The organism is Janthinobacterium rivuli (assembly GCF_009208735.1).
Classification (GTDB): domain Bacteria; phylum Pseudomonadota; class Gammaproteobacteria; order Burkholderiales; family Burkholderiaceae_D; genus Janthinobacterium.
Window position 1 is genome coordinate 57,115 of the sequence record NZ_WFLJ01000015.1, and the last position, 57,671, is coordinate 114,785.

The 57,671-nt window shown below is 63.0% G+C and carries 42 protein-coding genes (2 of these 42 only partly in view); 35 read left to right on the forward strand and 7 right to left on the reverse strand.

The features are described 5' to 3' along the window. The 8 genes from GCN78_RS19900 to GCN78_RS19935 form a co-directional block, all read left to right on the forward strand. Positions 1 to 437, forward strand: the 3' portion of a protein-coding gene (locus GCN78_RS19900) for an NAD(P)-dependent oxidoreductase (protein WP_128139945.1). Its footprint begins 433 nt before the window's first position; 437 of the gene's 870 nt are visible here — the last part of the coding sequence; its start codon lies off the left edge, out of view; it ends in the stop codon at positions 435 to 437. Positions 438 to 642: 205 nt separating this feature from the next. Next, entirely contained in the window at positions 643 to 1,707 is a 1,065-nt protein-coding gene (locus GCN78_RS19905) for a YeiH family protein (protein ID WP_152253240.1), read from the forward strand. A gap of 16 nt (positions 1,708 to 1,723) precedes the next feature. After that, positions 1,724 to 3,028, forward strand: coding sequence for a D-amino acid dehydrogenase (locus tag GCN78_RS19910; RefSeq protein WP_152253241.1), 1,305 nt, complete (start codon positions 1,724 to 1,726; stop codon positions 3,026 to 3,028). Next, positions 3,025 to 3,840: a thiazole synthase gene (locus tag GCN78_RS19915; RefSeq protein WP_152253242.1), complete on the forward strand. Its 816-nt coding sequence runs from the start codon at positions 3,025 to 3,027 to the stop codon at positions 3,838 to 3,840. The genes GCN78_RS19910 and GCN78_RS19915 overlap by 4 nt, the downstream gene beginning before the upstream one ends. Positions 3,841 to 3,910: 70 nt before the next feature. After that, complete coding sequence (locus GCN78_RS19920; protein WP_152253243.1) at positions 3,911 to 4,921, forward strand: porin; 1,011 nt, start codon at positions 3,911 to 3,913, stop codon at positions 4,919 to 4,921. A gap of 226 nt (positions 4,922 to 5,147) precedes the next feature. Then, positions 5,148 to 6,962, forward strand: a complete 1,815-nt coding sequence (gene xsc / locus GCN78_RS19925; protein WP_152253244.1) for a sulfoacetaldehyde acetyltransferase — start codon at positions 5,148 to 5,150, stop codon at positions 6,960 to 6,962. A gap of 122 nt (positions 6,963 to 7,084) precedes the next feature. Further along, on the forward strand, positions 7,085 to 8,086 hold the full coding sequence (gene pta, locus GCN78_RS19930; RefSeq protein ID WP_152253245.1) for a phosphate acetyltransferase: 1,002 nt from the start codon (positions 7,085 to 7,087) through the stop codon (positions 8,084 to 8,086). 1 nt (position 8,087) lies between these two features. Next, entirely contained in the window at positions 8,088 to 8,849 is a 762-nt protein-coding gene (locus tag GCN78_RS19935; RefSeq protein WP_226939733.1) for a sulfite exporter TauE/SafE family protein, read from the forward strand. Here GCN78_RS19935 and GCN78_RS19940 read toward each other — a convergent pair. Further along, positions 8,846 to 10,243, reverse strand: a complete 1,398-nt coding sequence (locus GCN78_RS19940) for an RtcB family protein (protein WP_193316801.1) — start codon at positions 10,241 to 10,243, stop codon at positions 8,846 to 8,848. The genes GCN78_RS19935 and GCN78_RS19940 overlap by 4 nt on opposite strands. Positions 10,244 to 10,681: 438 nt before the next feature. Between GCN78_RS19940 and GCN78_RS19945 the strand changes: the two genes are divergently transcribed. The 3 genes from GCN78_RS19945 to GCN78_RS19955 all read left to right on the forward strand — a co-directional run bounded on the left by GCN78_RS19945 (position 10,682) and on the right by GCN78_RS19955 (position 13,640). Beyond that, entirely contained in the window at positions 10,682 to 11,569 is an 888-nt protein-coding gene (locus GCN78_RS19945) for an RNA ligase family protein (protein WP_152253248.1), read from the forward strand. Continuing rightward, positions 11,566 to 12,705: an AAA family ATPase gene (locus GCN78_RS19950; RefSeq protein ID WP_152253249.1), complete on the forward strand. Its 1,140-nt coding sequence runs from the start codon at positions 11,566 to 11,568 to the stop codon at positions 12,703 to 12,705. Before GCN78_RS19945 ends, GCN78_RS19950 begins: the two co-directional genes overlap by 4 nt. 242 nt (positions 12,706 to 12,947) lie before the next feature. Further along, the gene (locus tag GCN78_RS19955) at positions 12,948 to 13,640 is read left to right on the forward strand and encodes a choice-of-anchor E domain-containing protein (protein WP_193316802.1); all 693 of its coding nucleotides are present in this window, start codon (positions 12,948 to 12,950) and stop codon (positions 13,638 to 13,640) included. Here the strand turns inward: GCN78_RS19955 and GCN78_RS19960 are convergent, their stop codons facing one another. From GCN78_RS19960 to GCN78_RS19970, 3 genes are read right to left on the reverse strand one after another with little or no spacing between them, the layout of a single operon-like run. Then, a complete protein-coding gene (locus GCN78_RS19960; RefSeq protein ID WP_152253251.1) occupies positions 13,641 to 15,362 on the reverse strand; it encodes a cobaltochelatase CobT-related protein in 1,722 nt (573 codons plus the stop codon). It abuts the gene before it with no gap. Further along, the gene (locus tag GCN78_RS19965) at positions 15,359 to 16,333 is read right to left on the reverse strand and encodes an AAA family ATPase (RefSeq protein WP_226939734.1); all 975 of its coding nucleotides are present in this window, start codon (positions 16,331 to 16,333) and stop codon (positions 15,359 to 15,361) included. The genes GCN78_RS19960 and GCN78_RS19965 overlap by 4 nt, the downstream gene beginning before the upstream one ends. A gap of 39 nt (positions 16,334 to 16,372) precedes the next feature. Beyond that, positions 16,373 to 17,209, reverse strand: coding sequence for an IclR family transcriptional regulator (locus GCN78_RS19970; protein ID WP_369811606.1), 837 nt, complete (start codon positions 17,207 to 17,209; stop codon positions 16,373 to 16,375). A 202-nt stretch (positions 17,210 to 17,411) separates the two neighbouring features. Between GCN78_RS19970 and xsc (GCN78_RS19975) the strand changes: the two genes are divergently transcribed. The 14 genes from xsc (GCN78_RS19975) (at position 17,412) to GCN78_RS20040 (ending at position 42,470) form a co-directional block, all read left to right on the forward strand. Next, positions 17,412 to 19,220, forward strand: coding sequence for a sulfoacetaldehyde acetyltransferase (gene xsc, locus GCN78_RS19975; protein WP_152253325.1), 1,809 nt, complete (start codon positions 17,412 to 17,414; stop codon positions 19,218 to 19,220). Between the two features lie 199 nt (positions 19,221 to 19,419). After that, positions 19,420 to 19,824, forward strand: a complete 405-nt coding sequence (locus GCN78_RS19980) for a nuclear transport factor 2 family protein (RefSeq protein ID WP_152253252.1) — start codon at positions 19,420 to 19,422, stop codon at positions 19,822 to 19,824. A gap of 25 nt (positions 19,825 to 19,849) precedes the next feature. Next, entirely contained in the window at positions 19,850 to 21,289 is a 1,440-nt protein-coding gene (locus GCN78_RS19985) for an NAD(P)/FAD-dependent oxidoreductase (RefSeq protein WP_152253253.1), read from the forward strand. A gap of 115 nt (positions 21,290 to 21,404) precedes the next feature. Then, positions 21,405 to 22,457, forward strand: coding sequence for a taurine ABC transporter substrate-binding protein (tauA, locus tag GCN78_RS19990; protein ID WP_413465222.1), 1,053 nt, complete (start codon positions 21,405 to 21,407; stop codon positions 22,455 to 22,457). Between the two features lie 84 nt (positions 22,458 to 22,541). Then, positions 22,542 to 23,357, forward strand: coding sequence for a taurine ABC transporter ATP-binding protein (locus GCN78_RS19995; RefSeq protein WP_071324509.1), 816 nt, complete (start codon positions 22,542 to 22,544; stop codon positions 23,355 to 23,357). A gap of 79 nt (positions 23,358 to 23,436) precedes the next feature. Next, complete coding sequence (locus tag GCN78_RS20000; protein ID WP_058049276.1) at positions 23,437 to 24,231, forward strand: ABC transporter permease subunit; 795 nt, start codon at positions 23,437 to 23,439, stop codon at positions 24,229 to 24,231. Positions 24,232 to 24,521: 290 nt separating this feature from the next. Further along, positions 24,522 to 25,955, forward strand: coding sequence for an amino acid permease (locus GCN78_RS20005; RefSeq protein ID WP_152253255.1), 1,434 nt, complete (start codon positions 24,522 to 24,524; stop codon positions 25,953 to 25,955). Beyond that, positions 25,948 to 27,168 (forward strand): SorA family sulfite dehydrogenase catalytic subunit, encoded by a 1,221-nt coding sequence (gene sorA / locus GCN78_RS20010; RefSeq protein ID WP_152253256.1) that lies wholly within the window; start codon positions 25,948 to 25,950, stop codon positions 27,166 to 27,168. Before GCN78_RS20005 ends, sorA begins: the two co-directional genes overlap by 8 nt. Before the next feature lie 10 nt (positions 27,169 to 27,178). Next, entirely contained in the window at positions 27,179 to 27,793 is a 615-nt protein-coding gene (gene sorB, locus GCN78_RS20015; protein WP_152253257.1) for a SorB family sulfite dehydrogenase c-type cytochrome subunit, read from the forward strand. 602 nt (positions 27,794 to 28,395) lie between these two features. After that, positions 28,396 to 30,054, forward strand: a complete 1,659-nt coding sequence (locus tag GCN78_RS20020; protein WP_226939735.1) for a ShlB/FhaC/HecB family hemolysin secretion/activation protein — start codon at positions 28,396 to 28,398, stop codon at positions 30,052 to 30,054. 34 nt (positions 30,055 to 30,088) lie between these two features. Continuing rightward, entirely contained in the window at positions 30,089 to 37,315 is a 7,227-nt protein-coding gene (locus tag GCN78_RS20025) for a YDG domain-containing protein (protein WP_152253259.1), read from the forward strand. A 147-nt stretch (positions 37,316 to 37,462) separates the two neighbouring features. After that, positions 37,463 to 38,305 carry a sulfotransferase family protein gene (locus GCN78_RS20030; RefSeq protein WP_152253260.1) on the forward strand — a complete coding sequence of 281 codons (843 nt, stop codon included), beginning with the start codon at positions 37,463 to 37,465 and terminating at the stop codon, positions 38,303 to 38,305. Positions 38,306 to 38,595: 290 nt separating this feature from the next. Then, a complete protein-coding gene (locus GCN78_RS20035; RefSeq protein WP_226939736.1) occupies positions 38,596 to 40,023 on the forward strand; it encodes a glycoside hydrolase family 19 protein in 1,428 nt (475 codons plus the stop codon). A gap of 110 nt (positions 40,024 to 40,133) precedes the next feature. Continuing rightward, complete coding sequence (locus tag GCN78_RS20040) at positions 40,134 to 42,470, forward strand: chitinase C-terminal domain-containing protein (protein ID WP_152253261.1); 2,337 nt, start codon at positions 40,134 to 40,136, stop codon at positions 42,468 to 42,470. Positions 42,471 to 42,618: 148 nt separating this feature from the next. Here the strand turns inward: GCN78_RS20040 and GCN78_RS20045 are convergent, their stop codons facing one another. Then, a complete protein-coding gene (locus tag GCN78_RS20045; protein WP_152253262.1) occupies positions 42,619 to 43,887 on the reverse strand; it encodes a maltoporin in 1,269 nt (422 codons plus the stop codon). A gap of 310 nt (positions 43,888 to 44,197) precedes the next feature. Here GCN78_RS20045 and GCN78_RS20050 point away from each other — a divergent pair, with 310 nt between their 5' ends. From GCN78_RS20050 to GCN78_RS20085, 8 genes are all read left to right on the forward strand, one after another. Further along, the gene (locus GCN78_RS20050; protein ID WP_152253263.1) at positions 44,198 to 45,502 is read left to right on the forward strand and encodes an ABC transporter substrate-binding protein; all 1,305 of its coding nucleotides are present in this window, start codon (positions 44,198 to 44,200) and stop codon (positions 45,500 to 45,502) included. Positions 45,503 to 45,715: 213 nt separating this feature from the next. Continuing rightward, positions 45,716 to 46,576: a carbohydrate ABC transporter permease gene (locus GCN78_RS20055; RefSeq protein ID WP_152253264.1), complete on the forward strand. Its 861-nt coding sequence runs from the start codon at positions 45,716 to 45,718 to the stop codon at positions 46,574 to 46,576. Between the two features lie 10 nt (positions 46,577 to 46,586). Beyond that, a complete protein-coding gene (locus GCN78_RS20060; protein ID WP_152253265.1) occupies positions 46,587 to 47,405 on the forward strand; it encodes a carbohydrate ABC transporter permease in 819 nt (272 codons plus the stop codon). 148 nt (positions 47,406 to 47,553) lie between these two features. Next, positions 47,554 to 48,603: an ABC transporter ATP-binding protein gene (locus GCN78_RS20065; RefSeq protein ID WP_152253266.1), complete on the forward strand. Its 1,050-nt coding sequence runs from the start codon at positions 47,554 to 47,556 to the stop codon at positions 48,601 to 48,603. Beyond that, positions 48,603 to 50,078, forward strand: coding sequence for a mannitol dehydrogenase family protein (locus tag GCN78_RS20070; protein WP_152253267.1), 1,476 nt, complete (start codon positions 48,603 to 48,605; stop codon positions 50,076 to 50,078). Before GCN78_RS20065 ends, GCN78_RS20070 begins: the two co-directional genes overlap by 1 nt. A 15-nt stretch (positions 50,079 to 50,093) precedes the next feature. Then, a complete protein-coding gene (locus GCN78_RS20075; RefSeq protein WP_152253268.1) occupies positions 50,094 to 50,999 on the forward strand; it encodes a helix-turn-helix domain-containing protein in 906 nt (301 codons plus the stop codon). A gap of 55 nt (positions 51,000 to 51,054) precedes the next feature. After that, on the forward strand, positions 51,055 to 51,981 hold the full coding sequence (locus tag GCN78_RS20080; protein ID WP_152253269.1) for a helix-turn-helix domain-containing protein: 927 nt from the start codon (positions 51,055 to 51,057) through the stop codon (positions 51,979 to 51,981). A gap of 71 nt (positions 51,982 to 52,052) precedes the next feature. After that, the gene (locus tag GCN78_RS20085) at positions 52,053 to 54,107 is read left to right on the forward strand and encodes an esterase-like activity of phytase family protein (RefSeq protein ID WP_152253270.1); all 2,055 of its coding nucleotides are present in this window, start codon (positions 52,053 to 52,055) and stop codon (positions 54,105 to 54,107) included. 82 nt (positions 54,108 to 54,189) lie between these two features. Here the strand turns inward: GCN78_RS20085 and GCN78_RS20090 are convergent, their stop codons facing one another. Together GCN78_RS20090 and GCN78_RS20095 are read right to left on the reverse strand one after the other, a co-directional pair. Then, positions 54,190 to 56,274 (reverse strand): S9 family peptidase, encoded by a 2,085-nt coding sequence (locus GCN78_RS20090; RefSeq protein WP_152253271.1) that lies wholly within the window; start codon positions 56,272 to 56,274, stop codon positions 54,190 to 54,192. Between the two features lie 130 nt (positions 56,275 to 56,404). Next, entirely contained in the window at positions 56,405 to 57,100 is a 696-nt protein-coding gene (locus GCN78_RS20095; protein WP_152253272.1) for a glutathione S-transferase family protein, read from the reverse strand. Between the two features lie 115 nt (positions 57,101 to 57,215). Here GCN78_RS20095 and GCN78_RS20100 point away from each other — a divergent pair, with 115 nt between their 5' ends. After that, the gene (locus GCN78_RS20100) at positions 57,216 to 57,569 is read left to right on the forward strand and encodes a winged helix-turn-helix transcriptional regulator (RefSeq protein ID WP_152253273.1); all 354 of its coding nucleotides are present in this window, start codon (positions 57,216 to 57,218) and stop codon (positions 57,567 to 57,569) included. A gap of 73 nt (positions 57,570 to 57,642) precedes the next feature. Next, a protein-coding gene (locus GCN78_RS20105; protein WP_152253274.1) for a hypothetical protein crosses the window boundary here: on the forward strand, positions 57,643 to 57,671 show its beginning. The gene runs 568 nt beyond the window's last position; the window shows 29 of its 597 coding nt (coding positions 1-29); the start codon lies at positions 57,643 to 57,645; its stop codon lies off the right edge, out of view.

Sequence of the window (57,671 nt, forward strand, 5' to 3'; positions counted from 1 at the left end):
ACGCGCGCGCCGAACCCGTCATCGCCCTGTTCTCGCGCGCCGTCACCTACATGGGCGCGTCCGGTTCCGGCCAGCTCACAAAAATGGTCAACCAGATCTGCATCGCGGGCCTCGTGCAGGCGCTCAGCGAAGGCATCGCCTTCGCGGAAAACGCGGGCCTCGATGCGGCCCTCGTCGTCGACGTGATTTCCAAGGGCGCGGCGCAGTCGTGGCAGCTGGAAAACCGGGGCAAGACCATGATCGAACGCAAGTTCGACTTTGGTTTCGCCGTCGACCTGATGCGCAAGGACCTGGGCATCTGCCTGGCCGAAGCCAAGCGCAACGGCAGCGACTTGCCCGTGACGACCTTGACGGACCAGTTCTATGGCGAAGTGCAGCAGGCGGGCGGCAACCGTTATGACACGTCCAGCCTGATCACCCGTCTGAACAAAAAGTAATCTTTCAAGCACCAGCAACGGCGGCGCGTCCCGGGAAAGGGCCGCGCCGCTCGTCGTTTACAGGGGTGAAAAATAAAAAAACGTCAGTTTCCGGAACATCCGGTTTCGATTTTCATGGAAAAGCATGGACTTCGCTAGCTCATCGTGTATTATTAAAAAACGAGATGAAATGTCCCAATTTTTAAAACATTATGGGCGGACCCGCATGAAAACCAACTCCTCAGCGATAACACGCGTTGTCGACAAGAACATTCCCTACCTGTCTTCCGCCGTCGCCATCTGGCGCCCCCGGGCCGTGCTGCGCAGCTGGCCCGGCGTGGCCATCGCGCTGGTGATCGCCCTGTCGGCCACCTTTATTTCCAGCAATTACGGCGGCCCCCAACTCTTGTACGCGCTGTTCTTCGGCCTGGCCTTCCACTTCCTCGCGTCCGACCCCACCTGCAAGCCCGGCATCGAGTTTTGCAGCAAGGTGCTGCTGCGCACGGGCGTGGCCCTGCTGGGCGCGCGCATCACCTTAAACCAGATCGCCTCGGTGGGCGTGACGCCATTGCTGATCGTCGTCGGCGGCCTGATTGCCACCCTGGGTTTCGGCTATATGCTGGCCAGGTGGCTGAAGCGTCCCATCACGGAAGGCATCCTGTCGGGCGGCTCCGTCGCCATCTGCGGCGCCTCGGCCGCGCTGGCCATTTCGGCCGTGCTGCCGCAAACCAAGGAAAACGAAAAGTTCACGCTGCTGACGGTGGTGGGCGTGACGTCGCTGTCGACCCTGGCCATGATCGTCTACCCGCTGCTGGTCAAGCTGCTGGGCTTTGACCCGACGGAAGCGGGCGTGTTCATCGGCGGCACCATCCACGACGTGGCGCAAGTGGTGGGCGCCGGCTATCTGGTGAGCAACCACACGGGCGACGTGGCCACCTTCGTCAAACTGACGCGCGTCGCCTGCCTCGTACCCGTCGTGCTGGGCTTGTCGATCATGTTCAAGCGCAAGGATGGCAAGAGCGAGGTCGATGCGCCGCCGCTCGTGCCCTTCTTCCTGATCGGCTTTGTCTGGCTCGTCATCACCAACAGCCTGGGCCTGATTCCGCAGGAAGTGAATGGCTGGATCAACAATGCCTCGCGCGCCTGCCTCGTCATCGCCATCGCCGCGCTGGGCGTGAAAACCTCGTTCCAGTCGCTGGCCTCGCTGGGCTGGCGTCCCGTGATCATGCTGGTGATGGAAACGGTGTGGATCGCCGCCTTCGTCGCCATCGCCGTGCTGCTGACGCGCTAAGCGAGGCGGCCCCGCCATGAAGATCCTCGTTCTCGGCGCCGGTGTGGTCGGCACGGCATCGGCATGGTATTTGCGCCAGGCGGGCCACGACGTGCGCGTGCTCGAGCGCCAGGCGGGCGCGGCGCAGGAAACCAGTTTTGCCAACGGCGGGCAGATTTCCGTCTCGCATGCGGAACCGTGGGCCAATCCCGCTACCCTGCGCAAGGTGCTCACATGGCTGGGCAAGGATGATGCGCCGCTGCTGTTCCGTCCCCGCCTGGACGCGTTGCAATGGCAGTGGGCTTTGCACTACCTGCGCGAATGTCTGCCGGCCAGGGTGGCGCGCAATATGCGCCAGATCGTCGCCCTGGCCGAGTACAGCCGGCAGAGTTTGCAGGCGCTGCGCCGCGAGACGGGCATCGAATACGACCACCTGCAGCGGGGCATCCTGCATTTCTATACGGACCAGCAGGAGTTTGACAAATCGCAGTCCGGCGCCGCGCTCTTGCGCGAACTGGGATGCCCGCGCAACACCGTCAGCGCCGATGAGGTGATACGGCTGGAACCGGCCTTGCGCCACGCGCGCGGCCAGATCGTCGGCGGCGACTTCACGGCCAGCGACGAGTCGGGCGACGTGCATCTGTTTACCACGGCGCTGGCCGCGCGCACCGCCAGGGCCGGTGTGGATTTCCAGTACGGCACCACCGTGACGCGCCTGCTGGCCGATGGCGAGCGCATCACCGGCGTGGAATGCATCGACGCGCATGGGCGCCACCGCCTCGAGCACGCGGACGCCGTGGTGGTGGCCATGGGCAGCTTTTCCGCGCCCCTGCTGCAGCCGCTGGGCATCCGACTGATGCTGTATCCGGGCAAAGGTTATTCCGCCACCTATCCGATTCTCGACTCCGTCAGCGCGCCTTCGGTGTCGCTGACGGACGACGGCCACAAACTGGTGTTTTCTCGCCTTGGCGAGCGCCTGCGCGTGGCGGGTACGTGCGAGCTGAACGGCTACACGCGCGAACTCAATCCCGTGCGCTGCGCCGCCATCACCCGCCGCGTGCAGGCGCTGTTTCCCCACGCCTGCGATTACAGCGACCCCGTCTACTGGGCCGGCTTGCGCCCCCTGACACCGTCGAACGTGCCCTATATCGGCGCCACGCGCTACCGCCAGCTCTACCTCAACACGGGCCACGGCACGCTGGGCTGGACCATGGGCTGCGGCGCGGGCAGGGCGATCGCCGACCTCGTGTCGGGACGGCGGCCGGAAGTCGATTTTGCGTTTTGCGGCGAAGCCCCCCGGCACGAGGCCGCTTTGGTTCAACTTAGGAGAGCACCACGATGAGAGACGACGCCACCCCCAGCCAACCATCGACCGGCCTGACCCTGGCCGGCACCACCTATCAGTCGCGCCTGCTGGTGGGGACTGGAAAATACAAGGATTTCGAGGAAACGCGCCTGGCCATCGAGGAAAGCGGCGCCGAGATCGTCACCGTGACGATCCGCCGGGTCAACATCGGCCAGGAAAAGGGCGAGCCGAATCTGCTCGACTTCATTCCGCCATCGAAATACACGATTTTGCCCAACACGGGCGGCTGCTACAACGCGCGCGACGCCGTCTATACCCTGCAGCTGGCGCGCGAGCTGCTGGGCGGCCACCCGCTGTGCAAGCTGGAAGTGCTCGGCGATGAAAAGACCCTGTTCCCGAACATGCCGGAAACCTTGAAAGCGGCCGGGGAGCTGGTGCGCGACGGCTTCCAGGTGATGGTGTATTGCAGCGACGACCCCATCCAGGCGCGCATGCTGGAAGACCTCGGCTGCATCGCCGTCATGCCGCTGGCCTCATTGATCGGCTCGGGCATGGGCATTTTGAATCCGTGGAACCTGTCGCTGATCATCGAGCAAGCCACGGTGCCCGTGCTGGTCGACGCCGGCGTGGGCACGGCGTCGGACGCGGCCATCGCCATGGAGCTCGGCTGCGACGGCATCTTGATGAATACCGCCATCGCGGCGGCGCGCGAACCGATACGCATGGCGCGCGCCATGAAACTGGCAGTGCAGGCTGGACGCGAGGCTTACCTGGCCGGACGCATGCCCCGGAGAGGAGGCGTCATGAGCGCTTCGCCCTCGTCGCCGATGGCCGGGCTGATCGCCTGAGCCAAGTATGTAGCACTGTTGTCGATTCTTGTTGGAAGCACCCATAAAAACCACAATACCTGGAGATGACATGAAACACACACTCGTAGCGGCGGCCGTCCTGGCCGCACTCTTCGCCGGCAACGCCAGCGCCCAGTCGTCCGTCACCGTGTACGGCTTGCTCGACGCGGGTCTGACGTCCGAACACGGCGGCGCGGACGGTTCCGTCACCAAGCTGGCCACCGGCGTGCAGTCGGGCAGCCGTATCGGCTTCAAGGGCACGGAAGACCTGGGCAACAATTTGAAAGCCAACTTCTTGCTGGAAAATGGCCTTGACGTGGACACGGGCGCCAACCGCCAGGGCGCCTTGTTCGGGCGCAAGGCCTACGTGGGCCTGTCGGGCGGCTTCGGCGCCGTGAACCTGGGCTTGCAGCACAACCCGCTGTTCACCGCGCTGGACAATATCGACCCTTTCGAGACGGGCATGACGGGCGCCTCGATCAACCTGATGAGCGTGGCCAGCCTGCGCACGAAAAATTCCATCATGTACGAGACGCCGAAGGTGAACGGCCTGTCGGCCGCGATCATGGTCGGCCTGGGCGAAAAGCCGGACAGCAACACCCTGGGCCGCACCATCGACTTTTCCATCGACTACGCCAACGGCCCGCTGGTGCTGACCCTGGCGCACGACAACCGCAAGGATACGCCGCTGAACACGGCGAAAGTGACCTTGCTGGGCGGCACCTACGACTTCGGCCCCGCCAAGCTGCACGCCGCGTATGAAACGGACAAGGACGATGCGGGCACGGATTTCCGCAACTACATGCTGGGCGCGTCTGCCCCCGTGGGCGCGGCCGGCAGCGTGATGGCCTCGTACATCCGCAAGGATGACCGCACGAACGCGCGCCGCGGCGGGCGCCAGCTGGCCATCGGCTACACGTATGCCTTGTCCAAGCGCACGAATTTGTACACCTCGTACGGGCGCATCAACAACGATGGCGCGGGCACCAACTTCGTCGGTGACGCATCGAGCGGCGGCAGCGTGCCCTTGCCTGGCCATAACTCGAGCGCCTTCACGGCCGGCATGCGCCTGAAGTTCTAAGGCGCGGCGCGGGACGCATCGATGGCGGGCTGTCTGTTGCGGATAGGCCGCCATTGTTGTTTCAGAAGTGGGTCAAAGTCACGGATTCCGGATTCAGGAATGAAACAGTCCGATTTTTCATGAATTTTCATTGACAGCGCATTTCGCAACCGTTAAATTGAACACGTATTTCAAATATCGGAACAAAATATACCGATTTTTCATAAAACCGTAAGGAGACTGAGCCATGACCGATTTGTCCGACCAAAAAGCCGCCGCCGCTGCCATTCCAGTGGGCCCGCAAAAGATGACGCCTTCCGAAGCGTTCGTGGAAACCCTGGCCGCCAACGGCGTGACCGACATGTTCGGCATCATGGGCTCGGCCTTCATGGACCCGATGGATATCTTCGCCCCGGCCGGCATCCGGCTGATTCCCGTCGTGCACGAGCAGGGCGCCGGCCACATGGCCGACGGCTATGCCCGCGTCTCGGGCCGCCATGGCGTCGTCATCGGCCAGAACGGCCCCGGCATCAGCAATTGCGTCACGGCGATTGCCGCCGCCTACTGGGCGCATACCCCGGTCGTGATCATTACCCCCGAGACCGGCACGATGAGCATGGGCCTGGGCGGCTTCCAGGAAGCGAACCAGTTGCCGATGTTCGAGGAATTCACCAAGTACCAGGGCCACGTGACCAATCCCGCCCGCATGGCGGAATTCACGGGCCGCTGCTTTGACCGCGCCATGTCGGAAATGGGCCCGACGCAACTGAACATCCCGCGCGACTATTTTTATGGCGAAATCAAGGCGGAAATCCCCAAGCCGAACCGCCTGGACCGTGGCGCCGGCGGCGAGCAAAGCCTCAACGATGCGGCCGAACTGCTGGCCAAGGCCAAGTTCCCCGTCATCATCTCGGGCGGCGGCGTCGTCATGGGCGAAGCGATCGAGGAATGCAAGGCCTTGGCCGAGCGCCTGGGCGCCCCCGTCGTCAACAGCTATCTGCATAACGACTCGTTTCCCGCCAGCCATCCGCTGTGGTGCGGCCCGCTCGGCTATCAAGGATCGAAAGCGGCCATGAAACTGATCGCCCAGGCCGACGTCGTCGTCGCCCTCGGTTCGCGCCTGGGGCCGTTCGGCACCTTGCCGCAGCACGGCATGGATTACTGGCCGAAGAACGCGAAGATCATCCAGATCGACGCGGACAACAAGATGCTGGGCCTGGTCAAAAAGATTTCGGTGGGCATCTGCGGCGACGCCAAGGCGGCGGCCAAAGCGATTCTTGCCCGCCTGGATGGCAAGAAGCTCGATTGCGACGCCACGCGCGAGGAACGCTATGCCACCGTGCAAGCCGAGAAGGCCGCGTGGGAAGAGGAATTGACGAACTGGACGCACGAGAAAGATGCGTACAGCCTGGACATGATCGAGGAACAGAAGAAGGAGCCGGGCAACTACTTGCACCCGCGCCAGGTCTTGCGCGAGCTGGAAAAAGCCATGCCGGAAGACGTGATGGTGTCGACCGACATCGGCAACATCAACTCGGTGGCGAACAGCTACCTGCGCTTTGAAAAGCCGCGCAGCTTCTTTGCGGCGATGAGCTTTGGCAACTGCGGCTATGCGTTCCCGACCATCATCGGCGCGAAAGTGGCCGCGCCGCACCGTCCGGCCGTGTCGTATGCGGGCGACGGCGCCTGGGGCATGAGCTTGATGGAAACGATGACCTGCGTGCGCCACAACATTCCCGTGACGGCCGTGGTATTCCACAACCGTCAGTGGGGCGCGGAAAAGAAAAACCAGGTCGATTTCTACAACCGCCGCTTCGTTGCCGGTGAGCTCGACAACCAGAGCTTCGCCGAGATCGCGCGGGCCATGGGCGCCGAAGGCATCACGGTCGACAAGCTGGAAGACGTGGGCCCGGCCCTGAAAAAGGCCATCGACATGCAGATGAATGAAGGCAAGACGACCATCATCGAAATCATGTGCACGCGCGAACTGGGCGACCCGTTCCGCCGCGATGCGCTGAGCAAACCGATCCGTCACCTGGATAAGTACAAAGACTACGTGTAATCAGTCAGTTCGATCCTTGTATGACCCCGGCTTGCCGGGTTTTATGTGCCGGGACCATGCTTCATGTCTCATGCTTCATGCTTGCGTGGTTCCGGTACTTTTTTTACCGAATTGGAGTACCCATGAAAGCCCTGCACCGCATCATCGCCCAAGCCCGCGCCGTGCCGAAAAACATCGTCCTGTGCGAGGGCGGCGATGCGCGCGTGCTGCAGGCGGCAGCGCGGGCGGCCAGCGACGGTCTGGCGCACATCACCATCGTCGGCAAGCCGGCCGCCATCCTGGCGCTGGCGCGCGAACATGCGCTGGAGCTCGATAACGTGCGCCTGGTCGACCCGGCGACTTCCGATGAGTCGGAACACTATGCCCAGCAATTGTTTGTGCTGCGCCAGGCCAAGGGCATGACGGTGGAGCAGGCCAGGATCGCCGTGCAAGATCCCTTGTGCTACGCCAACCTGATGGTGCGCCTGGGCGACGCCGACGGTTGCGTGGCGGGGGCCGTGCACACGACGGCCGACGTGGTGCGCAGCGCCATCCAGATCATTGGCGTCGACCCGGCCTTCAAGCTCGTGTCGAGCTTTTTCCTGATGATGCTGTGCGAACCTTTCCATAGCCTGAAGGGTGGTTTCATCTTTTCCGATTGCGCCCTCGTGGTCGACCCGAAGGCGGAAGAGCTGGCCGACATCGCCATGGCCGCCGCCGACAGCGCGCAAGCCTTGCTGATGGAAGTGCCGCGCGTGGCCATGCTGTCGTTTTCCACCAGCGGCAGCGCCCACCATGCGGCCGTCGACAAGGTGCATGCGGCCACGGACCGGGTCAAGGCCCAGCGTCCGCTGCTGGCCATCGATGGCGACGTGCAGCTCGACGCGGCCATCGTGGCCGAGATTTCGCAGAGAAAAGTCAAGGATTCCGTCGTGAACGGCCGCGCCAACGTGCTGGTGTTTCCGAACCTCGACGCGGGCAATATCGGCTACAAGCTGGCCGAACGCATGGGCGGCGCCGTCGCCATCGGCCCCTTGCTGCAAGGCTTGAAGAAACCGGCCAACGATCTGTCGCGCGGTTGCAGCGCCGACGACGTGTATAACGTGATTGCCGTCACCTCCGTGCAGGCCCAGGGTGGGCGCTGAGTTGTTCAGCCTGCCCGTGCTGGCGCTGCTGGGCGTGGTGGCGGCGGGCACGTATTTCCAGACCGTCACGGGCTTTGGCCTGGGCATGATCGTCATGGGCGTGGCCAGCGGCCTGGGTCTGGCGCCCGTGCCCGCGCTGGCGGCCCTCGTCAGCTTGCTGTCCCTGGCCAATTGCCTCGTGGCCTTGCCGGGCGCCTTGCACCACCTGGACTGGCGCGCCGTCCGCGCGGCCAGCATCGGCTTGCTGCCGGCCATGGCGGCCGGCGTCTTGTTATTGGGATATCTGGACCAGGCGTATGCGCCCTTGCTGAAGCTGCTGCTGGGCGCGGCCATCGTGTATGGCGGCGTCAGCATTTTGCTGCAGGCGCCGCCGGGACCGGGCGCGGCCGACAAGCGCAGCTTCTTCATCAGCGGCGTGTGCGGCGGCCTGTTTTCGGGCCTGTTTTCGCTGGCGGGGCCGCCGCTCGTGTACCAGTTTTATCGCCAGGAAATGAGTTTAAAGACCATCCGCTACAGCCTGATCTTCCTGTTCGCCATCAGCGCGGGCGGACGCTCGCTGATGGCGGGCAGCCAGGGCCAGCTGGACGCGAAAGTCCTGCTGCTGTGCGCGCTGGCCCTACCTGTCGGCGTGCTGGCCACCATGGCCGGCAAGCGCTATCCGCCGCCGATCGCCCAGCGCGGCATGCGCCGCATCGCGTTCGCCGTGCTGACCGCCATCGGCCTCTCGCTGATGGCGGCGGCCGCGCCGCAATTGCTGCACTAAGCCTTGAACGTCAACAAGGGTTTCAGTCGGGCCACCGATTGCAGCAAGCCCGCTTCCTCCTGCGCGGCGATGACGGGACCGATCTTTTTATACGCCGTCGGCGCTTCCTCGACGCGGCGCTCTTCGCGCAGGGTCACGCACTGGAACGCCATCTCGTCGCCGCCCACCGTGGGCCGCATGGCGCGCATGGCCTGGCGGCGGATGCTGCGCCCCGCGCCATGCGAGCACGACCATAGCCAGTCGGGATTGCCCATGCCGGTTGCCACATAGGAATAATCGCCCATGGAGCCGGGGATCAGCGCCAGGTCGCCTGCGCGCGCCGGCGTGGCGCCCTTGCGGTGGATGTTCATGCCGTGCTCGCGCAGGATGACGTTGTGCGGCACGTCCACCACCAGGCGGGATTGATCCTGCGCAAACACTTGCGCCAGGCTGTCGCGCACCAGTTCGGCCAATACCATGCGATTGACCCAGGCATAGCGCGAGGCCACGCCCATGGCGTCCATGTATTCGCCGGCCAGTTCGCCCGTCAAGCCGTACAGGCCAGACTGCGGGTGGCGCAGGCCTTTCGGCCATGCCTCTTTGGCGCGGTCCATCCAGCGGCTGCCGACAAAAAAGCCCACGTCGCGGCTGCCGCTGTGGATCATGACGACCACTTCGCCCGGCACCAGCCCGTGCCGGTACGCGGCGTGGCGGTCCATGACGGCGTCGACCAGCTGGATTTCCACGAAATGGTTGCCCGATCCCGTGGTGCCCAGGCTGGGGTCGCGTATCATTTCGCGCGTGCCTACCAGCGCTTCGGGCGCATGGCGCAAGCCGCCGCCCAGTTCGCGCAGGGCGATGCAATCGTCGAGCTCGCGCAACAGGCGCGCCTTGTCGACGCGGGGCCACAAGCCATCATTGTGCAGGCTGTCGATGAACGCTTCCGGCCCCACGTCGAACAGGGCGGCAAACGCCTTCGAGCGCAGCGGCACGTTGCGGCCATCTTCCAGCAACACATGCTTGAGTTTGGCGAGCAGCTGCGGCTTGCGCGCCTCGAACTGGGCCAGGCTCAAGCCCGTCGTGATCAGGCGCATGCCGCAGGCGATGTCCGTTCCGGGGATGGCGGGGATCACCATGTCGGGGCTGGTGGCGACGATGCTGCCCACGGGCGCAATGCTGCCGGGGTGGAAGTCGGGCGTGGCGCACGCTTTGCACACATGGCCATCCTGGCCCGGTACGGCGACGGCGGCGAATGCCATCAGCTGGCGCACGGCTTTTTCCTCGAGCGGAAAGTTGTGGGGCAGCAGCACGGACGCCTGGGCGTGCGGATTGCTGAGTGTATAAATGCCGTCGGCATAGGCGACGGCGATACCCTGGCGGCGCAGGGCTTTTTGTAATCTGGATAGGGGAAACACGATTCTGCTCCGGAAATAACGAATGCACGGCCATTTTGCAAGGGCCATGTTTGTTTTCCACGCAGCAGCGACAGGAAGTGCCGCCAGCTTAGCAAACTTCGTGCGGATTGCAAAGCGGGGGCATGCACAAGCGTGCGCACAGTACGCGAAGCCACTTGCAAAATAATCAAACAGCCTTTATATTCGCGGTTCTTTCTCGAACCTCTTCCTTATTGGAGCCAAAAGTGCCTCGCTTCTTCGCCATCACCTGCTAACGCTGACGAAATGCTCTCTGCAGCATCGTTCGGCGCGTTGACGCCCCCCGATTGCTGCGGCACTGTTTTTGCTCCCTCCGCACACGTATCCGAGACAACCGTCTCGATCGTCCACGCCCGAACACGTCGTCAGCACCCCTGACCCTGTATGGACACGCCTGCGGTGAACGCGGCGTGGGACGCTATGTTTTTACAATCTTTGCCCTTATTCAAATACCCGCGCACGCCGCACCTGGAAGGCTCGCGCCTGCAGGATGGCGACGACGGTTCCGACCAGATGCCCCTGAAAAAGCTGGCCGGCCAGTACGTCGTCATCGAGGAAAAAATCGATGGCGCCAACTCCGCCGTGTCGTTCAGCGACGCGGGCGAAGTGCTGCTGCAGTCGCGCGGCCATTACCTGGCGGGCGGCGGCAGCGAACGCCAGTTCAACCTCTTGAAACCGTGGGCCCATGCGCATGAACACGCGTTGCTGGGCTTGCTTGAAGACCAGTATGTGCTGTTTGGCGAATGGTCTTACAGCAAGCATTCCGTGTTTTACGACCGGTTGCCCCATTACTTCAACGAGTTCGACGTGTATTGCCGCCGCACCCAGATGTTTTTATCGACGGCGCGCCGCCACGCCATGCTGGCCGGCTCGCCCGTGCTGTCCGTGCCCGTGCTGTATGCGGGATTGATGCCGATTTCGCCGAAACAGCTGTGGCTGCTGCTGCGCCATTCGCTGGCCAAGTCCCGGCTGTGGCGCGACGCCTTCGAAGGCGTCGTGGCGCGTGAACGCCTGCCTTTGGACCTGTGCTGGAAACAGACGGACAAGTCCGACCACGCGGAAGGCCTGTACCTGAAAGTAGAGGACGACGAGCAAGTGCTGGCCCGCTACAAGCTGGTGCGGCATGACTTTACGCAAACCATTCTCGACAGCGGTTCGCACCACAGCACGCGGCCACTGATCCCGAACCTGCTGGCCGAGGGCGTGGACCTGTACGCGCCGCAGCCGCTCGTCACGTGGGAAAGCCTGGGTCTGCATACCTGCCGTTCGCTCGATGAGCTGGCAACATTTTCAAGGAGCACAAAATGAACTGGAAACAGTTACAACAACTGGTGCCGCCAGCGGGCCAGTCGCCCGATTTCGGCGCTTGCCTGGCCGCCTTCCCGCAGCTGGAACTGGCGAAGACGACGCCGCAAAATCCCGTCTATCACGCGGAAGGCGACGTGTGGACGCATACGATGATGGTGGTGGAATCCCTGCTGGCCATGCCCGACTACCAGCAAGCGACGCGGGCGCAGCAGGAAATCGTGTTCCTGGCCGCCTTGCTGCACGACGTGGCCAAGTGCAGCACCACGGTGATCGACCCCGTCACGGGCGCCATCGGCCAGCCCGGCCACTCGCGCAAGGGCGCGCTCGATGCGCGCATCGCCCTGTGGGATGGCGACGCGCCGTTTGCCGCGCGCGAGGAAATCTGCCGCCTGATTAACGTCCATCAAGTGCCATTCTTCGCGCTGGAACAATCGCGGCGCGGCGTCACGCCGGAATTTACCGTGCGCGAACTGTCGTGGCAAGTCGATATCCGCTTGCTGGCCATGCTGGCCGAAGCCGATATCCGTGGCAGGATCTGTCCCGATCCGCAGCGCATACTCGATGCCATCGAGCTGTTCCGAGAACTGGCGCGCGAGGAGGGCTGCTATGGCCAGCGCAGGGAGTTTGTCGACGATCACACGCGCGTCAAATATTTTCGCGGCGCCGAGGCGCATCCCGACTATCCCCTGTTCCAGGAGCCGGGTTCGCACGTGATCGTCATGTCGGGCTTGCCCGCGTCGGGCAAGAATACATGGGTGGACAAGCACCATCCGCGCCTGCCCGTCGTTTCCTTCGACGATGCGCGGACGGCCTTGGGCTTGAAGCACGGCAAGAACGAAGGGCAGGTGGGGGACTACGCGGAAGAGCGGGCGCGCGAGCTGTTGCGCAAGGGCGAACCGTTCGTGTGGAACGCCACGCACCTGTCCAAGCTGATGCGCGAAAAGACGCTCAACCTGCTCTATAAATACCATGCGCAGGTGGAGCTCGTGTATCTGGAGCAGCCGCGCAAGGAGCTGCTGCGGCGCAACGGCCAGCGCGACACGTCGCTCAGCAACAAGAAGCTGCAATCGATGCTGTGGAACTGGGAAATCCCGCTGCCGATGGAAGCGCATGCCGTGCGTTACTGTGTCGATTGAGGCGCCAGCAAAGGTGCGGCGCTTCCTTCGTCCCGCTGTTTGATCGTTTCCCGAGAAATCAAAATAACAACACTTATTTTTAAAATTGCAACAAACTGAGTATATTGCGACTCTTTCATTTATTACAATGAGTTGCCTGGATAGCGGCATTGCCGGGCTGCGGCGCGAGGGGCTACCCTCGCGTTCCCCGTGTGAATCACTGCATGATCCACGTCCCCTCATTGAATGAACAGGAGTCATCGATGCACAAATCTCTCATCGCATTGGCCGCCGCCGCCGCGTTAGGCCTTGGCGCCGCATCTTCCGCCCAGGCGGCCACCCAGACCATCAGCTTCAGCGCCGACCGCGCGCTGGGCGCCACCAATTGGTCAGACACCCTGGGACTGGGCAAGTTCGACAGCAGCCTGGGCACCTTGACGTCGATCAAGTTCCATCTGGAAGGGGGCGTGCAGGGCAGCGGCAAGGCGGAAAGTCTGGACGCCGGGGCGTCCGACGTGACCCTGAGCCTGGCCTCGCTGCTGACCTTGTACCGTCCCGACAATTCCACCTTGCTGGTGGCCAATCCCCTGTTCACGCAGACGTTCGCGCTGAGCGCCTTCGATGGCAGCATCGACTTCGCGGGGACGTCGGGCGCCAGCACGGGCCCCCGTTCGAGCACGGGGTCGAACAGCTACACGAGCGGCAGCGCCAGCGACTTCGCGCTGTTTTCCTCGGTGGGCGGCGGTTTGATTTACCTGGGTTTGAATGCCCTCGGCTCCTCGACTGGCAGCGGTTCCGGTAATTTGCTGACGCAGTTCCAGACGGCCGCCTCCGGCCGCGTGGAAGTGACGTATGAATACATCAGTGCCGTGCCGGAACCGGAAACCTATGTGATGCTGCTGACGGGCCTGGCGTTGGCCGGCGTGATGGCGCGCCGCCGCAAGCCCCGCGCCTGATCAGCGTCGGCTGCGTCCGCCGATCAGCTGCGCGATCTCGCTGAACAGCTCATTGTTCAGCGAGGCGGGCAGGGTGGTGGCCAGGCTGCGGCTGTAATAGGCACCCAGGTCCAGGCCCAGGCCCAGGCCGCAAATTTCCACGGCGCCTTGCGCTTCGCGGCGCGCCACCACCTGTTTCAGATGTTGCGCCAGGTAAAACTCGTCGTTGGCCAGGTTGGTGGCTGTATCCATCGGGCAACCGTCGGAGACGACGAGCAGGATGCGCCGCCGTTCCGGGCGCGCCAGCATGCGTGTACACGCCCAATCCACGGCTTCGCCATCGACGCCTTCGCGGTACAGGTCCGCTTTCAGCAGGGCCGCGATGTCGGGCCGCGCGCGGCGCCAGCTCGTGTCGCCATCCTTGAAGACCATGTGCACGAGTTCGTTCAAGCGGCCCGGGTGGGCGGGCGAGCGGGCGCGCATCCAGTCGCGTTTCACGCGGCCTCCGTTCCAGGCGCCCGTCGTAAAGCCCAGCAATTCCGTGGCGATGCCCGCCTGGTCCAATGCGCGCAATAGAATATCGAGCAGCACGGCCACGGATTGCGCATGCGTCTTCATGGAGCCGGAGCAATCGACGAGAAAGGTGACGAGGCAATCGGCTTGCGGCAAAAATTGTTCCTTGCGGAACAGCCTGCGTTCGGACGGCGAGCTGATCAGCTGAGCCAGGCGCCGCCCGTCGATGTATCCCTCTTCTTCGCCGAACGACCAGCCGTCGCGCCGGGGCACGGCCAGCAATTGCGTGAAGCGCCGCGCCAGGCGGGCCGTGTTGATGCCCAGGCTGGCAATGCGCGCATCCATGCGTTCGCGGTATTCCAGCAGCAGGGCGCGGCGCACCAGCTCGCCCGCTTTTTCCTCGCGGTCGTAGGCCGTGGAGTAAGTTTGATAGCCGCCCTGGCCATCGCTGAAGGCGCGGCTCTCGCCCAGCGGGGCCGCATCGGGAAGGTGGTCGTTGTCGCTGTCGAAATCGAGCAGCAGCTTGAAGGCCGCCTGCGCCTTGGCGTCGCCCCCGTCCTGCTCGCCGCCATCGCGCGCCGCCTGCGCCTCTTTCAGCATGGCATCGACGGCGCAGGCGATGGCCAGCGCGTGGCGCGCAAAGGCGGCCTGGTCCAATCGATGGCGGCGCAAGCCGGCCAGGTCGCCGCTCAATTGGGAAGAGACTGACCAGCGCGTTGCCTCGATGAAATCTTCCGTCTTTTCCAGCACGGGCCTGGCCGTCAGGCGCGACCAGCACATCTGGAATACCGTGTACAGCAGCAAGCCCGAAGCGCCTTCAGCCAGGCCGGAATCGTAAAATGCATGCGACCACGCCGTGAAACGGTGGCGCAGGTTGTCGATGACGCCAGCGTGGTGTTCTGGCGCAAGCGTTTCAACGCGCAGTTGCTCCAGCAATTCGAAGACGAGGCGCGCCACGGGTTCCACAGGGCACAGCGACTTGTGCAGAGCGGCGTCCGTGTGCAGCAGGCGCAGGGCCACGCTGTCGGCCGCGCCACGCAGCGAGGGCAAATCCTGCAGCGCCGCATCGGGCTGCAGATGGGCCGCGTGGATAGGCAGCGGACGGTGGCCGTCGTGCAGGTGCCGGCCCCGGTAGCGGATGGAGGCAACGCCGCTCAGCGCGCGGATGGCGCCGGCGCACAGTTCATCCGTTTCCTGCTGTTCGCGCGTGTAGGCGGCGGGGGCGTTCATGGCACCGTCGCCAGCAATTCCTCATTGAAACAGCGCTGGTAATACTCGGCCACCATGGGCCGCTCGGCCTCGTCGCATTTGTTGAGGAAGGACAGGCGGAAAGCCAGGGCCGGATCGCGGAAGATCTGACAATTCTCGGCCCAGGTAATCACCGTGCGCGGCGACATCAGACACGCCAGGTCGCCCGCCGCATAGCCGTGGCGCGTGAGGCTGGCCACGGCCACCATGCTGCTCGCCAACTGGCGGCCCGCCTCGTCGTTCATGGCGGGAACCCTGGCCAGCACGATTGCCGTTTCCTCGTCCTGCAGCAGATAGTTCAACGTGGCAACGATGTTCCAGCGGTCGATCTGCGCGTGATTGAGCACTTGCGTGCCGTGGTACATGCCGTTCAGGTTGCCGAGTCCCACCGTGTTCGAGGTGGCGAACAGGCGGAAGTGAGGGTGGGGCGTGATGACCCGGTTCTGGTCGAGCAGGGTGAACTTGCCGTCGCGCTCAAGGATGCGCTGGATGACGAACATCACGTCGGGACGGCCCGCGTCGTACTCGTCGAAGATCAGGGCCACGGGGCGTTGCAGCGACCAGGGCACGATGCCTTCCTGGAATTCGGTCACCTGCTGCTGTTCGCGCAGCACGATGGCATCCTTGCCGACCAGGTCCAGGCGGCTGATGTGGCCGTCGAGGTTGACGCGCACGCAAGGCCAGTTCAGGCGCGCCGCCACCTGCTCGATGTGCGTGGACTTGCCTGTGCCGTGCAAGCCTTGCACCATCACGCGGCGGTTGTGGCTGAAGCCGGCCAGAATCGCCAGGGTCACGTCCTTGTTGAAGCGGTAGGCAGGGTCGATGTCGGGCACGTGCGGGTCGCGCTCCGTGAAGACGGGCACGAGCAGGTCGCTGTCGATGTGGAACAGGCTGCGCACGGACTGCAAGGTTTGCGCCGCTGCGGCGGGGGGATGTTGGCGTGAATCTGGCACCTTGTTCTCCTGTGAAACCGCAGCATGGGCGCTACGGGGTTATGAATTACCTGCCTGCAATGCGTCGTCGTCCCCGCCCGTCGTCGGCATGGTTTCCGATTCGATGGCGGCCAGGGCTTGCGCGGCGCGTTGCAATGCTGGCAAGAAATGTAAAGCCTTGTCGTGCGTCAAACGGATGATGGGCGCCTGGATCGCCACGGCCAGGTTCGAGCGGCCGTTCGGGTTCGGCACCAGCACGGCCACGCACAGCAGGCCGGGCAGGAATTCCTCGTCGTCCAGCGCATAGCCGTTGCGGCGCACCAGTTCCAGTTCGCGTTCCAGCTTGACGGGGTCCGTTTCCGTCTTGTCCGTAAAGCGCGTCAATTCCATGTGGCCCAGCAGGCGGCGCCGCTGCACGGGCGTCATTTGCGCCAGGAACAGCTTGCCGCTGGACGAGCAGTGGGCCGGCACGCGCGAGCCGGGATGCAGATAGAAGCGCAGCGGGGCCGCCGTTTCCACCCTGTCCAGGTACACCACTTCGCTGCCGCTGAAGGCCGTCAGGTTGCAGCTTTCGCCCACTTCCTCGACCAGCTGGCGCAAGACCATGCGGCGGGCGCCATGGAACGTATTGTTAATCAAGAGGTTCGACGCGAGGCGGCGCAGGCGCACGCCCGTGCTGTAGTGGCGGCCATCGCTTTCGCGCTGCAGCACGCCCACGCTTTCCAGCTGTTGCAGCATGCGGTGCAGGGTGGGCTTCGGCAGGCCCGTTTCTTCCACCAGCGCTTGCAGCGACAGCAACTGGTCTTTCTCGGCAATCACTTCCAGCAAGGCAAACAAACGCATCGTGGGCGTGTCGCCTTCCAGTTTTTCCGGCTCAAGTTTTGGGGATGAAATCATGTCCATGGTGGCCTCGGTATGGTATCGGTGAGTTATTTCATTTTCGAACTCAAATTGTACCGTTTCCTCGAAATTCTGTTTGACTTTTACATGATGAACGCTTAAATTGAATTGTATATCAAATTTCGGAACAAAATATACCGTTTTTTTGATAATTTAGCTTAAGTTCATCACTACAGACCAGGAGACACCCATGAATGACATGACCGAACAAAAAGCCGCCGCCGCAGCGGCCATTCCCACCGGCCCGCAAAAGATGACGCCTTCCGAAGCGTTCGTGGAAACCCTGGCCGCCAACGGCGTGACCGACATGTTCGGCATCATGGGCTCGGCCTTCATGGACCCGATGGATATCTTCGCCCCGGCCGGCATCCGGCTGATTCCCGTCGTGCACGAGCAGGGCGCCGGTCACATGGCCGACGGCTATGCGCGCGTCTCGGGCCGCCATGGCGTCGTCATCGGCCAGAACGGCCCCGGCATCAGCAATTGCGTCACGGCGATTGCCGCCGCCTACTGGGCGCATACGCCCGTCGTGATCATCACGCCGGAAACGGGCACGATGAGCATGGGCCTGGGCGGCTTCCAGGAAGCGAACCAGTTGCCGATGTTCGAGGAATTCACCAAATACCAGGGCCACGTGACCAATCCCGCCCGCATGGCGGAATTCACGGGCCGCTGCTTCGACCGCGCCATGTCGGAAATGGGCCCGACGCAACTGAACATCCCGCGCGACTATTTCTATGGCGAAATCAAGGCGGAAATCCCGAAACCGAACCGCCTGGACCGTGGCGCCGGCGGCGAGCAAAGCCTGAACGATGCGGCCGAACTGCTGGCCAAGGCCAAGTTCCCCGTGATCATCTCGGGCGGCGGCGTCGTCATGGGTGAAGCGATCGAGGAATGCAAGGCCCTGGCCGAGCGCCTGGGCGCCCCCGTCGTCAACAGCTATCTGCACAATGACTCGTTTCCCGCCAGCCATCCGCTGTGGTGCGGCCCGCTCGGCTATCAAGGCTCGAAAGCGGCCATGAAACTGATCGCCCAGGCCGACGTCGTCGTCGCCCTCGGTTCGCGCCTGGGACCGTTCGGCACCTTGCCGCAGCACGGCATGGATTACTGGCCGAAGAACGCGAAGATCATCCAGATCGACGCGGACAACAAGATGCTGGGCCTGGTCAAAAAGATTTCGGTGGGCATCTGCGGCGACGCCAAGGCGGCCGCGAAAGCGATTCTTGCCCGCCTGGATGGCAAGAAGCTCGACTGCGACGCGACGCGCGAGGAACGCTATGCCACCGTGCAAGCGGAGAAGGCCGCGTGGGAAGAGGAATTGACCAACTGGACCCACGAGAAGGATGCGTACAGCCTGGACATGATCGAGGAACAGAAGAAAGAGCCGGGCAACTACTTGCACCCGCGCCAGGTGTTGCGCGAGCTGGAAAAAGCCATGCCGGAAGACGTGATGGTGTCGACCGACATCGGCAACATCAACTCGGTGGCGAACAGCTACCTGCGCTTTGAAAAGCCGCGCAGCTTCTTTGCGGCGATGAGCTTTGGCAACTGCGGCTATGCGTTCCCGACCATGATCGGCGCGAAAGTGGCCGCGCCGCACCGTCCGGCCGTGTCGTATGCGGGCGACGGCGCCTGGGGCATGAGCCTGATGGAAACGATGACTTGCGTGCGCCACAACATTCCCGTCACAGCCGTGGTGTTCCACAACCGCCAGTGGGGCGCGGAAAAGAAAAACCAGGTGGATTTCTACAATCGCCGTTTTGTCGCCGGTGAGCTCGACAACCAGAGCTTCGCGGAAATCGCGCGGGCCATGGGCGCCGAAGGCATCACGGTCGACAAGCTGGAAGACGTGGGCCCGGCCTTGAAAAAGGCCATCGACATGCAGATGAATGAAGGCAAGACGACCATCATCGAAATCATGTGCACGCGCGAGCTGGGCGACCCGTTCCGCCGCGATGCGCTGAGCAAACCGATCCGTCACCTGGACAAGTACAAAGACTATGTTTAATTAAGTGAGCCAGCCTGTGGGAGTGGGCTGTGACCAAATTCTCACAGATTGTCACGAAAACATCATAATTTCATTAAAGAATACAAGGCGTCCCGTTTTTTGAATTATTTGATTTGACAAGGCCATGCTTAAGGCTTAAATTCAATAAAAGACAAAAAAACGGAACGTAGCGTATCAAAAACGATTTACGGAGACAAAGATGAACACACGAGTACCTACCGATGCCGTTACCACGGACTTCCTGCAAGCGTTCGGCGATGCCTGGAACCGCCACGATATCGAGGCCCTGATGGCCGCCATGGCGGACGACTGCGAATTCCATGCCGTCGCCGGCCCTGACTTGCTGGGCAAGAGTTTCATCGGCCGCGATGCCGTGCGCGCCGGCTTCGAGCTGGCCTGGCAAACCTTCCCCGACGCCGCCTGGCTCAATCCAGAACACTTCGTCAGCGGCGAGCGCGGCGTGACGGAGTCGACCTTTGCCGGCACCAAGGCGGACGGCACGCGCATCGAAGCGCGCATGGTCGACATTTTCACTTTCCGCGACGGCAAGATCGCCGTGAAGAACGCCTTCCGCAAGGATCGCCCGCCCGTCGTCAAAGTCTGAGCCAGCACGTTCACCAGGAATGACCATGAACAAACCTGTCGACACCCCATCTGACGTACTGGGCAACAGCACCGCCGCCCGCACGCCCTACGATCCCGCCTTCGATCCCCTGGTGGCCCAGCGCCCCGGCCATGGCAATGCCTACGCGCCCACCTACTGGATCGGTACGGCCGGCGAGCCGCCCGCCGACGACGGCCCCATCACGCATGACATCGACGTCGACGTGGCCATCATCGGCTCCGGTTTCACGGGCTTGTCCTGCGCCATCTTTCTGGCACAGGAACACGGTATCAAGGCCACCGTGCTGGAAGCGAACCGGGTCAGCTGGGGCTGCAGCACGCGTAACGGCGGGCAGGCCCAGTGCACGACGGGCCGCCTCAAGCGTTCGCAGTGGATCGCGCGCTACGGCCTGGAAACGGCCCTGAAATTGCACACGGAAGTGTGCGACGCGATGGAAACGTTCAAGAAGATCACGGCCGATATCGATTGCGACCCGCAGCCGGGCGGCCACCTGTACATCGCCCACAAGGCGAAAGCCATGCCCGCGCTGGAAAAAGAAGCCAAGGTGATGCGCGAGATCTTCAAGTACGACGCCCGCATCCTCGACGCCGACACCGTCAAGCGCGAATTCGTCGATGACAAGGAAGCGGCCGGTGCGCTGCACGAGCCGGAAGGCATCGGCATCCATGCGGGCAAGCTGGCCTTCGGCTACCTGCGCAAGGCGCGCGCGCTGGGCGCCAAGGTGCATCCGTCCAGCCCCGTGGTGGGCTGGGAAACGCGCAACGGCGTGCATTACCTGCAAACGCCGGGCGGCGTGGTGCGCGCCCGTTCCGTGGCCGTGGCCACGGGCGGCTACACCTCGCCCCATCTGCATCCGCAAGTGAAGAACCGCTTGCTGCCGATTCTGTCGAACTCGCTCGTCACGCGTCCGTTGACCCCGGCGGAAATCGCGGCGTGCAACTTCCGCACCCACCAGGTGATCACGGATACGCGCATCTTGCGCCACTACTACCGATTGATGCCGGACAACCGCGTGCAGATCGGCAGCCGCAGCGCCATCACGGGCGCCGACGCGCCGGACGACAAGTACAAACAGTTTTTGATCAACGATCTGCACCGCAAGTTCCCCGCCTTGACCGGTATCGCCATCGATTACTCGTGGTGGGGCTGGGTCGACGTCAGCCACGACATGATGCCGCGCATCGTGCAACCGGACCCGAAGCAATCGATCTTCTATTCGCTCGGTTACGGCGGCAACGGCGTCATGTACTCGGCGCAGGCGGGCCGGCGCATGGCCGAGCGCATCGCGGGCAAGGCCAGCGACACGGGCTTGCCGATCTTCAATTCGAAACTGCCGTATCCCAACATGATGGAACTGGTCGAATCGCAAGCCTTCGCCCCGTTCCGCCGCCTGGGCCAGCGCTTTCTGTACCGCTGGTATCACTTGAAGGATGAAGTGTTTTAAATAGCAGTAGCCGTACTAAGCCGCCGTATGGTTGACAAAGAGCAACCAGCGGCGCCTCCCGCAAGGGATGAGATTGCCCGCACGTTCACACATAACAATAAACTTGGAGTGAGACATGAACACGATTACGAGCAAAACCACGGTATGTTCAACGATGCGCCGCGCCGTCCTCGGCACCCTGGTGCTGGGCGTCGCCCTGGCTTCCAGCGGCTCCGCCTTCGCGCAAGGCAAGGAAGTGACGATCGCCTACCAGGAAATCAACGGTCCCTTCCTGGTGGCCATCGCCAGCGGCGAAGTGGAGAAAACCACGGGCTATAAGATCAACTGGCGCAAGTTCGACTCGGGCGCCAAGGTGGCCACGGGCATGGCGTCCGGCGACGTGCAGATCGGCGTCATCGGTTCCAGCCCCCTGACGGCGGCCGTCAGCCGCGGCGTCGACCTGCAGCTGTTCTGGATCATCGACGACATCAATGAAGCCGAAGCGATGGTGGCCCGCAACGGCGCCGGCATCAGCAAGCCCACCGACTTGCGCGGCAAGAAGATCGCCGTGCCTTTCGTTTCCACCACGCACTTCCACACCATGTTCGCGCTGGAAACGTGGGGCATCAAGCCGACGGAAGTGAAATTGCTCAACATGCAGCCGAACCAGATCGCCGCAGCGTGGGAACGGGGCGACATCGACGCCGCCTTCGTGTGGGACCCGGCCTTGAGCAAGCTCAAGCAAAACGGCAAGGTGCTGGTCACTTCCGGCGAACTGAGCAAGAAGGGCAAGGCCACGTTTGACGGCATGGCCGTCGAGCGCGCCTGGGGCGAGGCGAATGCGGACTTCATGGCCAAGTTCGTCAAGGTGATGGCCGCGGCCGACGCCGACTATCGCGCCAACCCGAAGGCGTGGACCATCGATTCGCCGCAGGTGAAAGCCAACGTCAAGCATTCGGGCGCGGCCGCCAAGGACGTGGCCGCTTCCGTGGCCCTGTATGCCTACCCATCGTTGCAGGAACAGGCCTCGCCGGCCTGGCTCGGTGGCGGCGCGAAGGGCGGCGTGGCGCAAGCCTTGCTGGCCACGGCGCAATTTTTGAAGGGCGAAGGCAAGATCGATACCCTGGCTACCGATTACGCCAAGTATGTGACACCCAAGTATGCACAGGCCGCCGGCCTGCTGAAGTAAACGTTGTGCGATGGCGCGCCTGCGGGCGCGCCCACTGAACAGAATGCGTTGAACTGAAGTGACTACACCTATGCGGGGCACATGATGGAAAATCTCTACGTCAAGGATGTCAGCGTGATTTATCCGGGCAAGACGGCCGGTGAACGCGTGCATGCCTTAAACAATATCAATCTGACGATCAATAGCGGCGACTTCGTCGTCGCGCTGGGCGCCTCCGGCTGCGGCAAGACCACCTTGCTGAGCCTGATGGCGGGCTTTATCGCTCCATCCAAGGGCGAGATCATGTTGGGCAGCAACAAGGTGGAAGGTCCGGGCGCCGACCGTGGCGTGGTGTTCCAGAAACATGCCTTGCTGCCGTGGCTGAACGTGATGGAAAACGTGGAATTCGGCTTGAAGCTGCAAGGCGTGCCGAAAGCCGTGCGGCGCGAACAGGCGGCGAAAAACCTGGCGCTCGTCGGCTTGAAGGACTTCCACGACAATATGATTTATCAGTTGTCGGGCGGCATGCAGCAAAGGGTGGGCATCGCCCGCGCCCTGACCAGCAATCCCGCCATGCTGCTGATGGATGAACCGATGGCGGCACTCGATGCACTGACGCGCGAAACCATCCAGGAATTGCTGCTCGATATCTGGGCCAAGTCCAGCACCATGTTTTTCTTCATTACCCACAGCGTCGACGAGGCGCTGTTCCTGGCGAACCGGCTGATCGTCATGTCGCCCCGTCCGGGCCGCATCACGCATACGTATGAACTCGATTTCAACAAGCGCTTCCTCGAGTGCCGCGATGCGCGCGCCGTGAAATCGAGCCCGGACTTCATCAAGATGCGCGAAACGGTGCTCAACATCATTTATGGCGACGAGCGCGCCGTCAATAAAGAGCTGGAGGTGTCCCATGCATAGCCCATCCGTCGTGGGATTTCCTCCCACCACCACCAAGCGCGCCGGTTTTTTCTCTCGCCTGTTCGCCCCCCGCTGCGCCATGCCCGGCGAAGCGTTCGGCGCGCCGGGGCAGGGCAATTCCAGCCGCATCGCCACCGTCACCGTCATCGCCGTGCTGTTGCTGTGGTTTGGCGTGACGGCCAGCGGCATGGTGAAACCCTTGTTTCTGCCTTCGCCGCAAGCGGTCTATGAAAAATTCATCATGGCGGCCACCACCGGTTTCGGCGGCGCCACCCTGTGGGAACACACGGTCGCCAGCCTGGTGCGCGTGTTCGGCGCCTTCGGCCTGGCTTGCCTGTTCGCCATTCCCGTCGGCGTGATGATGGGCGTGAACCGCGTGGCACGCGGCATCTTCGATCCCTTGATCGAGTTCTACCGCCCGCTGCCGCCGCTTGCTTACTTGCCACTGGTCATTATCTGGTTCGGCATCGGCGAGTTTTCGAAGGTCTACCTGATCTTCCTGGCCATCTTCGCGCCGATGGCGATCGCGGCCCGCGCTGGCGTCAGCTCCGTGTCGCTGGAGCAAATCCACGCGGCCTACTCGATGGGCGCCACGCGTTTCCAGGTCATCGTGCACGTGATCCTGCGCGCCGCGATACCGGAAATCCTCACCGGCATGCGCATCGGCATCGGCGTGGGCTGGACCACCCTGGTGGCGGGCGAGATGGTGGCGGCCACGCGCGGCCTCGGCTACATGGTGCTGAGCGCTTCCGAGTTCCTCGCCAGCGACGTGGTGATCATGGGCATTATCGTGATCGGCTTCTTCGCTTTCCTGTTTGATTTGATGATGCGTTACCTCGAACGTACCCTCGTGCCATGGAAGGGCAAGGTGTAAGACGTTCCCGGGAGTGGCGCGCACGCCACAAGTGTTGCCGCCGCTCCTTTTTTTTAACCCGCCATACCCTGCCATACCCCGTACGTATCCTCCAGCGCGCTTGCCCCTTGGCTGCCGCGCCGGGCCGCTGCATTTCCAGATTGACTTATGGCATGCAGCCAACCAGACTGATTTGATGATGTATCGATGCTGCTTGACGGTGTTGCTCAAATAAAACAAAGCCGCGCGGCAGAAACAGAGCCGCAGCAGGGCAGGGCGCACCGAGCTTCAGATATTACTAGGAGACAAAAATGATTAGCGACAACCACAACAACACGGGCTTGCAGCACTCGCTCAAGCAACGCCACATGAGCATGATCGCCATCGGCGGCGTGATCGGCGCCGGCCTCTTCGTCGGCAGCGGCGTCATCGCCAAGGCCGCCGGCCCGGCCGCCATCCTTTCCTTCTTGCTCACGGGCGGCCTGGTCGTCCTGATCATGCGCATGCTGGGCGAGCTGGCTTCGTCCCTGCCCGTGGTCGGCTCCTTTTACGAATATGCGCGCCTGGCCTTCGACGACAAGCCGAAGGTCTCCAAATTCCTCGGCTTCATGAGCGGCTGGATGTACTGGTATTTCTGGGTCGTCGTCGTGGCCCTGGAAGCCATTGCCGGCGCCAAGCTGGTCAACTTCTGGCTGCCCGACGTGCCGTCGTGGTCGATCAGCCTGGTGCTGCTCGTGTCGATGACCATCCTGAATCTGTTTTCCGTCAAGGCCTTCGGTGAATTTGAATTCTGGTTCGCCTCGATCAAGGTCGTCGCCATCGTCGTCTTCCTGTTTGTCGGCGCCCTGTTCATCACGGGCAGCTTGCCCAACAGCATTCCGACCCTGGGATTTTTGACCAGCAATGGCGGCTTCATGCCCCACGGCTGGGGTCCCGTGCTCAGCGGCGCCGTCGCCGCCACGGCCTTTTACTCGGGCGCCGAGATCGTCACCATCGCGGCCGCCGAAACGTCGGACCCGGCCAAGGCCATCGCCCGCGCCACCAATTCCGTCATCACGCGCGTGCTGATGTTCTATGTCGGTTCCATGTTCGTCGTCGTCTGCATCGTGCCCTGGGATTCGCCGGCCATCGCCACGCCTTTCGTCAGCGCCCTGACCGTCATGAACATCCCGTACGCGGCCCACATCATGAACGCCATCATTTTGACGGCCGTGCTGTCGGCCTTGAATTCCAGCCTGTACGCCTCGTCGCGCATGATCTTCGCGTTGACGCGTCGCGGCGACGCGCCCACGGGCCTGGTCAAGCTGAGCAAGAATGGCGTGCCGATCCGCGCCATCCTGTTCAGTACCCTGTTCGCCTACTTCGCCATTGCCGTCTCGTATGTGTCGGCCGACCTGGTGTTCCCCTTCATCGTCAATTCCTACGGCATCCTGATCCTGTTCGTCTACCTGCTCATTGCGATCTCTCAATTACGCCTGCGCCGCCGCCTGGAACGCGAATGCCCGGAACGCATCAAGGTGCGCATGTGGCTGTTTCCCTACCTGACGTATTTCACCATCTTTGCCATGCTGGTGATTCTGGGCGCCATGAGCGTGTCGTCCGATACGGAGCAGCGCGTGTCGTTCTGGTTCGGCCTGCTGAGCGTGGTCATCATGAGCGTCATGTATTACATCAAGAAGCTGGTCAACGACGATCGCGACGGCGGCGCCACCGCCGACACCAAAGTGGAGCTCAAACATGTCTGACACGACCTTGTTGCCTGCCAGCCGGCGCCGCTTCCTGCGCACGACGGCCGCCCTGGGCACCGCCGCTGCGGCCGGCCCGGCGCTTGCCGCCTCCGTCACTTTGCCGTTTGAAAATGGCGAGCGCGAACTGGTGGCCTTCCCGCAAAAGCGCCCGCTGATCCTGCTGACCAGCCGACCGCCGCAGCTGGAAACGCCGTTCAGCGTGTTCAACGAGGGCGCGATCACGCCCAACGACGCGTTTTTCGTGCGCTACCACTGGAGCGGCTTGCCCACCAGCATAGACGGCGACAGCTACCGGCTACGCATCGCCGGCCTCGTCAAGGCACCGCTCGAATTGTCGCTGGCGCAACTGAAGCAGCTGGCCGAGCCCGTCGACGTGGTGGCCGTCACCCAATGCTCGGGCAATAGCCGCGGCTTTTTCGCACCCCGCGCGAATGGCGGGCAGCTGGGCAATGGCGCCATGGGCAATGCCCGCTGGACGGGCATTCCCCTGAAAACCGTGCTGGAAAAGGCCGGCATCGCGGCCAATGCCGTGCAAGTGGCCTTCAACGGCCTGGAAACGCCGCCCGTGGGCGACGGCCCCGACTTTCAGAAAGCCTTGTCCGTCGAGCACATCATGGCCGGCGACGTCATGCTGGCCTGGGCCATGAATGGCGAGGACATTCCTTTCCTCAACGGCTACCCGCTGCGCCTGATCGTGCCAGGGTATTACGGCACCTACTGGGTCAAGCACCTGAGCGACATCACCGTGCTGGACAAGCCATTCGACGGCTTCTGGATGAGCACCGGCTATCGCATCCCCGACAACGGTTCCGGCTTCATCGAGCCTGGTGCGCCCGTGGGCAAGACGACGCCGATCAGCCGCCTCAACGTACGCTCCTTCATCACCAGCGTGCAAGATGGCGCGCAAGTGAAGGCGGGGCGCGACCTGGCCCTGCGCGGCATCGCTTTCGATGGCGGCCAGGGCATCAGCGAGGTGACCGTCTCGGTGGACGGCGGCCAGACCTGGCAGGAAGCCAGGCTGGGCAAGGACCTGGGACGCTTTTCGTTCCGCGAGTGGACGATGCTCATGAAGGCGCCGCGCAAGGGCAAGCACGTGCTGATGGTGCGCGCCGTCAACCGCATCGGCCAGAGCCAGCCGATGAAAGCCCTGTGGAATCCCATGGGTTATATGCGCAACGTGGTGGAAACCACGCGCATCGACGCAGTCTGAGGAGAACCATATGAAGATATTATTTGCCGCGCTGGCACTGTCTGCGGCGGGCGGCGCGTGTGCGCTGGAAATCCATTTGCCGCCGGAAACGGCGACCTACAAACCCAGCGAATTGCCTGGCTACCAGCTGGTGCAGCGCAACTGCATGACGTGCCACGCGGCCCAGTACGCATCGACCCAGCCGCCCGCCTCGCCGCGCGCCTACTGGGAAGCGACCGTCAAGAAGATGAAAAAGCCGTTCGGCGCCCAGTTTGACGACGCGGACGTGCCGGCCATGGTCGATTACCTGGTGAAAACCTATGGCGCGGAGCGGGGCGCCGCCCAGCCTGTCGCCGCCGTCGCCAAACCCGTGGCAGCGGCTGTCCCGGCCGCCGGCGGCAAGGATCTCAAAAGCTTGCTGGCGGCGAACGGCTGCATGGCTTGCCACGCCCTCGACCAGAAAGTGGTCGGCCCCGGCTTTGCCGAGGTGGCGGCCCGTTACAAGGGCAAGGACGGCGTCGCCGCCGTGGCGGCCAACATCCGCAGTGGCGGCGCGGGCAAATGGGGCCCCGTGCCCATGCCGCCATTTACACAGCTCAGTGTAGCCGATGCGGCGACCCTGGCGAAATACGTGCTGTCCAGGTAAGGCCTTCCACTTCTCTTCCCCCGCGCCGCCAAGCGGCATGTCGGCTCCGTGCCCGACATGCCGCTTGGTGGTCACGCCTGTACGCTTCAATCGTTTCCATCGCTGACATTAATTCATTGGTAATTCATTTTTGCAAGAATGTTACATGCTCTCGCGACGCAAGAAATTGTGTCATAGAAAGAGAATTAATGTGCTCAAAATAATAACATTGTTTTATATTGCGACAATTTCAATAAATTATTACTAATGCACATATTTTCACTGTGCAAGTAGCATTCCGATAGTCATACTGCGGGATTTTTGTTGCAAGAAGCCAACGAATTTCTTAGTGGAAATGCGCATTTCCAAGCGAATTTGCGGATTTTAGGACTGCCCGTGCTGTGGCGGCAGCAATGGAGTGCATCAGCCCCCCGAATAGGTTTTTTCTCTTTTCATGACGCGCTAAAATAGTTCAATGTTGCTGGTGAGAACTTTATTTTTCAATTGGTGTGAAATTTAACATTGATGCCAAAAGAATATTTAACCTTCCAGCTCTTGTATTCCCCGTCGGTGCCGCCGGAAGCGGCGTGCCTGGCGCGGGCGCGCCGCCTGAAAGGATGACCTTGAACACCAAATTACTTCCACTGACCTTGCTGGCGCTGATCCAGACCGCCTGGGCCGTCGATCCCCCGAGCTCCGGCAGCCAGTTGCAGCAGATTCCCGCCGCGCCCCAGTTGCCGAAAGCGCCGCCTGCCATCCGCGTGCAGCAGGGCAATGTGCCGGCCACCACGGTGGGCGATACCACGCGCATCACCGTGCAGCGCCTGCAGATCACGGCGCCGCCCGTCTTCTCCGAGAGCGAACTGGTCGCCGCCACAGGGTTTGTCCCTGGCAGCGAGCTGACCCTGGGCGAATTGCGCGCCATGGCATCCAACATCGCCAGCTATTACCAGAACCGCGGCTATTTCCTTGCGCAGGCGTATCTGCCCGCGCAAGACATCCACGATGGCATCGTCGCCATTCACGTGCTGCCGGGCCAGTATGGCCAGGTGCAACTGCGCAACCGGAGCAATCTGTCCGATGGCCTGGCCGGCAGCATGCTGGCCGGCCTCGACGGGCAAGTGATTTCCACGCCGCCACTCGAGCGGCGCTTGCTGCTGCTGTCGGACTTGCCCGGCGTGCAGGTCAGCTCGACCTTGGCACCGGGCGCGTCGCTGGGCGCGTCCGACCTGATCGTCGACGTGCAGCCGGGCTCGCGCTTCAACGGCAGCATCGACCTCGATAACCAGGGCAACCGCTACACGGGCCGCAACCGCATCGGCGCCACCCTGAATATCAATGAACTGGCCGGCATCGGCGACGTGGCCACCATGCGCGCGTTTACGTCGGCTGACGGCTTGAACTATGGCCGCCTGGCCTATCAGGGGCAGGCCGGCTTGCTGCGCCTGGGCGGCGCCTACACCTATATGGACTACAAGCTGGGCAAGGAATTTGCCGTGCTCGACGCCAAGGGCACGGCGAAGATCGCCAGCGCCTACGGCAGCTATCCGCTGATCCGCTCGCGCAGCAACAACCTGTATGCGCAGGTCAGCTATGACGACAAGACTTTCCAGGACCGCACGGAATCGACGGGCACCGTCAACGACAAGAAGGCCAAGGTGTGGATGCTGAACCTGAATGGCGACGGCAAGGATGGCTGGGGCGGCGGTGGCGTCAGCACGTATTCCGTCACGTATACCACGGGCAAGATCGATATCGAGACGCGGGAGGCCCTGGCGCTCGACCGCCTGACGGCGAAGAGCAACGGCCACTTCAACAAGCTTGCCTTCAACGCGGCGCGCGTGCAAAGCCTGGGCGGCGAGACGAGCTTGTTCGGCGTGATCAGCGGCCAGGCGGCGTCGAAAAACCTCGATGTCTCTGAAAAGATGGGCATCGGCGGCGTGGGCGGCGTGCGTGCCTATCCGGGCGGCGAGGCGTATGGCGACCAGGGCTATGTGCTGAATCTGGAACTGCGTCAGAACGTGACGGCGTTCACGGCCTTTCCCGGCCAGCTGCAGGTGCTGGCGTTTGCCGACACGGGCACCGTCAAGCTGAACCGCGATGCCTGGAGCGCCGGCGAGAACCGCCGCACCCTGAGCGGGGCGGGCGTGGGCGTGACGTGGATGGGCGCCAATGCGCTCGTGCTGAAGGCGTATTACGCGCACAAGCTGGGCAATGCCAAGGCGACCTCGGCACCGGATGCGGCAGGCCGTTTCTGGCTGCAAGCCATTAAATATTTCTAAATTACTACGTCAATAAAAACATCAGGACATTGCCATGAACCGCATCTACCGCTCCATCTGGAACCAGGCCACCGGCGCTTACGCCGCCGTTTCCGAAAACGTCAAATCCGCCGGCAAGCGCTCGATGCCAGGATGCAGCGGGGGCGGGGCGCATTTCGTCTTGAAGAGCATGGCGGCGGCGCTGATGCTCGGTTACGGCTCGCTGGCCCTGGCGGGACCGGTGGGCGGCACGGTGGTGGCGGGCCATGCTTCCATCCACGGCGCGCCGGGCGCCACGGTGATCAGGCAGGGCAGCCAGAATGCCGTCATCAACTGGTCCAGCTTTAATATCGGCAAGGGCGAGTCGGTGCAGTTCCAGCAGCCCAACAGCAACGCGGTGGCGCTGAACCGGGTGCTGGGCAGCGACGGCACGACCATCCTCGGCAACTTGTCGGCCAACGGCAAGGTGTTCATCGTCAACCCGAATGGCGTGCTGTTCGGCCAGGGCGCGTCCGTCAACACGGCGGGCCTGGTGGCGTCCACCCTGGATATTTCCAACGCCGACTTCATGGCCGGCAAGTACCAGTTTTCAGGCAATGGCACGGGCAAGGTCCTGAACCAGGGCAGCATCAACGCGCCGGGCGGCTATGTGGCCTTGCTGGGTGCCAATGTGTCGAACGAAGGCACGATCCAGGCACGCCTGGGTTCGGTTGCCCTGGCGGCGGGCCGCGCCATCACCCTGGACGTGGCTGGCGACGGCTTGCTGAACGTGGCGGTGGACCAGGGCGCCGTGGGCGCGCTGGTCAATAACGGCGGCATGATCAAGGCCGATGGCGGCAGCGTGGTCTTGACGGCGCAAGCGGCGGGCGACCTGCTGAAAACCGTCGTCAACAACACGGGCGTGATCGAGGCGCACAGCATCGACACGCGCGGCGGCACGATCAAGTTGCTGGGCGACATGCAAAGCGGCACGGTGCACGCGGCCGGCACGCTGGACGCCAGCGCGCCCGCGGGCGGCAATGGCGGCTTCATCGATACATCGGCCGCGCACGTCAAGATCGACGATGCGCTGAAGGTGACGACGGCCGCGCCACATGGCCTGTCCGGCACCTGGCTGATCGACCCGACCGACTTCAATATCGCCGTGTCCGGCGGCGACATGACGGGCGCCTTCCTCAGTAACTCCTTGAAGTCCGGCAATGTGCAGATCCAGAGCATCTCGGGCGCCGGCGGTACGCAGGGCAATATCAACGTCAACGATAACGTCAACTGGACGGCCAACAAGCTGACCCTGACGGCGCAAAACAATATCAACATCAACAAGGCCATGCGCGGCGCGGGCACGGCCAGCCTGGCCCTCGAATACGGCCAGAGCGCGCTCGCCGCCGGCAATCAGTCCACGTACAACGTCAAGGCGGAAGTCGATCTGCCATCGGGCAACAATTTCAGCACCAAGCTGGGCAGTAATGGCAGCGTGACCGTGTACCAGGTCATCAACAGCCTGGGCGCGTTCAACAGCACGAGCGGCAACGATGTGCAGGGCATACAAGGCAATTTGTCTGGCAAGTATGTTCTGGGTAGCAATATCGACGCGCGCGGCACCTCCGGCTGGGATGGCGGCAAGGGCTTCGCGCCCATCGGCAGCGATGCGACGCCATTCACGGGCACGCTCGATGGCCTGGGCCATGAAATCGTGGGATTGACGATCAACCGCCCTGAAGTGCCCGTCGGGATGTTCGGCAATATCGGCGCCGCCGCTGCCGTGCGCAACCTGAGCTTGAGCGGCGTGAGCGTTGCCGGATCGGCCGCCACCTATAGCAGCACCTATGCGGGCATAGGCGCGCTGGCTTCCGTCAACAACGGCAAGATCGATAACGTGTACAGCAGCGGCGCCGTGAGTGGCTCCGGTTACGTCAATCTGGGCGGCCTGGTCGGCATCAATGCCGGCACGATCAGCAATAGCCGCGTCTCCGGCACCGTGGTCTCCGCCGGTGATCCCGGACCGGGCGGCTATGGCGCTGCAGGCGGTTTTGTCGGCCTCAACGCTGCGGGCGGCTTGATCAAGAGCAGTTCCAGCTCCGCCACCACCAGCTCCACGCGCTACGTTGCTGCCGGGCTGGTTGTCAACAATTCCGGCACGATCAGCGATAGCTATGCAACGGGCACCGTTAACGCGGGAGCCAACTATGGTGGTGGCCTGGTCAGTTTTAACAATGCCACGATCACCAATAGCTATGCGACAGGCGCGATGAACGCCTCGGGCAGTGCCGGCGGCCTGGTGGGAATCAACAACGACGCCGGCGCCATCATCAGCAATAGCTATGCGACAGGCAAGGTGACTTCCACCGGCGGCTATGTCGGCGGCCTGGTAGGGCTGTTGCGCGGAACCTTGAACAACAGCTACGCGACGGGCGACGTGCAGACCACCGGGCTGGCAGGCGGCATCGTCGGCTATAACGTGGGCGGCGTCATCACGAATGTGTATACGACGGGCAAAGTGACGGGCGGCGGCGCCAGCGTCGGCGCCATCGTCGGCGAGCATAACGGCGGTAGCGTCAACCGTGCCTACTTTGACAGCACGATTAACTCCAGCCTGAATGGCATCGGCCAAAGCTTCAATGGCGCCACTTCGAATGCGCAAGGGCTGAGCACGGCGCAGATGCTGGTATCGAGTAATTATGTGGGCTTCAATTTCACGACCACGGGCGGCGCGACGGGCAACAACTGGGTCCTCGTCAGCGGCGATGGCTCGATCAATGGTGCGACCGCCGGCACGCGCCCCATGCTGGCGTCGGAATGGTCGAATACCATCAATTCGGCGCACCAGCTGCAATTGATGACGATGAATAAAGCGGCCAGCTACACGCTGGGCAGCAGTTTCAGCGCCGCCACGACGGCGGCCAATGGCAACGATGTATGGGGAACGACAGGTTTCATTCCTGTCGGCACGGCGGCTTCGGCCTTCACGGGCAGCCTGGACGGCACCGGCCATATCATTTCCAGCCTAAACATCGCCAAGGCGGGCGTGAGCGATGTGGGCCTGTTCGGCGCCATCGGCAGCGCGGGCAAGGTGGCGAATGTGGGCCTGTCCGGCGGCAGCGTGGCGGGCGGCACCAATGTGGGCGCGCTGGCCGGCAGCAATGCGGGCACGATCAGCGGCAGCTTTGCCACCAGCGACGTGACGAGCACTTCCACCGGCGGCGGTCTGGTGGGCAGCAATACGGGCACGGTGGTGGACAGCTATGCCAGCGGCGCCGTGAGCGGCACCAGCGCCGTTGGCGGCCTGGTGGGCAGCAATGGCGGCAGCGTCGCCAACAGCTATGCGAACGGCAGCGTGAGCGGTTCCAGCAATGTGGGCGGCCTGGTGGGCGCCGGTGCGGGCAGCGTCACGGGCAGCTACTGGGACACGCAAAGCAGCGGCCAGGCGGCCAGCGCGGGCGGTACGGGCATGACGACGACGCAGCTGAAGAATCTGTCGAATTACACGGGCGCCGGCTGGGAACTGGCGCAGATGTGGGTGGTCTACGATGGACAGAGTGGGCCTTTCCTGCGTTCCTTCATGAAACAGATCGCCGTGCGCGTGTCCTTCGACAGCAAGGTGTATGACGGCGTGGCCTATGCTGGCGGCAGCAACAGCGTCAGCTACTCGAACACGGTGGCAGGCGCCAGCCTGCTGGGCACGCCTGTGTATGCGGGCAATGCCGCTGGCGCCGTGAATGCGGGCACGTATGGCGTGTCGGCCAGCGGCCTGTACGCTTCCGGCGGCCAGGGCGGCTATGCGATCAGCTATATCGATGGCGGCCTGGTGATTACGCCGAAAGCCCTGACGGTGACGGGTGCGACGGCGGTGGACAAGACCTATGACGGCAACGCCACGGCGACCATCACGGGCGGCGCCCTGAGCGGTTTGGTGAATGGCGAAACGCTGGTCTTGAACAGCGCCAGCGGCGTCTTCAATAACCAGAACGCGGGCAATGGCAAAGCCGTCACCATCACCGGCGGGAGCCTGGGCGATGGCACGGGCTTGGCCAGCAACTATACGGTCGGCAGTTCGGCGGCCGGAACGGCGAACATCACGCCCAAGGCCCTGACGGTGACGGGCGCGACGGCGGCGGACAAGACCTATGATGGCAGCGCCACGGCGGCGATCACGGGCGGCACCCTGGACGGTCTGGTCGGTGGGGAAACGCTGGTCTTGAACAGCGCCAGCGGCGTCTTCAATAACCAGAATGCGGGCAATGGCAAGGCCGTCACCATCACGGGGGGGAGCTTGGGCGATGGCACGGGCCTGGCCAGCAACTACACGGTCGGCAGTTCGTCGGCCGGAACGGCGAACATCACGCCGAAGACCTTGACGGTGACGGGCGCGACGGCGGCGGACAAGACCTATGACGGCAATGCCACGGCGGCGATCACGGGCGGCGCCCTGAGCGGCCTGGTGAATGGCGAAACGCTGGTCTTGAACAGCGCCAGCGGTGTCTTCAATAACCGGAACGCGGGCAATGGCAAGGCCGTCACCATCACCGGCGGGAGCCTGGGCGATGGCACGGGCCTGGCCAGCAACTACACGGTCGGCAGTTCCTCGGCCGGAACGGCGAACATCACGCCGAAGGCCCTGACGGTGACGGGTGCGACGGCGGCGGACAAGACCTATGATGGCAACGCCACGGCGGCGATCACGGGCGGCGCCCTGGACGGTCTGGTGAATGGGGAAACGCTGGTCTTGAACAGCACAACCGGCGTCTTCAATAACCAGAATGCGGGCAATGGCAAGGTCGTCACCGTGACGGGCGCCAGCCTGGGCGATGGCACGGGCCTGGCCAGCAACTACACGGTTGGCAGTTCGTCGGCCGGAACGGCCAGCATCACGCCGAAGGCCCTGACCTTGACGGGCTTGAGCGGCAACAATAAAGTTTACGACGGCACAGCCGGTGCGAACCTGACCGGCGGCACCTTGAGTGGCCTGGTCAATGCGGAAACCCTGGGCTTTACCGTGCAGGGCGCCAGCTACAGCGACAAGAACGCGGGAACGGGCAAGACCATTACGATCGGCGGCGTGACCTTGAGCGATGGCAGCGGCCTGGCCGGCAACTATACGCTGAGCGCGCCTGGCGGCTTGACGGGCGATATCGCGAAGGCAACGATTACCAGCATCACTGGCTTGAGCGCCGATGACAAGGTCTATAACGGCAACTTCAGCGCCAGTCTCAGTGCCAGCTTGGCCGTGATCAATGGCAAGATTGCTGGCGATGACGTGCAATTGTCCAGTGCGAACGGCATGTTCACGGACAAAAACGTGGGAAGCAACAAAGCCGTCAATATCAGCAATATCACCTTGTCCGGCAGCGATCTGGTCAATTATGACTTCCTCAATAATACGGCCAGCGCCACGGCCAGTATCACGCCCAAGGCCGTCACGCTCTCCGGTGTGACTGCAGGCAATAAAGTCTACGATGGCACGGCGGCGGCAGTCTTGTCGGGTGGTACCTTGAGCGGCATGGTCGCGGGTGAAACGCTGAACTTCATCGGCGGTGTCGGCACCTTCAGCGACAAGAATGCCGGCACGGGCAAGGTGGTCACGATCAGCGGCACGACCTTGCAGGATGGCACAGGCCTGGCCAGCAACTACACGTTCACCAGTCCGGGCAACGTGAACGCCGACATCAGCAAGGCCAACATCAGCGGCGTGACGAACGTGAGCGTCAACAACAAGACGTATGATGGCTCGGCCACGGCCACGCTGAATGGCACGGCAACCTTCGACGGCATCATCGGTGCCGACAGCTTGAGCGTCGCCGGCAATGGTGTGTTCAGCGACAAGAATGCCGGCACGGGCAAGACGGTGGCCGTCAGCGGCATCACCCTGACTGGCGTGGACGCGGGCAATTACAATCTGCTCGGCACGACGTCCAGCGGCGTGGCCGACATCGCCAAGGCCAGCATCGGCAGCGTGACGAACGTGGGCGTCAACAACAAGACCTATGATGGCTCGGCCACGGCCGCGCTCAATGGCGCGGCGACCTTCAATGGCATGGTGAACGGCGACAGCCTGACGATGGCCGGCAGCGGCACCTTCAGCGACAAGAATGCGGGCACGGGCAAGACCGTCAATGTCAGCGGCATCACCCTGGGCGGCGCGGATGCGGGCAACTACACGCTGGTCAGCGCGACGTCCAGCGGCGTGGCCGATATCACGCCGAAAGCCCTGACGGTGACGGGGCAGGTGGCCGGCAACAAGGTCTACGATGGCAATGCGGTGGCGCAGCTCATCGGCGGCAGCCTGAGCGGCCTGGTGGGCGACGAAACCCTGGCCATCGGCGGCCAGACGGCGGCGTTTGCCGACAAGAACGCGGGCAACGCGAAGGCCGTGACGGTCAGCGGCACGACCTTGCTCGACGGCTCCGGTGCGGCCAGCAACTACACGGTCAGCAACCCGACCGGCTTGACGGCCAGCATCACGCCAGCCTCCATCAGCGCCATTACTGGTATCGTGGCGGCCAACAAGGTGTATGACGGTGGCACGGCGGCCAGCCTGAACTTGGCGGGTGCCGGCTTTAGTGGCATGGTGGCCGGCGACGCCTTGAGTCTGGCCGCCGACACCATTCTTGGCACGTTCAGCGACAAGAATGCGGGCGTGGGCAAGACGGTGACGGTGGCCGGCATACGCCTGAGTGGTGCGGATGCGGGCAATTATGTGTTCAACGGCACAGCCAGCACGACGGCCACGATCTCGCGGGCGGCGCTGACGGTGAAAGTCGATAACGCTGAAAAAGACCAGGGACGCGCCAATCCCGATTTCCGCGTCAGCTACAGCGGCTTGCTCGGTGGCGATACGCTGGCGTCTGAAGTGAGCGGCAACCTGGCGTTCAGCACGCCGGCGACGACGGCTTCCGCGGCAGGCAGTTATCTGGTATCGGCATCGGGCCAGGCGTCGAACAATTACGCCCTGAACTATGTAGACGGCGTGCTGAAAGTCAATCCGACGGAAGCGCTGCAAAGCGCTGTCGCGAATGTGATCGCGGCTGTCGCCGTGGCGCCATCGCAGGGCAATATGGTGCAGGCCGACATGATCGTCAGTGGCGAGACGGCGCCTGGCAAGCCTGCCGCCACGCAGGATGCGCCGCGCGACGCGGAGAAGGGCGGCGCAGGCAGCGCACCGGTGGTGCAACTGGCCGGCAATGTCGTCAACAATGTCCTTCCGGGGCTGCGCCTGAGCGTGGTCGATAGCGGCTTGCGCCTGCCGGTCGAAGTTTCCGTCGGCACGCGCCAGGACAGCCAGTAAGGCACGCGGCGTCGCCGCATGGTGGCGCCGGAGATGCCGCTTCGTGTTCCGAAGCGGCATTTTTTTACCGGTGCGTCGTTGCCGCGCTCTTATAATTGCTGCACCCCCTCCTTCTGAAGAGCAGCGCTGAACAGAAAGTACAATTGCATGACATCCCATTTCATCGGCGTGGCCGGCCTGCCACGCGCCGGTTCCACCTTGCTGTGCCAGTTGCTGGCGCAGCATCCCGACCTGCATTGCGAAGGCAATAGCTCCCCGCTGTGCAACGCCTTGCTGGGCATGCGGCGCATGGTCAGCGACGACGCCTTTTTCCTGTCGCAGCTCGATAGCACCTTCGATGCCAGTTATGGCCACCTGAAAACGGCCATGCAGGGTTTCTTGCGCGGCTGGTACCAGGATTGCGAGAAGCAGGGCGTGGTCGACAAGAACCGCGCCTGGCTGCATTGCGTGGAGATGCTGCTGCAACTGGCGCCGGAAGCGAAAATCATCGTCTGCGTGCGCGAGCTGGGGCAAGTCTACGGCTCCATCGAAGCGCAGCACCAGCGCACCATCCTGCTCGACTTCGTCGACCACCTGGCCGATTTCGACCGCCTGGGCCGTGCCGACATGCTGTTTGCCAAGGACCGCACCATCGGCGCCCCATTGAGCTCGCTGCATGCCGTGCTGGACCTGCCTGCCGAAGTACAGCAGAAGCTGTATTTCGTGCGTTTCGAAGACTTGATGGCGCGGCCGGTGGAATGCATGTCGCACCTGTACGCGTGGCTGGGCCTGGCACCGTTCCAGATCGACCCGCATGATCTTGCGGTGGGCATCCAGGAGAGCGACAGCCATTACCGGATGAAGTACACGCACCGCCAGCAAGCCACCATCAGCGCGCCCAGGCCGCATGCGATACCGCCGCGCATCCAGGCGCAGATCGAAGATGCGTATGGCTGGTTTTATGAGCTGTATTATCCGCAGCACCAACGCGCGACAACGCCAGCGGTCTGAAAACACGTGCGGCAGTGCTAATACCACTTGCCGCACCGCTGCCGGCGCGGTATTGCCGGCAGCTGGCGCCAATCCTCCTTTTTTCCCTTCCCTGACTCTTCGCCTGGCGCACCGTGGCCGGACCGCATGAAGTCACTGGTATTGTAAAAAACACCGTTGCATAAAACCACTTGACTACCAATTTGGGGCGTCGCATTCTCTATGCAGAAAGCCGACGCTTCGCTGTGCTTTCTTTACGTACAACATAAAAAGCTACCTCGATAGTTTTCGTATAACGTTCAGGAGACATTGTGAAGACACGGCAAATTAGCCGGCTGGCCTCGCCTTTGATGGCTGGCCTGCTGGGCAGCGCGCTGCTCGCTTGCGGCGGCAATTCCACCACCGAACCCCCATCGACACTGCTGGCCGCCTCGGCCGCCAGCGACAGTTGCGCGGCCTGGAGCGCCGCTGCCGTCTACACGGCGGGCCAGTGCGCCGTGTATGACGGCAAGGTGTACCGGGCCAAATGGTGGGTGCAGGGCACGGCCCCGAGCAGCGACCAGTGGGGACCGTGGAGCCTCGATACCACCACGCCGACACCGACTCCCACGCCGACGCCGACGCCAACGCCAACGCCAACGCCCGGCATTCCCACCAAGGCCCAGGCCGAGGCGAACGAGGCGGCGCTGACGAACAACGATTTCTTCCGCAAGGTCAAGGCCTCGATCCGCACCCTGGGCAATGCGGCCGTCGACGCCGTGCAGCCTGGCCTGGCCGGCAATCCGCTCAACGTCAAGCGGGTCGAGCGCCTGCTGCCGGCGGCCAAGTGGGATTATTATTTTGCCGCGCGCGACGCCAGCTACACCTACCAGCGCTTCCTGCAGGCCGTGGCCAAGTTCCCCGCCGTGTGCGACGACTACAGCGACGGGCGCAATGCGGACGCCATCTGCCGCCACAGCCTGGCCACCATGTTCGCCCACTTCGGACAGGAGACGGGCGACCATAACGCCAGCAGCCCGCTGCCGCAATGGCGCCAGGGCTTGAAGTATTTGCGCGAGCTGGGCTGCGACGAGACGGGCGCCGGCTGCGGCTACAACATCGAGTGCGCCGATCCCGTCTTCAACAAGGTGTGGACCTGCGGCAAGAACGCCGACGGCAGCTTCAAGAAATATTTCGGCCGCGGCGCCAAGCAGCTGTCCTACAACTACAACTACGGTCCATTTTCGCAAGCCATGCATGACGGCGACCAGTCCGTGTTGCTGAAGAACCCGGACCTGGTGGCGTCGACCTGGCTGAACCTGGCGTCGGCCACGTTCTTCTTTGTCTATCCACAACCGCCGAAACCGTCGATGCTGCATGTGCTCGACGGCACGTGGGTACCGAACGCGGCCGACACGACGGCGGGCGCGGGCAATAACTTTGCCACCACCATCATGATCATCAACGCCGAATGCGGGCAGGGCACGGAAAAGCAGGCCGCGCAAAACCGCATCGATTACTACAAGCAGTTTGCCGCCGACATGGGCTGGGATTATTCCGGCGAACAATTGTCTTGCGCCAACATGCAACGCTTCACCCCGGCCAGTTCCGCTTCCTACAACATCTATTGGGAAAAGAACTGGAGCGCCGGTGGCGAGAACCAATGCCAGCTGGTCAGCTATCAAACCCCGTACAGCGCCTTGCTGGCCGGGAACTACGTGAAATGCGTGGAAGCCAACTGGAATGTGAAGTTGCAGTAGCTGCAAGTGCAAGAAAGCCGGCCAGGGATCACAGTTGACAAGAGCCCCTTCAGGGGCCTGCAACAAGCTCAATGTACAACCCGTACAACCATAACGGAGACAGACACGACATGAAATCGAATGCATTATTGATGGCCCTGCTCAGCGGCGTGCTCGTCGCTTGCGGTGGCGGCCAGGAAGGCACGACCGCCACGCCAAACACCCTGCTTGCCGCCGTGGAAGCGTGCGCCGTCTGGGATGCCGCCACCGTCTACACGGGCGGCCAGTGCGTGCTGTACCAGGGCGTCACCTACAAGGCCAAGTGGTGGACGCAGGGCAATGTCCCCAGCGCCGCCGATCAGTGGGGCCCGTGGGCCGTGACGGATACGCCAACCCCGACGCCGACACCGACACCGACACCGACACCGACGCCAACGCCAACGCCGACACCGACACCGACACCGACACCGACACCGACACCGATACCGACACCCACGGCTTGCCGCCCGGACGGCTTGATTTCGGCCGTGCCGAATGTGCCATATTGCAAGGTGTATGACGCGAATGGCCGCGAAGTGCTGGGCAATGGCTTGAACCGGCGCATCGTCGGCTATTTCGCCAGCTGGCGCACGGGTGTCGATGGCAGCCCGACTTACCTGGTGAACAACCTGCCGTGGGACAAGATCACCCACCTGAACTATGCGTTCGCCTCGGTCGACCCGGCGACGTCAAAAATCGCCATCGGCAGCGGCGCGGCCAATCCCGACACGGGCCTGACGTGGCCGAACGTGCCGGCGGCGGCCATGGACCCGTCCTTGCCATACAAGGGCCACTTCAACTTGCTGGCGCAATACAAGAAGAAGTATCCGGGCGTCAAACTGATGATTTCCGTGGGCGGCTGGGCCGGCAGCGGCGGCTTCTACACGGCCACGACGAACGCGGACGGCAGCGTCAACACGGCCGGCATCAATACCCTGGCCGATTCCATGGTGGCCTTCGTGCGCCAGTACAACTTCTTCGATGGTGTCGATGTCGATTACGAACACCCGACCACCAACAATGAAGCGGGCAATCCGAACGACTTCGCCGTCTCGAAACCGCGCCTGGCCGGCCTGATGACAAGCTACAACGTGCTGCTGAAAGTGCTGCGCCAGAAGCTCGATGAAGCGGCCGTGCAGGACAATAAATACTATCTGCTGACCATCGCCGGCTCCGCCTCGGGCTGGGTCTTGCGTGGCGAGGAAAATATGTCGGGATTAAAATATCTCGATTACGCCAGCCTGATGAGCTATGACTTGCACGGCGCGTGGAACCAGTATGTGGGACCGAACGCGGCGCTGTTTGACGACGGCAACGATGGTGAATTGCGTGCCGGTAACGCCTACCAGTTCCAGAACATCGGTTACCTGAACACGGACTGGGCCTACCGTTATTACCGGGGCGCCATGCAGGCGGGGCGCATCAATATCGGCGTGCCGTTCTACACGCGGGGTTGGAAGGATGTCACGGGCGGCACGAATGGCTTGTGGGGCACGACGCCGCTGATCAGCTCCACCGTCACCTGCGCCGGCACCAAGACGTGCGGCACGGGCGCGACCGGCATCGACAACGTGTGGTTCGACCTCGACTCGCAAGGCAAGCCCACGCCGGGCGGCGGCAACCCCATCTGGCATGCGCTGAACCTGCAGAACGGCATCGTGCCGAGCTACCTGGACGCGTATAAAGTCACGGACAAGGCGCTGGTGGGCACGTACGTGTCGTACTACAGCAGCACCATGGTGGCGCCGTGGCTGTGGAATGCGACCAAGAAAGTGTTCATTTCCACGGAAACCACGCAATCGATCGCGGCCAAGGCCCAGTACATCGTCAACAACAATATCGGCGGCGTGATGATCTGGGAAATGGCGGGCGACTATGCCTGGGATGCCACGCGCAATGGCGGCAAGGGCGAGTATTTCATGGGCACCACCCTGACGGACGTCTTGTACCAGGCCTTCCGCACGGCTGGCGTGTATGGCAACAAGCGTGCCGAAATCGCCATGCCGGCCACGGCGGCCAACGTCAGCATCAGCCTCGGTGGCTGGAAGCTGGGCGACAACAACTTCCCCATCAATCCCGTGATGACGGTGAAGAACAATACGACGTCGACCCTGCCGGGCGGCACTGTCGTGGAGTTCGACTATCCCGTCTCGGCGCCGTCGGACATGAGCGACCAGTCCGGTTTCGGCTTGACGGTGATTAACGCCGGCTACACGGGGCCGAACAATATCGGCGGCTTCACGAAGAACTACAACCGGGCCCGCTTTGCGATTCCCGCCTGGCAATCGCTGGCGCCGGGCGGCTCCGTGGCGCTGACCCTGAATTACCGCTTGCCGATCTCGGGGCCGGCCAACTACACGGTCACCGTGGGCGGCACCAAGTATGCGCTGACGCAAGAGTATCCGGAATTGCCGGTGGCCTTGCCTTAAGTTGAATCCGGTAGTGTAAACAGGGAAGGGCGGAACTGCGGTTCCGCCCTTTTTTCGGGGTCAGACCCGTCGGGGGAATGTTACCCAATGGGGAACATTCCAATCACGCAGTGACTGACCCCAGCCTTTGCTTCTGGGTTGTTTCAGCTTAGAACCACGTCTCCACCTGGAAACCATACGACGTGCCGCTGGTGTTGTTGTTATAGATCGGGCCGCCGTTGTTCGACGCGTTGACCGAGGCGGTGGCCGCATCGTTCCATTTGCCGTAGGTCACGAAAGCGCGCAGTTCAGGACGCGACCACAGGCCAGGGCCGGCCGAGATCGTCGGCGCGATGGTCAGCTTGGTCAGGCGCTTGGCCGGCAGGCCGCCCGCTTGCGTCACGCGGTCCGTGCCCAGTTCGCCCACCAGCTTGAAGTTGTCGGTGAATGCGTACACAGGGCGCACGCCGACCGAGGTCCAGGTCGAGGAACCCTTGGCGTTCGACTCGTCTTTTTGCCACAGGGCGACGAATTCCATACCGAAGTTGGCCATCGGCTGGATCGCCATGTCATTGAAGATACGCGTGCGTTTCACGTCCGAACCGAAATTGGTGTCGCCCGAAGCGCCGAACTGCGCGCCCTGGCCAGTGCCGGGACCGACGCCGTACTGCACGCCAAAGGTATTGCCGCCGCCAAACACTTTACCTTGACGGTGGAAGGCCGACAGCTGCCAGCCGTTATTGCGCTTGCCAGTGGCGACGTCATCCTTGCCTTCGCCGATGATGTAGGTGGCGGCCAGGTCCAGCGTGCCGTTTTCATTGACGGGAATCTCGCCAAAGATGAAGTTCTGACGCACGGCCGATTTGGTGTTGACGCCGCCGTTCGGCAACGCGACCTTGACGTCGTTGTCTTTGAAGAAGGCATACGAGAATTTACCCGGACCAGCAGGAATGCGGTCCAGGCCGGCGCCCGTGCCGTTCATGTTGATGTATTGCAAGTCCAGCATGTGGATGTCAGGACGGTAGTAGAAGCGCTTGCCGATCCAGGCCGTGCCGCCGTTCAGGAAATCGAGTCCCTGCGCTTCGACATAGGCCTTGACGATGCCCAGTTTGTTGTCGCCGAAATCCGAGTTTGGCGCGTAAGCGTTGACCCAGATAGTGGCCAGGTAGTTCACGCCGCCGGACTTGGCGACGGACTTGGTGTAGCCGAATTCCGTGTAGGCGTCGCACTCATTGCCCAGACGGTATTTCATGGTGTTGCCGCCCAGGCCGAAGCAGCCTTGCGAACCGCCGTCGCCCGACGTATTGCTGCCGGCGCCGGCGCGCAGGTAGCCGTGGAAGCCTTCGGAGTCGGATGGGTACATGGGGTCGGCAAGGGCGGAAGCGCTGGCGAGGGCCAGGAGCAGGGCAGGCAAGGTTTTCAGTGCAGTGCGATTCATGCGGTCTCCAGAAAGATGTAGGTGGTAGCGGTGGCGCCCCGGGAGGCGGCCACCGCACACGGTCTAATGCCGAAAACCAAGTCTAGCAGTGCTTTTTTAACCACCCTGATACAAATCGAACAAGTAGCGATACTTTCTTTCAAAGTGTTGTTTTTATCCAATATCGATACTCTGGCGCATAGTGGGCTTGCAAAGGAGTATCGAATTGCGGTTTTGGAGTATCAGAAAGTATCAAAGTCCGGTGCTACATTGTGGTCGTGGTGCCAAGTACCTGAGCATTGCCAACGACAAAAAACACTGGAGACACACAATGAAACGTTCCGCTATTGCCGCGCTGTTCGCCGGCTGCCTCAGCTCGTCCGCTTTTGCCGCCACCGACCTGGTCATCGCGACCGTCAACAACGGCCACATGATCGAAATGCAAAAGCTCGGCAAGTTCTTCGAGCAAGCCAACCCCGACATCAAGCTCAAATGGGTGACCCTGGAAGAAGGCGTCCTGCGCCAGCGCATGACGACCGATATCGCCACCAAGGGCGGCCAGTTCGACGTGATGACCATCGGCCTGTATGAAACGCCCATCTGGGGCAAGAAAAACTGGCTGATCCCCATCAAGCCGGACGCCAGATACGATATCGACGACTTGCTGCCGGCCATACGCGAAGGACTGTCCGGCGACGGCAAGTTGTACGCGTCGCCGTTCTACGGCGAAAGCTCGATGATCATGTACCGCAGCGATCTGGTCAAAAAGGCGGGCGTGACGATCGAGGACCGTCCGTCCTGGAACCAGCTGCGCGACGTGGCGGCCAAGCTGCACGATCCGGCCAACGGCGTGTACGGCATCTGCCTGCGCGGCAAGCCGGGCTGGGGCGACAACATGGCACTCATCACCACCATGGCCAATTCCTATGGCGGCCAGCTGTTCGACATGCAATGGAAGCCGCAATTTACCAGCAAGCCATGGAAGGACGCGGTCACCATGTATGTCGACCTGATGAAGAAATACGGTCCGCCGGGCGCGGCCGCCAACAGCTTCAATGAAAACCTGGCGCTGTTCAACCAGGGCAAGTGCGGCATCTGGATCGATGCGACGATCGCCGCCTCCTTCATCACGGATCCCAAGCAAAGCAAGGTGGCCGACAAGGTGGCGTTTGCCCAGTCCCCTGTGGGCGTGACGGAGCGGGGTGCCAACTGGCTGTGGATCTGGTCGCTCGCCATCCCGTCGAGCTCGAAGCGCCCGAATGAAGCGCAACGCTTCATCAACTGGGCCACCTCGCCCGACTACGTGAAACTGGTGGCCAAGGAAACGAGCTGGGCCAACGTGCCGACGGGCACGCGCAAGTCGACGTATGCGAGCCCCGAGTTCCAGAAGGTGGCGAAATTTGCCGCCGCCGAAGGCAAGGCCCTGGCCACCACGCGCGCCGTGCAAAGCACCTTGCCGCCATCGCCGTACGTGGGCGTGCAATTCGCCTCGATTCCCGAATTCCAGGTGATCGGCGTGGCGGCCGGCCAGCAGATGGCGGCAGCGCTGCTGGGCAAGGTGACGGTGGACCAGGCGCTGGAATTGTCGCAGCAGACGGCTGAACGCGAGATGCGCAAGGGCGGCTATTACAAGTAAGAGGATAGCCTGACCAAACCTACTGCGCGTCGCGCTTTGCGGCCGGCGATGCTCACCGTACTAGAGTACGGTTGCGCTTCTCGGCCACAAATCACTGCCGCTCGCTACGGTTTTGTCAGGCATCTTTGCTGTGCTGTTTGGTTTGTAACACAGGTGATGTGACCGGCCTTGCTATTGCGCTAGATCACTCACCTCACGTCCCAAGAGAACATTATGAAACGCATTATCCCCCGGACTTTGCTGACGCCGGCCGTGCTTGCCGTCTCCGTCATTTCCGTGATCCCCTTGCTGATCACCCTGTATTACGCGTTCGTGCGCTATTCCATGCTCGATCCGAGCGGCCATCCTTTCCATGGTTTGGCCAATTTCCACTTTTTCTTTACCGATGCCGCGTTCCTGCCGGCCTTGCAGAACACGTTCACGTTGCTGTTTTCCGTCATGCTGATCACGGTGGTGCTGGGCACGGCGCTGGGGCTGCTGATCAATGAAGCGTTCCCGGGACGCGCCATCGTGCGCGTGCTCTTGATCTCGCCCTTCCTCGTCATGCCGGCCGTGAATGCCCTGATGTGGAAGAACATGCTGCTCAACCCGATCTACGGCCTGTTCGCGCAGATCAGCCTATTCTTTGGCGCCACGCCCGTCGACTGGCTGTCGGCCCACCCGCTGTTTTCCATCATCATGATGGTCTCGTGGCAATGGCTGCCATTCGCCTGCCTGATCTTCATGACGGCGCTGCAATCGATGGACCGCGAGCAGCTGGAAGCGGCGCGCATGGATGGCGCCACCTATCTGCAGCAGTTGCGCTACCTCTACATTCCCCACCTGGGCCGCGCCGTCTCGGTGGTGCTGATGATCGAGATGATCTTTTTGCTGTCGATCTTTGCGGAAATCTTTACCACCACGGGCGGCGGTCCCGGCTTCGACACGACCACCATCACCTTCATGATCTATCAGCAGGCACTGCTGTCGTATGACGTGGGAGCGGCCTCGGCCGGTGCCCTGTTCGCCGTGCTCATCGCCAACATCGCCGCCTTCTTCCTGATGCGCGTCATCGGCAAGAATCTGTCGAAATAAGGAGACCTTGATGCATAGCAAACTTCATCTCTATAGCCGCACGGCCGCCGCCTGGCTCTGCGCGCTGCTGCTGTTCTTTCCCATCTTCTGGCTGGGCCTGATGGCCTTCAAGACGGAAGGGCAAGCCATTTCCACGCCGCCCCTGCTGTTCTTCACGCCCACCTTCGACAGCTTCCGCGAAGTGCTGGCGCGCGACAACTACTTCGGCTACGCGTGGAATTCGCTGTTTACCAGCGTGGTGTCCACCGCCATCGGCCTCTTGATCGCCATCCCGGCCGCCTATTCGATGGCCTTCTTTCCCACGGGCGGCACCATCGGCTTGCTGAAATTCATGCTCAGCTCGCGCTACATGCCCGGCGTGGGCGCCCTGATGCCCATCTATATCTGCTACCAGTACTTCGGCCTGCTCGACACGCGCATCGGCCTGACCATCATGTTCATGCTGATGAACCTGCCCATCATGATCTGGCTGCTGTACACGAGCATGAAGGAGCTGCCGCGCGAAATCCTGGAGGCTTCGCGCATGGACGGCGCCACCGTGTGGGACGAGTTCCGCCACGTCGTGCTGCCCCTGTCCGTGGGCGGCATCGCCTCCACGGCCCTCGTGTGCATGGTGTGGTCGTGGAATGAATCGTTCTGGTCGCTGAACCTGGGCGCCTCCAACGCGGGCACCCTGGCCTGGCTCATCGCCTCGTATTCGAGCCCGGAAGGCCTGTTCTGGGCCAAATTGTCGGCCGCTTCGCTGATGGCCATCGCGCCCATCATGGCGCTGGGCTGGTTTTGCCAGAAACAACTGGTCCAAGGTATGACCTTTGGCGCAGTCAAATAAACGATGCCTCCATAAACCTACTGCGCGGCCCAATTTCGGCTCTCCGTTGCTCACTGTGCATCCGCACAGCTCCGCTACTCAAACCGAACTTGAACCGCTCGCTACGGTTTCTGAAAGCATCGAAAAACAAATCAGAAATGAGACAATCATGGCTTACCTTCAACTGAGCAATATCGAGAAATTCTTTGGCGAACACCGCGCCATCAAGGGCATCGACCTGGAGATCCGACAGGGCGAGTTCGTCGTCTTCGTGGGACCATCGGGCTGCGGCAAATCCACCCTGCTGCGCCTGATCGCGGGCCTGGAACCGATCGACGGCGGCAAGCTGTCGCTCGACGGGCGCGACATCACGAACGTGCCGTCGTCCAAGCGCGACCTGGCGATGGTGTTCCAGTCGTATGCGCTGTACCCGCACATGACGGTGTTCCAGAACATGTCGTTCGCCTTGAAACTGGCCGGCGTCGATCCCGCCATCATCCGCGAAAAAGTCGACAAGGCGGCCGCCATCCTCGACCTGGGTAAATACCTGGAACGCACGCCGAAGGAACTGTCGGGCGGCCAGCGCCAGCGGGTGGCCATCGGCCGCGCCATCGTGCGCGACCCGAAGGTGTTCCTGTTCGATGAACCGCTGTCCAACCTCGACGCGGCCCTGCGCGTGCAGACGCGCATCGAGATCGCCAAGCTGCACCGCGAGCTGGGCGCCACGACGATCTATGTGACGCACGACCAGGTCGAGGCGATGACCCTGGCCGACCGCGTGGTGGTGCTGCGCGACGGACAGATCGAACAGCATGGCTCGCCCCTGGAACTGTATGACCATCCCGCCAACCGCTTCGTCGCGCAATTCATCGGCACGCCCAGCATGAACGTGGTGCCGGCCGATGCGGCGCCGCAGCTGCTGGCGCAGGCGGGCAGCGCGGCGCAGGCGGACGGCTTTGTCGGCATCCGCCCCGAGCACGTGCACCTGGGTGCGGCGCAGCCGGGCAGCGTGCCCGTCACCGTCGACCTGGTGGAGTCCCTGGGCGTGGAGACGCTGACCTATGTGCGCCTGCCGAACGACGTGCAGGTGGTCTCGCGCGGCGCCGAGCGTAGCAGCCTGCAGCCGGGCCAGCAGACGCACCTGACGTTCGAGCCCGGCTTTGTGCATTATTTTGACCGCGCCGGCAAGACCTACGCGGCGGCGAAAGGAGCGCTGTAATGGACGCCATCGCATTGAACCAGGCGAACCTGGCCAAGCTCGGGGGGAACGTGACCGTGCCCGCGTATGCGCGCGAGGCGCTCGAACCCAGCATCGTGCATATCGGCGTGGGCGGCTTTTTCCGCGCCCACCAGGCCGTCTACCTCGACGATTTGCTGGCCTTGCCCGGCAATCAACAATGGGGCTATTGCGGCGTGGGCTTGCTGGCGGTTGACGCGGCCATGCGCGACGCCATGCGGGCGCAGGATGGCTTGTACACGGTGGTCGAGCGCAGCGCGGCCGGCGACGCGGCGCGCATCATCGGCAGCGTCGGCGAATACCTGTATGCGCCCGACGAGCCCCAAGCCGTGCTCGACAAGCTGGCCGACCCTGGCACGCGCATCGTCGCGCTGACCATCACGGAAGGCGGCTATTACGTCAACCAGGGCACGGGCGAATTCGATGCGCGACACCCCGACATCGTGCATGAACTGGCGCACCCCGAGGCGCCGCGCTGCTCGTTCGGCTACCTGGCCGCCGCGCTGGCCCTGCGCCACCAGCGCGGCCTGGCGCCGTTTACCATCATGTCCTGCGATAACCTGCAAAACAATGGCGACGTGACGCGCAAGATGCTGCTGGCCTTTGTCGCCCTGCGCGACGGGGAGCTGGCGCGCTGGCTGGCCACGCATGGCAGCTTCCCCAACAGCATGGTCGACCGCATCACGCCGGCCACCACCGATGAACACCGGGCCCTCGTGCGCGAGTCCTTTGGCATCGTCGACGCCTGGCCCGTCGTGTGCGAACCGTTCCGCCAGTGGGTCATCGAGGACGAATTCCCGCAGGGCCGGCCGGCCTGGGAAAAGGTGGGCGCGCAGATGACGCACGACGTGCTGCCGTATGAAAAGATGAAGCTGCGCCTCTTGAATGCCAGCCACCAGGCCCTGTGCTACATCGGCATGCAGCTCGGTTACACCTTTGCGCATGAAGCGATGCTTGACCCTGGCATCCGCCGGCTGGTGCGCCGCATGATGGATGACGAGGTCACGCCGCTGCTCGATACGGTGCAAGGCGTCGACCTGGCCAGCTATAAAGATACCCTGATCGAGCGCTTTTCGAATCCGGCCGTGCGCGACCAGCTGGCGCGCATCGGCACGGAAGGCTCGGCGCGCATCCCGAAATTCGTGCTGCCCTCCGTGCGCGAAGCGCTGGCCCGGGGCGGCGCCATCACGCTGCTGGCCTTCACCGTGGCGTGCTGGTTCCGCTACCTGGAAGGCCACGACGAGCAGGGGCGCGAGATGCCCTTGAACGATCCGTACGCGGCGCGCCTGCGGGCGCTGGTGCTGCAGGGCGGCGCGGACGCCACGGCGCTGCTGTCCTTGCGCGAACTGTTCGGCGACTTGAGCGACACGCCAGCGTTCACGCAGGCGGTGCGGCAGGCGCTGGCCAGCCTGTATGGACTGGGCGCGCGCGCGGCGCTGGAACAGAGCGTGGCTTGAGGGGGAGGGCGCGCCATGCCAATCTCCTTGCCGCAGATGGAGCTGGAACAGCAGCGCGACGCCACGCCCGGCTTCGAGCCGAAAGGCAGTTTCGGCTTCATCCGCTACCTGGAGCACGGCTATCCAAATGCGCTGGTGCGCTGGCATTATCACGACGAGTACGAACTGCACCTGATCGTCGAGACGAGCGGCAAGGTGTTCGTAGGCGACTACATCGGCCAGTTCACGCCCGGCCACCTGGTGCTGACGGGGCCGCGCGTGCCGCACAACTGGGTGTCGCTCGACACGCCGCCGGAAGGCGTGGCCTTGCGCGACATGGTGATCCAGTTCTCGCATGCGCCGCTGGCGTCGATGGCCGCCGCCATACCCGAATTGAAGGATATTTTCCCGCTGCTGCGGCGCGCCCTGCATGGCGTGGAATTCTTTGGCGTCAGCGAACAGTCGCTGCGGCGCTTCCTGCGCATCCGCGACAGCAGCGGCCTGCCGCGCTTCATCGAATTTCTCACCTTGCTGGCGGAGCTGGCGCAGACCAGCGACTACCAGCTGCTGTCGACGGTGCCCATGCAGTCGAGCGACGACGACGTGGCCCTGGCGCGCATCAGTTCCGCCATCAACTTCATCGTGCACAATTACAGCAGCCAGTTTTCGCTGAAACAGCTGGCCGAGCAGGTGGACATGCCCGAGCGGACGTTTTCGCGCTTCTTTCGCCACGCCACGGGCAACAGCTTCACGGACTTCGTCAACCGCTTGCGCATCAACAAGGCGTGCCAGTTGCTGATGGAAACGGAGCGGTACGTCAGCAACATCTGCTATGAGGCGGGTTTCAACAACGTGGCCAACTTCAACCGGCGCTTCCTGGAATTGAAGGGCATGACGCCGAAGGAGTTTCGCCAGCAGGCGCTGGGCCGTTTTGGCGCCTGAGGTTTTTTAAGGTACATTCGATGGCACGGGCGGGGACAGCCTGGGAGAGACGAGCATGGAACACCTGCGGCAGAAGGATGGCGAGCGCAAGGCGCCCGAGCTGGAACGCGAAAGCTACGATGGCATCATCAATTACCTGGAACATGGCTATCCCAGCTCGCGCGTGCGTTGGCACTGCCATGAAGAATACGAGCTGCATCTGATCGTCGCTACCAGCGGGCGACTATTCGTGGGCGACTATATCGGCGAGTTCTCGCCCGGCCACCTGGTGCTGACGGGGCCGCGCCTGCCGCACAACTGGATTTCCAACGTGATGCCGGAAGGCGGCGTGGCCCTGCGCGACATGATCGTGCAATTCGCCCACGCGCCGCTGGCCGGCGCCGCGCGCGTCATCCCCGAATTGCGCGAACTGCTGCCGCTGCTCGAGCGCTCCAGCTATGGCGTGGAGTTTTTCCAGATGGGTGCGGAAGCGGAGCGGCATCTGGCGCGCATCCGCGCCACGCACGGCGCGGAGCGCTTCGCCGAATTCGTCCAGCTGATGAGCAAACTGGCGCGCACGGCCAACTACCGTTTGCTGTCGAGCGCCTCCCTGCGTTCGTATGACGATGACGCCACCCTGGCCAAGGTCAATTCCGTCCTCAACTACATCACGGACAATTACCGCGAGCCGATTTCGGCGGAAATGCTGGCCGAGCAGGTGGGCATGTCGCTGAGTAAATTCTCGCGCTTCTTCCGCAAGGCGACGGGCAACAGTTTTACGGATTTCATCAGCCGGCTGCGCATCAACAAGGCATGCCAGCTGCTGATGGATACGGACCAATACGTCTCCAACGTCTGCTACGACGTGGGCTTTCAGAACGTGGCCAACTTCAACCGCCGCTTCCTGCAGGTGAAGGGCGTCACGCCGAAGGAGTTCCGGCGCCAGGCCGATGGCCGCTTTGGCGGCATCGGCGGGCCTGTTGCGGATACGCCACCACCGTGATGCCTGTCATGGGCTTGTCACTTTGAACAGTTATCCTCCACGGCTTCAATCCCACCCTAGCCGAGGAATGCATGAAGACTGCCGTAACGTCCACCCCGAAACTGACCCTGCTGGCCATCGCCGCCGGCTTGGCCCTGGCCGCCTGTGGCGGCAGCGACAATCCGCCGGCGGAGCCTTCCAAGCCCGTGGCGCAGACGGGCGTGTTCCTCGACGGCGCGGTGGAAGGGCTCGATTACGTGGCTGGCAGTGCGGCCAAGGCCAGCACCAATGCCAAGGGCGAATTCATATGCAACCCGGGCGAGACGGTGGCCTTCAGCGTGGGCGGCCTGGCCCTGGGTTCGGCACCATGCGGCGCCGTCGTCACGCCGCTGGCGCTGGCCGCCAGCACGAACGTGGCGGACGACAAGGTCGTCAACCGCCTGCTGGCGCTACAACTGCTCGACGATGACAGCGATCCGTCGAACGGCATCAGGCTGACGGCCGACGTGAAGGCCGCGCTGGCCGGCAAGACCCTGGACTTCGCCGCCGCCCCGGCCGTCTTCAACGCGGCGCTGGCCGCGCATCTGGCCACGGTGGGCGCGAAATTCGCCGGCCGCACGGTCGATGCGGAGCGCCGCGCCCTGGTGCGCGAGCATTTTGAAGATACCCTGGCCTCGAAAGCGGGCGCGCCCGTCAACGAGGCGCTGACGCAAGCCAATCCGGTCGGCGAAGTAAAAGTGACCGTGACGCGCTACCAGATCCAGGCGGCCGACAAATTCTACGTGCCGTACGAAGGCGCCAACGCCAAGATCAAGGGTGAATTCCCGACCGGCTTCCTGCCGTCGTACGGCTCGGGCCTGGCGTATAAAGGCAAGAACGCGGCGGGCGACCTGGAATTCTATGGCTTGACGGACCGTGGCCCGAACGGCGACGGCCCGCTGGTGCCCGACCCTTCGGGCAAGGGCACGATCGGCAGCAAGATCTTCCCGTCGCCGAGCTTCACGCCGTCGTTCGGCGTCATCACGGTGGGCAAGAACGGCGCCGTGCTCGGTTCGTCGACGCCGATCAAGGTGTCGGCCACGGTCAACAGCTCGGGCTTGCCCGTGCCCGTGGGCGCGGTCGGCAATTCGGCCGAGATTCCCGTCATGGATGCGATGAAATTCGACGCGACCGGCAAGGCCGTCTTCAACGCGGGCGGCCTCGATTCGGAAGCCATCGTCGTCGATGCCAAGCGCAATGCGCTGTGGGTCTCCGACGAATACGGCCCCTTCATCGTCAAGATCGATGCGGCCACCGGCATCATCCAGGCCAAGTACGAGCCGGGCAAGGGCTTGCCGGCGCTGTTCGCCAAGCGCCGCGCGAATCGCGGCATGGAAGGCATGACCCTCGACACGAGCAACGACAAGCTGTACGCCTTCCTGCAAAGCCCCTTGTCCGACGGCACGGCGCCATACACGGTGACGAAGAAGAATGAGCAGGTCGAGCGCTTTGCCCGCTTCACGCGCTGGATCGAATTCGACCCGACGACGGGCACCAGCGGCAAGATGTACGCGTATCCGCTGAATGCAGCCGACTACCAGGATGGCCGCACCGGCAACGCCAAGCTGGGCGACATGGTGGCGCTGGGCGGCGGCAAGTTCCTCGTCATCGAGCAGGGCGCCGCGCCGTCGGGCAAGGTTTTCAATAAACTGATGCTGGTGGAATTGAAGGGCGCGACCGATATCGCGGCCGCCGCCTTCAACGCGACGACGTCGGACCTGGAAAAGAGCAGCATGGGCGGCGCGGCTGTCAATGGCGCCGACTGGACTGCCGTCACGCCGCTGAAGAAAACCCTGCTGCTGGACTTGAACGCCATCGGCTGGGCGGCGGAAAAGGCGGAAGGCCTGACCCTGATCGACGACTCCACCATCGCGCTGGCCAACGACAACGACTTCGGCCTGAAAACCAAGATCTTTGACGCGAATGGCGTGGAAGTCGATGGCGCCGACGTGACCAAGTGCACGGTCGACGCCAGCGGCGCCATCGTCACCAGCGCCGCCGCCGGCTGCAACGCGGCCAACACCATCCGCGTGGCGCGCGGCGACGACCGCGAACGTCCAAGCCGCTTGTGGATCGTGAAGTTCGCCAAGGCGCTCAATACGTATTGATGGCGTATTGATTTGGCTTAATTGATGGATGAAAAAAAGCCGCACAGTGCGAACTGTGCGGCTTTCTTACGTTGGAACAGGCTTACTTTTTAGTGTACGTATTGAGCCAATCGAGCACCGTGTGATGCCACAGCAGCGAGTTCGCCGGTTTCAGCACCCAGTGGTTCTCGTCCGGGAAGACCAGCAGCTTGCTCGGGATGCCCTTGCGCTGCAGCGCCGTGAAGGTACCCAGGCCTTGCGCGGTGGGGATGCGGAAGTCCAGGTCGCCTTGCACCACCAGCATCGGCGTCTTCCAGTTCTTCACGAAATTGACGGGATTGAACTGTTCGTGCTTGGCCGGCGCGTCGTAGTAGGTGCCGCCATTTTCCCATTCCGTGAACCACAGTTCTTCCGTCGCGTAAGCCATGCCGCGGTTGTCGAACACGCCGTCGTGGTTGACCAGGCATTTGAAGCCGTCCGGCCAGTTACCGGCGATCCAGTTCATCATGTAGCCGCCGTACGACGCGCCCAGCGCGCAGCTGCGTTCGCGGTCCAGCCACGGGAATTTCTTGGTGGCCGCCTCCAGGCCCTTCTGCAAGTCGACCAGCGGCTTGCCGCCCCAGTCGCCGCTGATGGAATCCGTGAACTTCTGGCCATAGCCGGTGGAACCGTGGAAGTCGATGAAGACGGTGGCGTAGCCGGCGCCCGCGTACACTTGCGGATTCCAGCGGTAGCTCCAGCTGTTGCCAAAGCTGCCTTGCGGGCCGCCGTGGACCAGGAAGGCGACCGGATACTTTTCGCCGGCCTTGGCATTCCATGGTTTCATGACGTGGCCGTAGACGGTCTCGCCATTCGCGCCGGCGAACGAGAACTGTTCATATTCGCCGAAGCGTACGTCGGCCAGGGCTTGCGCATTCTGTTTCGTCAGCTGCACCATCGGCGCGTTTTCCGCCTTGGCGTCGAGCTTGCGCGTGTACAGCTGCGCGCCCGAGGCCAGGTTCGCCTGCGTCAGCACGATGGTATTGCCGCGCACGTCGAAGTCGCCCACGGCGCCTTTGCCCGTCAGCGCATTGACCTTGCCGCTGGCCGCGTCGATGTGGAACAAACGGTGCTGGCCCACGTCATCGGCGGCGACGAGGAAGGCTTTGCCGTCCGGCGTCCAGCGGAAGTCGGCCACGGAACGGTCCCAGTCGTCGGCCAGGGTGCGCTTCTTGCCGGTGGCGACATCCATCAGCACCAGGTGGAAACGGTCCGCTTCGAAGCCCGGCTTTGTCATGGCGACGTACGCCAGGGTGCGGCCATCGGGCGAATACGTGGCTTTCGCATCCCAGGCCGGATTGTCGGCCGTGAGGTTGCGCGGCGCCTGGCCGCCGGCGGCCGGAATCGTGTAGACGTCGAAGTTGGTCGACCACGCTTCCGTGCGGCCGGCCACGCGCACGGAGAAGGCCACCGTCTTGCCGTCCGGGCTGAAGTGGTATTCGCCGTTGTCGCCGAACGGTTTAGAGGGCGCGTCGCCATCGAGGGTGCCGCTCAGGCTCACGGGTGTGGCGCTGACCTTGCCGGTGGCGTCGATGGGCGCCGAGTACAGCGCATTGCGGCGGCCGTCGGCCCAGGTATCCCAGTGGCGCACGAACATCTGGTCGTAGACCATGCCGCTGGCCTTGTTCTTGGCTTTTTCATCCAGGCGCTTCTTGGTGCAGGCGAGGTCCGCGCAATCGAGGAAGACGCCCATGCTGAAGGCCAGGCGGTCGCCCTGCGGCGACAAGCGGTAGGTGTCGACGTCCAGCGCCAGGTCGGTGACCTTGGCCGCTTCGCCGCCGTTCAGGGGTAGCTGCCACACTTGCGAGGAGCCGGAGCGGCCCGACAGGAAGTAGATGGCGTCGCCGTTCGGCGACCATTGCGGGTCGCTGGCGCTGGCATCGCCTCGCGTGAGCTGGCGTGGCGCCGCATTCGGCGCGCGCAGGTCGATCATCCACAGCTGCGTGTTGCCGCGGTTCTTGTCCAGGTTGGTGGTGCGCACCGTGTAGACGACGCGCGTGGCGTCCGGCGACAGCACGGGACTGCCCACGCGTTCCATGGCAACCATGTCCTCGACGGTGAAACCGCGCGGCGCGGCCAGCGCAGGGATGGCTGCGGTGGTGGCCATGGCGGCACTGAATGCTCCCAAGAGCAGCAGACGTAAACTCATTCAAACTCCCGATTCTTATGACGACGTTATCGATATGGTATTGACGTGGCCGGCTGTACCGCCGGCAGCCCGACATCATAGCAATAAAGACGCGCCCGCTGCGGGAGTTGACCGCCGGTTAGCCGGCCTTCTACGCCAGTTGGTCGAGCGCCACGTGGCCCAGGAAACCGCCCTGGCTGGCCGCCGGCACGCCGTCTTCGATGGCGTGGGCGAAGCGGATGCCGGGGTCCTCTTCGAGTGCCGCCAGCACGCGCGCCACGTGCGGATAGTCGGCCAGGCTGGCCAGCTGCAGCGGTTCTGCCCAGCGCGCTGTGGCGGCCAGGTAGGCGTCGGCGATGGTGGGCGCCGCGTCCGAGGCCAGCCAGGCGCGGCCAGCGAGCAGGCGCTCGAGGTGCGCCAGGCCTTTGTTGACCTTCTCGACGGCCATCTCGCGCCAGACGGCCGCGCGCGCATCGCCGGCGCTAGCGCGCGACGCCTGGAAGGCGGGCATGAAGGCTGCATGGAAGGTGGTGTGCAGGAACGACAGCACGCTATTGAGGCGGTCGTATTGCGGCGTGCCTTGCGCAAAGCCCAGGCCGCTATCGGGCGCGCGCGCGGCGAGGTGCAGCAAAATCGCCATGCTTTCCAGCAGCGGCGTGCCCGCGGGCGTGAGCAGGGCCGGCGTCTGGCCCAGGGGATTGATGGCGAGAAAGGCGGGATGCTGCTTGCTGGCCGGGTCGCGCGCTTCCACGCGGGCCAGGTGAAAAGGCAGGCCGCTCCATTCGAGGGCGGCGATGGCGGCAAACGAGCAGCCGAACGGCACGCTGTAGATCAGGGTGGTTTCCAAGTCGAAACTCCATAGGGGCTGAGGGAAGGGCAGTCTAAGGGCAATGGTTACTATTTGGAAGAAGGCAGAATAATGTGGTATAGGTACATTTTTTATACCAGGTGGAACGCGAACCATGAAAGAGAATGTCTCCGGCTGCGCCGTGGAAGAAGCCATGCGACTGCTGGGCGGGCGCTGGAGGATGGTGCTGCTCAGTTACCTGATGGCGGGGCCGAAGCGCTTCAGCGAAATCCGCCGCGCCGTGCCGAATATCTCGCAGCGCATGCTGACCCTGGATTTGCGCGCACTGGAAGAGGCCGGCTTGCTGACGCGCACGATCTACGCGGAAGTGCCCGTGAAGGTGGAATACCGGTTGACGGACGAGGGCTTGCACCTGCGGGAATTGGTGGAGATGCTGCGGGCCATCGGCCTGCGCCTGCGCGGACAGGCGGACGCGGGCGGCGCCTTTCTTGCGCCCGACGCCGGGTAAATGGCTCTAGAGAAACAGCTGTCTTTATGCAAAGTGCTAGACTGCCGGCCTTTGATCACTACTTTCGATACCCATGCGCCTGACATCCCTCGCCCTGACCGC

Excerpts from the sequence above, each read along its gene's own strand:
- GCN78_RS19905 (WP_152253240.1), top strand. The coding sequence starts at position 643 with ATGAAAACCAACTCCTCAGCGATAACACGCGTTGTCGACAAGAACATT.
- GCN78_RS19910 (WP_152253241.1), top strand. The coding sequence starts at position 1,724 with ATGAAGATCCTCGTTCTCGGCGCCGGTGTGGTCGGCACGGCATCGGCA.
- GCN78_RS19915 (WP_152253242.1), top strand. The coding sequence starts at position 3,025 with ATGAGAGACGACGCCACCCCCAGCCAACCATCGACCGGCCTGACCCTG.
- GCN78_RS19920 (WP_152253243.1), top strand. The coding sequence starts at position 3,911 with ATGAAACACACACTCGTAGCGGCGGCCGTCCTGGCCGCACTCTTCGCC.
- xsc (WP_152253244.1), top strand. The coding sequence starts at position 5,148 with ATGACCGATTTGTCCGACCAAAAAGCCGCCGCCGCTGCCATTCCAGTG.
- pta (WP_152253245.1), top strand. The coding sequence starts at position 7,085 with ATGAAAGCCCTGCACCGCATCATCGCCCAAGCCCGCGCCGTGCCGAAA.
- GCN78_RS19945 (WP_152253248.1), top strand. The coding sequence starts at position 10,682 with ATGTTTTTACAATCTTTGCCCTTATTCAAATACCCGCGCACGCCGCAC.
- GCN78_RS19950 (WP_152253249.1), top strand. The coding sequence starts at position 11,566 with ATGAACTGGAAACAGTTACAACAACTGGTGCCGCCAGCGGGCCAGTCG.
- GCN78_RS19955 (WP_193316802.1), top strand. The coding sequence starts at position 12,948 with ATGCACAAATCTCTCATCGCATTGGCCGCCGCCGCCGCGTTAGGCCTT.
- GCN78_RS19960 (WP_152253251.1), bottom strand. The coding sequence starts at position 15,362 with ATGAACGCCCCCGCCGCCTACACGCGCGAACAGCAGGAAACGGATGAA.
- GCN78_RS19970 (WP_369811606.1), bottom strand. The coding sequence starts at position 17,209 with ATGATTTCATCCCCAAAACTTGAGCCGGAAAAACTGGAAGGCGACACG.
- xsc (WP_152253325.1), top strand. The coding sequence starts at position 17,412 with ATGACCGAACAAAAAGCCGCCGCCGCAGCGGCCATTCCCACCGGCCCG.
- GCN78_RS19980 (WP_152253252.1), top strand. The coding sequence starts at position 19,420 with ATGAACACACGAGTACCTACCGATGCCGTTACCACGGACTTCCTGCAA.
- GCN78_RS19985 (WP_152253253.1), top strand. The coding sequence starts at position 19,850 with ATGAACAAACCTGTCGACACCCCATCTGACGTACTGGGCAACAGCACC.
- tauA (WP_413465222.1), top strand. The coding sequence starts at position 21,405 with ATGAACACGATTACGAGCAAAACCACGGTATGTTCAACGATGCGCCGC.
- GCN78_RS19995 (WP_071324509.1), top strand. The coding sequence starts at position 22,542 with ATGGAAAATCTCTACGTCAAGGATGTCAGCGTGATTTATCCGGGCAAG.
- GCN78_RS20000 (WP_058049276.1), top strand. The coding sequence starts at position 23,437 with ATGCCCGGCGAAGCGTTCGGCGCGCCGGGGCAGGGCAATTCCAGCCGC.
- GCN78_RS20005 (WP_152253255.1), top strand. The coding sequence starts at position 24,522 with ATGATTAGCGACAACCACAACAACACGGGCTTGCAGCACTCGCTCAAG.
- sorA (WP_152253256.1), top strand. The coding sequence starts at position 25,948 with ATGTCTGACACGACCTTGTTGCCTGCCAGCCGGCGCCGCTTCCTGCGC.
- sorB (WP_152253257.1), top strand. The coding sequence starts at position 27,179 with ATGAAGATATTATTTGCCGCGCTGGCACTGTCTGCGGCGGGCGGCGCG.
- GCN78_RS20025 (WP_152253259.1), top strand. The coding sequence starts at position 30,089 with ATGAACCGCATCTACCGCTCCATCTGGAACCAGGCCACCGGCGCTTAC.
- GCN78_RS20030 (WP_152253260.1), top strand. The coding sequence starts at position 37,463 with ATGACATCCCATTTCATCGGCGTGGCCGGCCTGCCACGCGCCGGTTCC.
- GCN78_RS20040 (WP_152253261.1), top strand. The coding sequence starts at position 40,134 with ATGAAATCGAATGCATTATTGATGGCCCTGCTCAGCGGCGTGCTCGTC.
- GCN78_RS20045 (WP_152253262.1), bottom strand. The coding sequence starts at position 43,887 with ATGAATCGCACTGCACTGAAAACCTTGCCTGCCCTGCTCCTGGCCCTC.
- GCN78_RS20050 (WP_152253263.1), top strand. The coding sequence starts at position 44,198 with ATGAAACGTTCCGCTATTGCCGCGCTGTTCGCCGGCTGCCTCAGCTCG.
- GCN78_RS20055 (WP_152253264.1), top strand. The coding sequence starts at position 45,716 with ATGAAACGCATTATCCCCCGGACTTTGCTGACGCCGGCCGTGCTTGCC.
- GCN78_RS20060 (WP_152253265.1), top strand. The coding sequence starts at position 46,587 with ATGCATAGCAAACTTCATCTCTATAGCCGCACGGCCGCCGCCTGGCTC.
- GCN78_RS20065 (WP_152253266.1), top strand. The coding sequence starts at position 47,554 with ATGGCTTACCTTCAACTGAGCAATATCGAGAAATTCTTTGGCGAACAC.
- GCN78_RS20070 (WP_152253267.1), top strand. The coding sequence starts at position 48,603 with ATGGACGCCATCGCATTGAACCAGGCGAACCTGGCCAAGCTCGGGGGG.
- GCN78_RS20075 (WP_152253268.1), top strand. The coding sequence starts at position 50,094 with ATGCCAATCTCCTTGCCGCAGATGGAGCTGGAACAGCAGCGCGACGCC.
- GCN78_RS20080 (WP_152253269.1), top strand. The coding sequence starts at position 51,055 with ATGGAACACCTGCGGCAGAAGGATGGCGAGCGCAAGGCGCCCGAGCTG.
- GCN78_RS20085 (WP_152253270.1), top strand. The coding sequence starts at position 52,053 with ATGAAGACTGCCGTAACGTCCACCCCGAAACTGACCCTGCTGGCCATC.
- GCN78_RS20090 (WP_152253271.1), bottom strand. The coding sequence starts at position 56,274 with ATGAGTTTACGTCTGCTGCTCTTGGGAGCATTCAGTGCCGCCATGGCC.
- GCN78_RS20100 (WP_152253273.1), top strand. The coding sequence starts at position 57,216 with ATGAAAGAGAATGTCTCCGGCTGCGCCGTGGAAGAAGCCATGCGACTG.